The following is a 51,331-nucleotide window of genomic DNA, read 5'->3' as shown; positions in this document are numbered from 1 at the left end:
CCGACCGAGATAGGTCTCGCCGGCGGAGACGACGACCCGGTGATCCTCGGTCAGCGCCTCGAGCGAGCGCCCGGCGACGCGCGAGATCCGCGCGTCGCCGACGTGGAAGATGTGGGCGGTGCGCGACCGCAGCACGAGCGCGCTGAAGGTGGTGACGTAGCCCCTGTCGCGGCCGCCCTCCGGGTCGTGCAGGTAGCGGTTGCGCCGCGTCTCGGCGTGGAGCCAGGAATTCGTCGCGGCGACGACGCGCCGCGCCGCCGTCCTCACCGACCACGTGTCGGGCGCGTCGTAGTAGTCGGTGAGGAAGCTCTTGACCGCCGTCTCGCTGGCCACGTGGCTGACGGCGCTGCTGCCGATGCCGTCCGCGATGGCGAGGGCGGCCCCCTTGAGCGCGAGGGCGGGGCCCTCGGGGATGAGGGCGCCGTGGAAATCCTGGTTGGTCTCCTTGCGGCCGCGCTCGCTGTGCTGGCCGAGGGAGAGCGACAGGTCTGAAGGCATCGGTGCGGGCCCCGGCGGGTCGGGCCCCGGGCCTTGCGGCGCGAGGCCCGGCCGGTCAAGCCGGATCAGGCGGCGAGGCGGCGCTCGGCCTGGAGCACCGCCCGCTTCGGGGCCGTGCGGACGTGGGTCGTGTAGAGCGTCAGCCCGGTGAAGGCGAGGCCGCCGACGAGGTTGCCGAGCACGGTCGGGATCTCGTTCCAGAAGACGTAATCCGCGATCGAGAACTGGCCGCCCATGAGCAGGCCGAAGGGGAACAGGAACATGTTCACCACCGAGTGCTCGAAGGTCATGTAGAAGAACACCATGATGGGCATCCACATGGCGATCACCTTCCCGCCGACCGTGGTCGAGATCATCGCGCCGACGACGCCGGTGGAGACCATCCAGTTGCACAGCATGCCGCGCATGAAGATCGTGAACCAGCCGCCCACGCCGTGCGCGGCGTAGCCGACGGTGCGGCGCTCGCCGATATGGGCGATGTACTCGCCGACCTTGTCGGCCGGCGCGGTGAAACCGTAGGTGAACACGAAGCCCATCATCAGGGCGACCGTCAGCGCGCCCAGGAAGTTGCCGACGAAGACGAGGCCCCAGTTGCGCAGCACGCCGCCCCAGGTGACGCCGGGGCGACCGTCGAGGAGGGCGAGCGGCGCCAGCACGAACACCCCGGTCAGCAGGTCGAAGCCCAGCAGGTAGAGCATGCAGAAGCCGACCGGGAACAGGGCGGCGCCGAGGATCGGGATGCCGGTCTGCTGCGTGATGGAGACGGCGAAGACCGCGGCGAGGGCCAGGATCGCACCGGCCATGTAGGCGCGGATCACGGTGTCGCGGGTCGACATGAAGATCTTGGATTCTCCCGCGTCCACCATCTTGGTGGCGAATTCTGCAGGCGCGAGGTAGGCCATAGGGGGTCCTTTTCGGTTCCGGGTGTCTGCGAAGCTCGCCGGCGGCCGGGGATCACCCAGGCATCCGGCCGCGCGCCGTTGCGCGGCTTGCAGCAGGCGCGCGGGGCGGGAAGCCCGCCCGGCGCCTGTCGAGAACCGGCAAGGCAAGATCCGGACCTTCCGGGATGCGCTCCGTTCGCGGGCCGCCCCGCGGGCGATGCCCCGGCACCGCGGCGCTTCGAACACGCGGCCCGCAGGCGCGTTCCCCAGGAACGGCAGGAGCTCGCGAGGTCCGCCGCTCCTCGGCCGTTGCAGGGAGCGGAGCCATGGCGAACAACGCTCAACCCACGTCGGGCACGCCGGGACGCGGATTTCAGGTCCGGCAGGTCACCAACATCCAGGCATCCTGGCAGGAGCGGGAGCGCGGGGAGGAGGGGCTCTTCACCCTTCAGCTCATCCTCGACAACGGCGTCGAGGAGTACATCATCGAGCCGGAGGGCGAGGATCTGGAGCCGCTTCTGCGCCTGTTCGAGATGAGCAAGCACACGACCTTCGACATCGAGCGGAAGGTCCTGATGTTCTCCAATCTCGGCGTCGAGTGATCGCCGGGCACCCGGCGAGCCTCGGGGCGAGCGGGCCGGCGCGGGTCGATCACCGGGCCGAAGCCGGCCCCGATCGTCCCGCGATGAAAGGGATCAATACCTTCGAAATTGCCACGTTTTACTGTGACGTACAAAAATTCTGCCCATCAGCAGTGCCAAGCTCCTGCGCGCAACTGCACAGAGACTTGCCCGAGGCGCGCGTTGGGCGAAGCATCTGGGGCCCGATCCGCTGAAGGAGGCGATCATGGCCGTGGTCAAATTCATCGAGCTGTCGGCTCAATCACCCCAGAGCTACGAGGACGCGATCAGGCAGGCGGTCGAGACGGCGTCCGCCACGCTGCGCAACATCCAGTCGGTGTGGGTGAAGGAGTTCGAGGCGGTCGTCGAGAACGACCGGATCTCCCAGTTCCGCGTGAACGTGAAGCTCTCGTTCCTGATCGAGGGCTCCGGCGCGGGCGCCGGCTGACGCGCGATGATCGCGCAGGCGGTCGCCGAACCGAGGATGCTGCTCGTCCTCGTGGGCGCGGCGCTCGTGTTCGGCGGCATCGTCGTCACCGCCTTCCGGGGAAACTGGGGCGGCCGCTTCCGGACGCGGAGCCGCACCGACAGCGCGGCCGGCCTGCGCCCGCGCGCGAACTGGCCGGGCCTCGCGATGCTGGCCGGAGGCATCGGCTGCCTCCTGGCGGCTGCCGCGGTTTGAATGTCCGGGCGCCGGCGCGCCCGGCGGGGTGACCCGCGTCAGGATCTGCTCTCCGGCTCTGACGGGCGGCGCGCCGCGGAGGCGGGTCCCGGAGCGCGGGCCATCGCCTGCCGGCACCGCTTCAGCACCCGGCGCGAGGCGAGGAAGAGCCGTCCCCGGAGCGAGCGCGCGGCCACGAGGTCGTAGAGCGGGTCGCTCCGGTCGGCCCAGTGCGCCTTGTAGCCCTCGCCGCCGATCGTGAGGTCGAACAGCGAGAGGTCGCCGCGAGCGATGCAATCCTGGATCACGCTCTCCATCAGGAGACGGCCGACGGAATGCTGGCTCCAATCCTCCCGGTAGGTCGTGAGGATCATGGCATACTGCCCGCGGAAGACCGTTCCCCACAGGGCCGCCACCCATGCGCCGCCGACCTTCAGCCCGGCGACGTGGATGCCGCCCTCGGCGAAGGGCGTCTGCGTCAGGCGCTCGTAGAGGGCCCGCTGCTCGGCCTGCCCGAAGGTGTTGGCGAGGCCGGACGCGACCTGCCAGCGCGACTTGTGCTCCAGGAGGAAGCGGACGAGCTCGGCACGCTCGGCACCCGAGTCCGGCGCGACCATCTCCACCGGGCCCAGCGCCTCGAGCTTGCGCCGCTTGCGCCGGTTCTGGCTGAAGAACTGCGCGCTGCGCGCCTTCGCGAAGGCCGCGAAGGTGGAGGGAAGCGTCGCCGCGTAGGCGTCGTGCGCGTGGTGGAGGCCGGGCAGCCCGGCGAGCGGGTTGGGGAGACTGTCGACCGTCAGGGGCATGCGCTCCAGGCGGACGAGATCGACGGCGGCCAAGCGATCGAGGACGCTCGCCCAGAGCCGCCGGACGTCGTCCGGGCCGGCCTCGGCCGCGAAGCGGGGGTCGACCACCGGCGCGTTGTAGTCGGTCGAGTGGCCGCCCAGGAATTGCAGGCTGCGGCCGCAGGGTTCGCGGCAGATCGCGAGGGGCAGGAGCAGCAGGGGCGTCCCGCCCCGGTCGGCAACCACCACGATGCGGGGCTGCACCCCGGCGGCCCGGCCGACCACGTCGTGCCACGTGGACAGCCACTCGAAGGTCTGGAAGACCGTAGAGGCCCCTCCGGACACAGCAGAACGCCAAATCGCTTCAGATTCCGCGAACGATGTATGAATCGATACGCTCGCACCCCGAAGGGTCGGAAAGGCGAAGTCGGAGGGATTGTCGGGAAGGGAAAGCTGTCGCATCGCAGTATAGACGGAATTCGCGAGGCGAATCGTCCACACGTTCGCCATTTACGGTAAACTCTCCGACGAGATCTTTGTCACGCCCGCGCGTTGCTCATCGCGCATCCTCCGCGAGGGGGTCCGCGCCGGGCGTAGGGGGCGATGCCGTTCGGGTGGACGGCGAGGCGGCGCGGATGCGCGATTGAACCCTCGCGGTGCCCGGGCCGTTGGTCGGCAAAGCGCCCGCCGTCTCGGACATGCGTGCCTGGACATGCAGGCGTGCGGCCGGCGCGATCCCGAGGAGGCCGCATGCCGAAGATCTGCGTGAAGTCCGGGTGCGACGGCACCCACTCGGTAAACCGGGGAGACGACCCGATCGTGAGCGGGCTCAGCCTCGACGAGGCCGAGAACTACGCGGCCTTCGTGCGCGCCTCGGCCCGCATCCGGCGCACGCGCAGGCTTCCCGAGGCGCCGCGATCGCGCGGGCCCGGGGCGGCGTGAGGCCGCACGACCACTGGAGCGGCCCGCCGCATCCCTGCGCGGGCCGGGAGCACATCCGCGCTCACCACACGGTCGGCTTGGGGTTGCGCTCGTCGAACCCCTTCTGGTGCCAGTAGGGGTAGATCGGCGCCTCCTGGCTCGCGGCGTCGAGCCGCGCGACCTGCTCGGCGTTAAGCGTCCAGCCGGTCGCCCCGAGGTTCTGCCGGAGCTGCTCCTCGGTGCGCGCGCCCACCACGACGTTGCAGACCGTCGGGCGCGTGAGCAGCCAGTTCAGCGCGCACTGCGCCACGGTCCGGCCCGTCTCCTCCGCCACCGCGTCGAGCGCGTCGACCACGCCGAACAGGTAGGCGTCCGAGACCCGCGGCCCGCCCTTGGCGCCGCCCGCGGCGATGCGCCCCTGCCGGGCCGCCAGGCCGCGGCGGATCTCGCCGGTGAGCCGGCCCCAGCCGAGCGGGCTCCACACCATCAGGCCGACGCCCTGGTCGAGCCCGAGCGGCATCAGCTCCCACTCGTAGTGCCGCCCGATCAGCGAGTAGTAGCCCTGGTAGGCGACGTAGCGCGCGAGCCCGTAGCGCTCGGAGGTGGCGAGCGCCTTCATGAGCTGCCAGCCCGAGAAGTTCGAGGCGCCGATATAGCCGATCTTGCCCGCGCGGATGAGGTCGTCGAGCGCGCGCAGCGTCTCCTCGACGGGCGTCAGCGCGTCGAAGCCGTGCATGAAGTAGACGTCGATGTGGTCGGTGCCGAGCCGCCGCAGGCTCGCCTCGCAGGCGCGGGTCAGGTGGTAGCGCGAGGATCCGACGCCGTTGGCGTCCTCGCCGCAGCGGAACGTCGCTTTGGTGGAGATCAGCGCGCGGTGCCGCCGGCCCTTGAGCGTCCGGCCGAGGATCTCCTCCGCGGCGCCCTCGGAATACATGTCGGCCGTGTCGAAGAAGTTGGCGCCCGCCTCGAGGCAGAGATCGACGAGGCGCTCCGCCTCGGCCGCTTCCGTCCGCCCCCAGCGCTCGAAGAACGGGCCGACGCCCCCGAAGGTCGCCGTCCCGAAGCCGAGGACGGGCACCCTCAGCCCGGATCGCCCAAACTGCCGATGCTCCATGCGAGCCCCCGTTCCCGGTCGTCGCCGGCAGGTCCGTCCCGTCCGCCCCCCATTCGCCGCGCCGGACCTCCGGCACTCCGCTTTAGCATGGTCCCCGGACCCCGGTCTGCGCAAGGTCCGGTTCCGGCCGGGGCGCCACGCGAGCGGGGGCCGAGGGCCGCAGGACGGCCGCGACGCGCTGCGGCCTGTTCGCGGGCGCGTCCGCCCGTATAATCCGGCCCTCGTCCGCGCGATGGCGCCAGATCCAGCCACGGGGTTCCCGAGGGTGTCAGAGACAGAAGCGAAGCCGCAGAGCGTAGGCGCCCGACCGGGCTCCCGGCCGGTTCCGGTGGCGGTCGCGGCCGGCCTGTGACCAGCCCGGATCCGGCAGCGCAGACCCTGTTCGCCGGCAGGGGCGAGATCCGCGCGATGGCGCGGGCGCTCGACTGGTCGGCCACGCCGCTCGGGCCCGTCGCGGCCTGGCCGCAGAGCCTGCGCTCGACGGTGCGCACGCTCCTGTCCTCGCAGTATCCCATGATCCTGACCTGGGGGCCCGCCTTCACGCAGATCTACAACGACGCCTACGCCAAGCTCATCGGGGCCGGGCACCCGGCGGCGCTCGGCAACGACATCCGGATCACGCTCGCGGCGGGCTGGGACACGCTCGGCCCGATGATCGCCCGGGTCATGCGGACGGGCGAGGCCAACTGGACGCCGGCCCTGCCGCTGCTGATGGAGCGGGCCGGCTACCGCGAGGAGGCGTATTTCAGCGTCTCGCACGCGCCGGCCGAGGACGATGCGGGCCGCATCGTCGGCATGCTGGCCGTGTGCAGCGAGGTCACCGCCCAGGTCGTTGGCGAGCGCCGCCTCGGGCTGCTGCGCGACCTCGCGGCCCGCGCCGGCGAGACCCGCAGCGTCGCGGCGACCTGCGCCGACGTCACGGCCGCCCTCTCGGGCGACCGGCTCGACGTGCCCTTCGCCCTCCTGTTCCTGCGCGGGCCCGACGGCGGCCTGCGGCAGGCGGCCGTCGCGGGCATCGCGGCCGAGCATCCGGCCTCGTCCTGCGCGGCGGGCTCGCCCTGGCCGGTCGAGCGGGCGCTCGCGGGCGAGGCGGTCACCGTCGGCGGCCTCGCCGCGACCCTCGGCCTGGCGGGCGGCACCTGGGCGGACCCGGTCGACCGGGCGCTCGCCGCGCCGATCACAGGCGAGGCCGGCTCGGCCCCTCTCGGCGTGCTGGTCCTCGGCGTCTCGCCGAGCCGCGACCTCGACGCGGGCTACGCCGACTTCCTCAGCTTGGTCGCCGGCCAGGTCGCGACGGCTTTGCGCAACGCGCGGGCCTACGAGGAGGAGCGCCGCCGCGCCGAGGCCCTGGCCGAGCTCGACCGGGCCAAGACCCAGTTCTTCTCCAACGTCAGCCACGAGTTCCGCACCCCGCTGACCCTGATGCTCGGTCCCCTGGAGGAGGTCCTGGCGGCGGGCGGGCTGGAGGAGCGGGCGCGCGCCGAGCTGGAGGTGGCGCACCGCAACGCGCTGCGGCTCCTGCGCCTCGTCAACACGCTCCTCGACTTCTCCCGCGTCGAGGCGGGGCGGACGCAGGCCAGCTTCGCCCCGGTCGATCTCGCCGCCCTCACGGCCGATCTCGCCAGCACCTTCCGCTCCGCGATCGAGCGCGGCGGCCTGACCCTCGACGTGGCGTGCGAGCCCTTGGCGACGCCGGTCCATGTCGACCGGGACATGTGGGAGAAGATCGTCCTCAACCTCCTGTCGAACGCCTTCAAGTTCACGTTCCAGGGCGGCATCGCGGTGCGGCTCGAGCCAGTGCCCGGCGCCGTCCGCCTCACCGTGCGCGACACCGGCGTCGGCATCCCGCCCCAGGCGCTGCCGCACGTCTTCGAGCGCTTCCACCGCATCGAGGGCAGCCGCAGCCGCTCGCACGAGGGGTCCGGCATCGGCCTCGCGCTCGTGCGCGAGCTCGTAGACATGCATGGCGGGACCGTCGAGGTCGCGAGCGGGGAGGGGCAGGGCACCACCTTCGCGGTCAGCCTGCCGACCGGCACGGCCCACCTGCCGCCGGAGCGGATCGCCGCGCCGGACGAGACGCCGGAGCGCGGCGGCCCGGCGCGGGCCTACGTCGAGGAGGCGCTGCGCTGGCTGCCGGACGAGGCCACGGCGACGGTCGTGCCCCTCCGCCCGCCGCCGGCCTCACGGCCCGGCGCGCCGGGGCGCGGCCGCATCGTGCTCGCCGACGACAACGCCGACATGCGCGCCTATGTCGAGCGGCTGCTCGGCGCCGAGCATGAGGTCGCGGCCGTCGCGGACGGGGGCGCGGCGCTCGCCGCCCTGCGCGAGCGGCGCGCCGACCTGCTGCTGACGGACGTGATGATGCCGGTGCTCGACGGCATCGCGCTCACCCGGGCCGTGCGCGAGGACCCCGCGCTCCGGACCGTGCCGGTGATCCTGCTCTCCGCCCGGGCGGGCACGGAGGCCGGCGTCGAGGGGCTGGAGGCGGGCGCCGACGACTACCTCGTCAAGCCGTTCTCGGCGCGCGAGCTGCAGGCCCGGGTGCGCACGAACCTGGAGCTCGCCCGGCTGCGGCGCGAGGCGGAGGAGCAGGCAGCGCAGGCCCGGAAGATGGAGGCGATCGGCCAGCTCACCAGCGGGGTGGCGCACGACTTCAACAACCTGCTCGCCGCCGTGATGGGCTCGGTCGAGCTCGCCGAGCGCCGGGTCACGGACGAGCGCGTCCTGCGGCTCCTCCACAACGCCCATCAGGCCGCGCAGCGCGGCGCCAAGCTCACCGAGCAGCTGCTGGCCTTCTCGCGCCGGCAGCGGCTCGAGGCGCGCCCGACCGACCTCAACGGCGTGCTCTCCGGCATGGCCGATCTCCTGCACCGGACGCTCGGCGGCACGATCGCGGTCTCGACCCGGCTCGCCGCCGAGCTGTGGCCGGCCATGGCCGACCCGAACCGGATCGAGCTCGCGGTGCTCAACCTCGCCGTGAACGCGCGGGACGCCATGCCGCGCGGCGGCGAGTTGCGGATCGAGACGGCCAATGTCGGCCCCGGCGATCCGCGCCCGGAGGCGCTGCCGCCGGGCGAATTCGTCCGCATCAGCGTCGCCGACACCGGCGAGGGCATGACGCCGGAGGTGCAGGCGCGCCTCTTCGAGCCGTTCTTCACCACGAAGCCCCAGGGCAAGGGCACGGGCCTCGGGCTCGCGCAGGTCTACGGCACCGCCAAGCAGCTCCGTGGCGAGGTCGCGGTGGAGAGCCGCCTCGACCGGGGAACCACCGTCACCCTCTACCTGCCCCGCGCCACGGAACCGGCCGCGCAGGCCGGAGGCGCGCCGGACGAGGCGGCCGCCGCGCCGGGCCGGCTCCGGGTGCTGCTCGTCGACGACGACCCGCAGGTCCGCGCCTCGACGGCCGCCCTCCTGGAGGAGATGGGCCACGCCGTGGCGGCGATCGGCAGCGGCCCGGAGGCCGTGCGCCTTCTCGACGGGGCGACGGCGATCGACCTGCTGCTCGCCGACTTCGCCATGCCGGGCATGACGGGCGCCGAGCTGTGCGCCCGGGCGCTCGCCGCGAGGCCCGGCCTGCCCGTTCTCCTGATGACCGGCTACGCGGAGGCCGCCTCCCTCCCTGTGGGAGCGCCCGTCCTGCGCAAGCCCTTCGCGCTCGCCGAGCTCGCCCACGCGATGGGCCATGTCCTGGACGACGCGCCCGGCCGGGTGCTGCCGTTCGCCCGCGCCCGCGAGCGACCCTGATCCGGTGCCGGACCGATGCCGGACGCGCGGGCGCGCGGAGGGCGGGAATCATCATTTGAGCTTGCCGCCCCGCGCGGCGAGGCACAGCCTCGGCGAGACGACGGCGCGCCCACCCGCAGCCGCCGCGGCAACGAGAGCCGAGGGAAACGAGCCATGGAAGAGACGGTGACGTCGGCGGTGCCGAGCCATCCGCTGATCGAGAGCGATCGCGTCGAGGGCACCGCCGTCTTCGACGCGAGCGGCAAGCGGATCGGCACCATCAAGCGCCTCGTGATCGAGAAGGTGAGCGGCCAGGTGGTCTACGCGGTCACCGCCTTCGGCGGCTTTCTGGACCTCGATTCCGAGGTCCACACGATCCCCTGGGAGCAGCTGCACTACGACACGAAGCGGCACGGCTACCATACGACCATCACGGAGGAGCAGCTTCGCGACGCGCCCGAGTTCTCCCGCGACGACACGCTGCTGTCGCGCCGCGAGTGGGAGACGCTGAGCGAGTACTACGCGGGCCCCCTGTGAGGATCACGCGGCACGCGGTCCCTGGACCGCCGCGTGCCGGCGCCGGCCGAGGAGGGCGGCCGGTGGTGCAGCACCGGTGAGCGCCGACGCGGTCACCTGCGTTACAGGATCGGCCGATCCGGGCCGGCCCGCCGCAGAACCGCACCCATGCACGCACTCACCACGAAGCTCCGCGAATACTACGAGGGCGAGACCGACCGCGCCCACCGCTTCCGCTACGGGTTGCTGATCTTCGACCTCGCGACCCTGCTGTTCATCGTCGTCTCCTCGTTCGCGCCGCGCCAGCGGGTGGTGGAGGGCATCGACGTGCTGATCGGCGTGGCGGTGGCGACCGATTTCCTCGCGCGCCTGAGCATCTGCCCGCGGCCCTGGCGCGAGTTCCTGCGGCTGACCACCTGGGCGGATCTCGCCGCCATCGTGTCCTTCCTGGCGCCGATCGTCGGCGAGGGGGCGGGCTTCCTGCGCATCCTGCGCACGCTGCGGTTCCTGCGGACCTACCAGGTGCTCGACCGCCTGCGGGCCGACAGCGCCTTCTTCCGCCGCAACGAGGAGGTGATCATCGCGGTGGTGAACCTCGTCGTGTTCATCTTCGTCATGACGAGCATCGTCTACGCCACCCAGCACCGCTCGAACCCGAACATCGGCAACTACGTCGACGCGCTGTACTTCACGGTCACCTCGCTGACGACGACCGGCTACGGCGACGTCACCCTCCAGGGCACGGGCGGGCGGCTGATCTCGGTCGTGGTGATGATCTGCGGCGTGACCCTGTTCCTGCGCCTCGCCCAGGTGCTGTTCCGGCCCTACAAGGTCCGCTTCTCCTGCCCGGCCTGCGGCCTGCAGCGGCACGAGCCGGACGCCGTGCACTGCAAGGCGTGCGGCACCATCCTCAACATTCCGGACGAGGGCGGCGACTGACGGGAGGAATGTCCGCCCGCGACGTCGCGGATGCGCCACCGCACCCTCGGGGGGCGGGGCGGCAGGCGCAGGCGCGGACAAATTGCCCGATCGCGGCAACGGGTTCTCAATACCGATCGGCGACCCCGGTCGGTGCGACCGGGCGGCGGATCCCGCCGTCGCACGGCAGGAGGAGACGGCCCCGATGACCTTGCGCCCGACATTCGCGCCCGCGCTCGCCCTGCTCGCCTGTCTCGCGCCGCTGCCCGCCGGGGCCGAGCCTCCCGCCTACACGGGCACCGAGTTCGCCGCCAAGGGGTTCCGGACCGACGGCAGGGACGGCCTGGAGCCGGCCCTCGACGTCAGCGGCATCGCCTGCCTGCCGCCGGACGGGCAGGGACGCCGGTCCTGCCTCGTGGTCAACGACCAGGACACCTACGCGCAGCTCGCGACCCTCGACGCGGAGCGGCTCCAGGGCGGCGACCTCGTCTTCCTGATCGACCGGGAACACCGGCGCGAGATCCGGGGCCGGAAGCCGAAGCGCCTCGGCTGCTCAAAGGGCAAGGGCGGCTTCAAGGACCTCGACGGGGAGGGCGTGGCCTACGCCGCGCCCTACTACTACGTCGTGGGCTCGCACGGCTGCGCCCGCCGCGACCGCAACGCGGTCCGCTCCGCCTTCCTGCTGGCGCGCCTGCGGGTGGATCCGGACGGCGTGCCGCCGAGCAACGATTTCGGCTCCGTCGAGACCACGTGGCGGCTCAACGAGATCCTGCGGCGCGATCCCGTGGTCGGCCCCCATTACGGCCGCGACCTCGACGAGGCGCAGGACGGGCTGAACATCGAGGGCGTCGCGGCGATCGGCGACCGGCTCTTCTTCGGCCTGCGGGCGCCCTCGATCGGCGGCAGGGCCTTCGTCCTCGCCGTCCGCGCGGACGACCTCTTCGCGCCGGAGGGGAGGGGCTCCGCCCCGGCGGGCGAGCGCATCGAGCTCGACCTCGGCGAGGGCGTCGGGATCCGCGACCTCGCCGCCCTCGACGACGGGCGCCTGCTCGTCCTGTCCGGGCCGACACGCCGGCAGGCCGGCATCCCGTTCCGGGTCCACGCCGCCGAGGCGCGGCCCGGGGGGCGGCTGGAGTTCCTGACCGCGCTGCAGGACGTGCCGGCCGGCCGCGACGAGCGGGCGAAGGCGGAGGGCATCCTGCCCCTCGACGGGCAGGCGCGGCGCTTCCTCGTCCTGTTCGACGGCCTGCGCAGCGGCGGGCCCTGGATCTACGAGCGCCGATAGGGCGCCGCCTCGCGCGGCCTCGGCGCCGCGCGCGGGCCGTCCAGCCATCGAGGACCGTCCCGGCGGCGCGCCCGATCAGGATGCCGAGCAGAGCGCCGGCGCCGCGCCCGCGTGGTTAACGCGCGATTAACCCTGCTCGGGTACCGCCAGGGGAGGAGGTGCCCATGACCGTGATGATCGGCCTTGCTGCGTTCGTGCTCGTCGTGGCCGCCCTGCTCTCCGGAGGCCGCCCGGCGGCCTTCCTCGGCTGCCTGTGCCTGCTCGGCCTCGGCTGCGTCATCGCGATCTCCAGCCTCCGGGGCCTCGCGCGCTCCTCGGCGCCCGGGACGCACGGCGCGTGAGGCTCGCGCGAGCAACGCAGAGCGGGGTGACGGGATGAGCCGGCAACGACGGGGACGGCGGGACTTCGACGCGCTGACCGAGGCGCAGCTCATCGCGGGGCGGACGGCGGCCCGCCGCGTCCGCGTGGAGACCGCGCCGCCGCAGACCCTCGGCGAGCTCCTGGCCGCCATCGACCATGTAGCCGAGGCCGCCACCGGCGAGCGGAGCTTCCTGCATCTCGGGGCGATGCCGCGGCGGACCTGACGGCCTGGCCCACGATCAGGCCGGCGCAGTGGGCTCCGCCGCCGGACCGTGATGGGCGGGACTGAGCCCGTGGAAGAGGTAGTAGCCGAGGATGCGCGTGGCGTCGTCGGCGGCCTCGAGCTGGAAGCCGGCGGGCAGGGCCTCCGACGGGCTCAGAGTGCCGCCGAACTCCCAGGTCTCGCCCTGAATGAAGAGCGGGACCGGCTTGCTCTGGCGGACCGCGCAGCACAGGGAGCGCTGGCGCCGCCGCCGGAAGATGTTGAAGGCGATCGCGGTCGACATCACATTCTCCCGTGCAGGTTTCTGCCGTGACGCGGGATCATCCCACAGCCCGGCACGCCGCGCATCAGGATATGTTAACCACGTTAACATTCGCGCCGGCCCCCGGGCCCGGGAGGCGGCCGGCGCCGCTCAGGACGGCAGCGCCCCCGCGGCGTACCAGAGGGCGAGATCGTCGGAGGCGAGGGCCTTCCGGCGCTTGTTGGCGATCGGCGAGACCGCCTTCAGGAGGCGCTCCAGGGCCGTGCGCGCCGCCGCCGTCCGCTCCGGGTCCGCCTGCAGATAGGCCGCGCACAGGGCGCCGGCCGCCTCGTCCCAGAGGTCGCTGCGGGCGCCGTCGCGCACCTCGATCAGGCCGTGGCCGTAGAGGGCGGACAGGCCCTCTGAAACGGACGTGATGCGGCGCTTGCCGAGGTCGGGCCGCCGCGGGTTGATGTAGGCCGTGAGGGGGGTGGCGAAGATCTCTGCGGACATCTGAAGCCTTCCTCGTGACTGCTCGGCGCCCCACGGCGATCGGCCAGGTTGCCCGGACCCGTCGCGAAAGCGGGCAGACCGCTTCGATTGTGGCGAGAGCCGGACGATCTCGGATGCGTGGAGCGGAAGTCTATCGTGCGCAAGCAGGCTGCCAGACGGCGACGAGCGAGGTAAGCCGCCCGGGTGGATAAGCCTGTCCACGGGATGCAAAACTATTTTGCCGCGGCTTTGGACGTCGTTTCCATCGGCACGCCGTTACATGCCTTGCAGATCCTCTGATCTCAAAATCGAATATCGATAAAATTTTCCTGAAATAGTTTTTCAGGAAGTATTTACCATCAAAGGATCAGCGGGGTAACCCGCCATCAACGTCCGCATTATTACCTGTGGTTGCGCACCTAGAGAGAACCGGCGCAGCCGCAACCGCATCCGAGCCGAGACCGCACCGATCCATGCCGAGCCCCCAGATCCTTCGCGACATCGCCCTGTTCGTCGAGGTTGCCAAGCGCCGGAGCTTCAGCCGGGCCGCCGAAGCGCTCGACATGCCCGTCTCCTCGCTGTCTCGCCGCATCGCCGAGTTCGAGGCGAGCATCGGCATCCGCCTGCTCGACCGAACGACCCGCCGGACCGTGCTGACGCCGGCGGGGGAGAGCTACCTCGCCCAGGCGACGCGGCTCGTGGACGACGCGCAGCGCAGCTTCGACGAGCTGGTCGCGCAGGCCAAGGGCCCGACCGGCTTCCTCAAGGTCGCGGCGCCGCCGGATTTCTGGGCCGTCCAGCACCTGCCCGAGCTGACCGCGGAGTACTCGGCCCTGCACGAGGAGGTGCACGTCCACCTCGACCTGCACGCCGCGCAGGTCGACCTCGTGAGCGAGGATTACGATCTGGCGATCACCAGCGAGGAGCCCACGCAGAACTCGCTGATCGTGCGCCGGGTCGGCGCGACCGCGAACCGGCTGTTCGCGGCACCCGGCTACCTGCAGGCGCGGGGCCGGCCCGAGCACCCGCACGACCTCGCGGAGCACGACATCGTGCTGCCGGTGGCCTCCGGCAGCGCAACCTGGCAGTTCACCCGCCGGGACGAGGTCGTCAGCACGACCGTCGCCGGGCGGATCTCCTGCAACCACCGCAGCCTCGCGCGGCGCTTCGCGGTGACCGGCCGCGGCATCACGATGGCGAGCGACATCAACGTCGAGCGCGACGTGCGCAGCGGCCGTCTCGAGCCGGTTCTGCCGGATTGGGAGTTGCCGGAGACGTCGGTCTACATCGTGACCACGTCCCGGCTCCTGCCCGCGAAGACGCGCAGCTACATCGACTTCATGTCGCGGCGCCTCAACGGCGTGTTCTCGGGCGCCGCCTGAGCGGCGCGCTCAGCCGCGGCCCTGGCGCTCGCGGGCCGCGACGTCCGCGACGAAGGCGAGGCAGCGCTGACGGGCCTCGGGATCCGCGATCGTGACGAAGGCCTGCAGCAGCTTCGAGGCCTCCAGCAGGGTCGCGGCCTCGGCGTCCTGCGCCGCCTCGGAGGCCGTGTGCCGCCCGAGCAGCGCGGTCGTGACGCCGAGCGCGTCCGCGACCTGATCCAGCGAGCGGCGCGCCGCGTCGTTCAGGAGATCGGGGCCGTGCTCGTCGAGGCCGCTCCCGAACGCGGCCGCCCCCGGCGAGCCCTTCCGGTCCTCCGGATCGAAGTGGATCATCTGCATTCCTCTCGGCGCCTTCGGGCCGCGCGCGTATTCGTGCCGGCGCGGCCGTGCCCGACACGATAGCGCAAGCGTATACAATGTGCAGGATACATCGTGCGCGCCAGATCGATGCAGCTAGCTAACGGAAAGTTGATTTCCGGCAACACCGGATCGGTCTCGCGATCGGTCCCGCGCGCTTGGTCGCGGGCGGAGCACCGGAACGTGGCGAGAACATCCGCGCGTCTAGTTCATCAGCTTGCGGCGCGACTGGTCCTCGAGTTTGGCTAGTCTGCGGCCGACTTCCAGAAGCAGCATGTCGGCCAGCAACTGCAGGTGCGTGTCGCCGACTTCACTGACCGCCTTCTTGGCAGCGAGGCAGCGCTCGGCCGCGCGCTCGAGCGGGTGCGCAGCTGCGAACATGTCGCTGGAGACGTAGGCCTCCTCGCTCATGCGGGCCGGCGTGATGTCGATGATGATGCCGCGCCCGCGCAGGGGCTCGCCGGAGGCGGCGAGGTCGAAGCGGCCGCGGGCGAGCACCCAGCGGATCTGCCCGTCCGCCGAGCAGACGCGGTACTCCGCGACGTAGGAGCCCCCGACCCGCGCGCACTGCCCGATCTGCCGCGTCACTCGCTTGCGGTCGTCGACGTGGATGCCGGACACGAACTCGCGCAGGGGGGTGCCCGCCTCGGCCCGGTCCGGATCCACGCTGAACAGGGTCGCGACGAGCGCGTCCGCCACCAGGGAGTCCCGCCCGACGTCCCACTCCCAGCTGCCCACGACGTCCAGCGCGTCGAGGAAGCCCTGGAACGCGCTCGGAGAGGCCACGAGGCCGTCCTTCTTGAGCTTCGGCAATGCCATCGTCCACGTCGATCCGGATCGGATATGCGACAGGTTAGAACGGAAGGAGCATACAACTTCAAGAGGTGATGAGCGCGCAGGCGCCGCGTAGCAAGAGCGACGGCTTTTCGCTAAAGTTGTAGCAACAAGGGCGTTCGCAGCGACAGGAGGGCGGCGTTGGGCTCCAAGGCACCACCGTCGAAGTTCCTGAGGCACGAGGACCGGGCAGAGGACGATCCCTCGGCGGAGAGCGGGTCCGGTGCGGGCAGCGGCCTCGGAGGCACCGCCGAGGCCCCGGAGGGGAGCCGGAGCGCGGAGCTCCTGCGCCAGATCGCCGAGACGCTGAACGTGGAGCCCGGCGCCCTCTACCGCGCCGCCGCGACGCGCGGCGCCGCCCCGCCGGCGGCCGACCCTGCCGCGAACGGCGCGGGCGCCGACAGCCTCGGCGAGTGCCTCGACCTGATCGGCGCCTATCTCCGGATCCGCGATCCCGCCGAGCGCCGCCGCTACCTCGATCTGATCAAGGCGGCCGCGGGCTGAGACCGGCCGGTTCCGGACATGAAAAAGCCCCGCCGGATCCCGGCGGGGCTCGTCGTCCGCGGCGCCGGTGCGGCGCCGGAACCCGATCAGGCGACGCGCTTGGCGGCCTCGTAAGGGGCGTTCTCGTTGCCGGCGCGGACGGCGCCGGACTTGCCGGAGGCCGGGGCGCTGCCGGTAGCGGCGAAGAGTTCGCCGGTGGCGAGAGTGCCGGCCTTCGGGCCGAGGCGGTCGGCGAGGAAGGTGACGAGGGCGACGTTGGCGGCCCCGACGACGACGGCGGCGGTGAGGAAGAGAGAGATCATGGTGGGCGTCCCGTGTGGCGTTTGCGTTGCAGCATTTATGGCACCGCACAAAACGTTTTGGCATACCAGACACCACACACCAGTCATTCGTCCAGCGCATGCATGAGGCAGGTTTCCAGGCCAGCCCCGGCGTTTTTGCAGTATGCTGCCACGTCTACAGCGGGACAGGCGCTATTCTGCATGGACATGGACGTCCGGATCTGATTAATGCTGCCCGGCAGCGCGGCCGCCGATAAGCTCCGTTCGAGCTTGACCATGAAGCACCGGCTGCCCGCGTCAGAGACGACAGGGAAACGCCGCATGTATACCGCCAGGGCGAAGCGGACGTCTGAACAGTGGCTCGAACCGCCCGAGCCCGCTCTCGACCGCTACTTGCTGCGCACGCGCCCTCGCGCCGCCAACGACAACCGGCGCCTGTCCGTCGAAACCTTCCGCACGGTGCAGATCGGCGCGGGTCTGGCGCTGGTCGGCGCGCTCTCCCTGGTCGTCGCCCTGATTCACTGACGTCGCACCCCGGGGGGCGGCGCGCGAGCCGGTGCCGCGCCGCCGCGGGCCGCTCAGACCATGTGGCCGTCGCGGCTCGGCACGTCGAACCTCTCGTGGAAGGCGTCCACCACCACGTCGCCGACCTGGGCGCCCATCACGAGCCCCGCCTCGGTCGAGTAGGCGAAGTGCACGCCGGCGTAGATCCGGCTCATCGCCTCCTCCCGCGCCGCCGCGTCGAAATCGTCGAAGCGCAGCACCACATCCGGCACCGTCTCGCTGGTGGCCGAGAAGGGGATCGGCCCGAAGAAGTCGGTCATCACCTTGGCGGCGAGCGCGCCGATGACCGAGTGGCCGGACGTGTACTCGGGGTGGTCCGGCGTTGCCGGCAGGAGCGGCAGCCAGTCGGGATCCGGCCGGGTGGCGCGGTTCCCGTCCTCGCCCGCCTCGCGGATCGCCGTGACCGGCCGCCACGCCTCGTAGTGGTACTTCGTCTCCCAGCACGCCGTGATCGCGTCCGCGAGGCCGACGTTCAGCATGGTCAGGAGATAGGCGCTCTCCAGCGGCGAGCGCCCCTGCTCGGCGAGGATGTGGTCGGCGATGTCGCTCCACTGCCCGACGCGCGTGTAGCTGTCCTCGTCGTTCGACCACCACAGGGCGCTGAGCGTCTGCTCCGGCGTCCGCACCTGCGAGTCCACCGCGCCGAGCGCCTTCACCTGCCGGAAATCCTCGGCATAGGCGGCGCTCGTCACGTCCGGGGGCGGGCCGGGCCGGAACTGGTCCGCGCTCGCCAGCACGAAGGGCTTCACGTCTCCCCAGTCCGGCTGGATGGCGAGCGTGTAGTCCGGCGGGGTCGGCCGGTACTCCCCCGGCTCGTGCCCGGCCACGAGCCCGAGATGGGCGAGCTCCTCCGAGCCGTCGTCGGCACGGGCGGCGATCACCGCCTCGGCGACCTTCGTGCCGAAGGCGATGCCCTGATCCTCCGCCCGGCCGTCCCGGATCTCGTCGAGCCGCGCCTCGTAGGCCCGGTCGAGGGCCCGCCGGTAGTCCGGGAACAGTTCCACCAGGATCTCGTGGGCCGCCGCGCTGACCGCCGCGTCCGCCGAGATCCCGGCCGGCGCGTCGAGGCTCACGAGGAAGCCCGGCCGATCCGCGATGGCCTGGAGCACGTCGAACATCGCGATGCTCTGCATCGCGAGCGCCCGCGAGACGTAGGGCGCGTCCTCGGGCGGGTTGGTGATCGAGGCGTGCCGGATCGCGTCGAGGGCGATCTGGTTCCAGTCGAGGACGGCGTTGTCGAAGCCGGGATCCGGGTCGGGCGCGTCGTGCCGGCGGTCGGGCGGTGCCCGTTCGTCACCGGGCGGCCCGCGCCACGCCTCTGCGGAGAACGGTGATGAATCCCAGCGGTCCGATCTCATCCGGCGCTCTCCTCTTCCCGCCGGCGCAGGGCGACAGGGCGGGTCTCAGCGCGATCGGACCCGGATAGGCTCCGATCTGCTGGGCGGCACGATGGAGACGAGCAAGCAGTTCAGGGGCACGGATGCTGGCCCGGACGCAGTGCCAGAGCAAAAAACAAATGTTAGGGCAACAGGACAAAACCGGAATTTTGAAATCGCGCCCGGCAAATCGCGTTTGGAATGAAGCAAATACCCGACTTTTCGTCCGAACGGATCGCGGCCGCCGAGGCAATGTTGCCTAACGCGGGAATCTAGTTCCGGGGCCCGTCCTCGGGCACTAGCGCCAGCCTGCCCGTCATCGCGAGCTCCTCGCCGCACGCGACGGCGCTGTCCGGGGTGAGCATGATCGAGAGCTCGGCCCCGCTCACCAGCCGGACGTCGAGAACCGGGCGCCGGCCGCGATCGATCGCGCCGACCCGCCAGCTCGCGGCGGGAACCCGGCCCCTCGTGATCCGCGAGCCCAGGGGCAGGGGCGGGCAGAGCGGGCCGCACAGGACGCTCGCGGCGAGAAGCGCCTCGCCGAGCCGGGCCGCCTGGTCGGCGTCGATCGGCAGGCCGATGGTCCTGCCGCCCGCCCGCACCGTGAGCTGCAGGCCGGTCCCGGGGCCCGCCTCGACGGAGAGTTCGACGGCCGCCATCGTCTGCCTCCTCGGAGTTCCCGCGCGGCCGGAGCCTCGTCAGGGCCGGGAAGGTTAGGCAGCCCGCCCGCGCCGGCGCAAGCGCCGATCCGCGGGCGGCGAACCGAACCGGCGACCGATTCGGCAGCCAAGCGCTCTAGCGGCCGCTCTAGCGGCGCGCCCGCGCCTTGCGCGCGGCGAAGCGGGCGTCGCGGGCCGCCTTCTGCTCGGCCGCCAGCGCGGCCTGCCGCTCCGCCTTCTCGGCGGCCTGGCGGGCGAGCTCGGCGATCTGCCGCTCCTGCTCGGCGAGGGCTTCCGCCTCCCGCTGCGCCTCGGCGGCGCGGCGCGCCCGCTCGCGCGCCTCGGCGCGATCCTCCCGCGCCTGGACGATGGCGCGGCGCGCGGACTGGCGGGCGAGCACCGCCGGGTCGTCGGCGGCGGGGCGGTCCCGGAAGCGGGCGAGGGCGGCCTGCCGCGCCTTGGCGGCGGTCTCGAGACGGTCGACGAGCTGATTGGCTTTGAACTGACCCACGGAGACTCCTGGTGCGCGGTGCGGCGCGATGCCGGCCCGCGAGAAACGGACGAAGCCGCCCCGGTCGGGGCGGCTTCGGAGACGATCAGTGAGACGTGCGGCTCAGGCGGCCTTCAGGTTGCCGGCCGACTGCTTCCCGGAGCGGCGGTCGGTCTCCATCTCGTAGGCGACCTTCTGGCCCTCGACGAGAGTGCGCATGCCCGAGCGCTCGACGGCGGAGATGTGGACGAACACGTCCTTGCCGCCGTCATCCGGCTGAATGAAGCCGAAGCCCTTGGTTTCGTTGAACCACTTCACGGTTCCAGTGCTCATCGTTCGTTCCATATCGTTGTGCGGCGTGAGAACAGGCCGGGCGGACGCACCGCAGCGCCAAGGTCGCCCGGCGTCGAAATGTGGGAGAGATGCAGAGCGCGCGCCCTCGAGGGGCGAAACGGCCGAATATCTGGCCAAAGATCGATCTGCATCTCCTACGCCATACCGGCGATACTGACAAGCGCGGGCTGCTGAGCGCGAAAAACTTTCGGAAATCAGGGCCTGATCCGGGTTTTCCCGGCATGCAGGCCGGGAATTTCGCGCGGGCTTCTTGCCGAGAGGCGGTCGCGGCGCCATATCCCGCTCATGCCGGTCGCGAGCCTTCGCTGCGCGCGACCGGAAACGGCCACGGTGCCGGGACGGGGTGACGCCGGATGTACGCGCACGCCTCCTGCCATCAGTGGCCGTTGATCTTTTCGGAGCGGCCGTCCGGCCGGTTCGGATCCGTGAGAACATTCCCGAGAACCATGGCCAAGCGTCTCAAGTCCAAGCCGCTGGAGCGCGGCTCCGTGCTGTTCGACGTCATCTACGAGGACGGCTCTCAGGCCTCCAACCGGCGCGTCCCCGTGGAGGTGCTCGGCGGCCTCGACGGCGACCTGCCGGCCCGCGAGGTGATCGCCGCGCAGGACGAGGTCATCGCGCAGAAATCCGGCCGGCCGCAGCGGGCGATCCGCAGCGTGACCCGCTCGCCCGCCCCCGAGGCGCGGCCCGGTCGCGAGCAGCACGGCCAGCCCTGACGGGGCGGCGACGACATCGGCGCCGACGCACGCCCACGGGCGCGCCGGCGCGGACCGCACATCAAACCCGACCGGGCGGCCCTGCCGGCCGCGGTCAAAACGGAGGCTCCCGTGGCCCACGACAACAGAACCGGCAACGCGCGCTCGATCTCGATGAGCGACTTCAACGCGCGGGCCAAGCGCATCGCCGAGCAGACGGGCGCGGTCGAGAAGCCGGAGAAGGTCTCCTTCAACCGGCCGCGCCGAAATTCCGTCCGGTCGGAGCCGCAGCCGGTCGCGAGCCCGGCCGCCGCGGACGGCGAGACCGCGGCCTAGCGCGGCCCGCGGCTTCCGCGAGACAGAATGCGCCCGCTCAGCCCGCCACCGGCGTCCGGAGCGGGCCGTAGGTCGCGCGGTAGCTGCGCGGCCCGATGAACGGGAGGAGGGCGTTCCGCGCCCAGCCCGGCAGCCGGGCCGTACGCGACAGGCGATCGGTCATCGCCTGCACGTGCGCGACGCGGGGCGTGCGCCGCGCCTCGTAGGCCGCGCCGACCTGGCTCCGGTCCGGCTCCCCGGCCAGCAGATCCGCCAGCACGAGGGCGTCCTCGAGCGCCAGCGCCGCGCCCTGCGCCCAGACCGGCGCGGTGGCGTGGGCGGCGTCGCCCGCCAGGAGCACGCGGCCCCGGTGCCAGGCCGGCGCGCGGACCTCCTCCAGGGGCGAGTGGTGGAGCGCGGCGGGCTCGGCCAGCACCCGCGCGAGCGTGTCGCGCACGAGGCGCGGGAAGTTCGCGAAGGCCGCTTCGAGGCCCTCCGTCCCACCGCCCGCCGCCGCGGCGTCCGCCGTGACCCAGCCGTAGGCCTCGCCCCGGTCCACCGGGATCAGCAGGAACAGGCAGCCCGCGCCGGCCCAGAGGGTCCAGCCCTCGACGCCGGGATCGGGCGCCATGAAGCGCCAGCTCGCCCGCGCGAGGAGCGCCGCTTCGGTGGCCGAGCCGCCGAACACGGTGCGCCGCACCGCCGAGTGCACGCCGTCCGCCCCGACGAGAAGCCCGCCCCGCTCCACCCCGCCGTCCGTCAGTTCCACCACGACGCCCTGCGGATCCTGCCGGACGGAGGCGACGCCGCGTTCCCTCCGGACCGTGCCCTCCGGCAGATCGCGGGCGAGCAGGCGCAGGAGGTCGGCGCGGCGCAGGCAGCGCGGCCGCGCCTGCGCGCCCCAGAAGGCGTCCTCGTCGACCGCGAAGAGCAGCCGGTCGCGCTCGGTGCGGTACTCGCGCCGCCGCACCGGGGTGCCGAGATCCTGCAGCGCCTCGCCGAGGCCGAGGTCGGCGAGGGCGCGCACCGCGTTGCCCGGCAGGTTGACGGCGAGCCCGGCATCGGCCGGCCCGGCGCGCCGCTCCAGCACGAGGCTCGGGATCGCGCGCCGGCTCAGGGCCCGCGCCACGGCCAGGCCGGCGACGCCGGCACCGGCCACGAGGACGCGCCCGGGATCTGCGTGGTTCATGCGTGCGGATTCTCCGTGCGGCGGAACGCTCCCGGCCGTCAGACGACCTCCAGGAACTCGATGCCGATCTCGTCGCGCCCGCGCCACGCGACGCGGGCGGGACGCTGCTCGGAGCCGGCGCCGATCTCCAGGGTGAAGACGTCGGGGACGTAGGCCGGGCGGGGCAGGCGCAGCCGGGCGCCCCTGCCGGTGCGGCCCGACAGCATGCCGTCGAAGGCGGACCCGTTCCAGAGGCGCACCCGGCAGGGGGTGCCGGATGCCGCGGGCGCGGGTTCCGCGTCCCGCGGGGCGCCGTCCTCGGGGCGAGACGGCGCGGGCCGGCCGCTTGCCGCGCAGGCCCTGAAGGTCCGGATCGCGACGCTCCGGAACAGGGCGTCGCTCGCGCCGCCGAACGTCTTGTGGTGCATGGGAAGGCCTCCCGCATCCTCGCGAGCCCGCCCCGTTAGCAGGCGCGGATGTCCGCAAGATTTCGCGATCGTTTCGGGATGATTCCGTCCGGACCCGTACCGCCGCGCTCAGATGGCGATCCGCGCGCCGATCTCCACCGCCCGGTCGACGGGGATGCGGAAGTAGCGGGAGGCGTCCGTCGCCGTGCGCGCCATCGCGATGTAGAGCCTGTCCTGCCAGACCGGCATGCCGGTCTCGGGGGAGGCCACGAGGATCCGGCGCGTGAGGAAGTAGGACAGGCTGCCCGCGTCGAAGCCGGCCGCCGCGAGGGCGCGCGGCAGGTCGGGGATCTCCATGAAGCCGAAGCGCACGCTCACGCAGGAGAACGCGTCGGAGAGGCGCCGGACCGTCACGCGCTCCGCGTCCGGCAGCCGCGGCAGGTCCTCCGTCACCACGTTCAGGATCACGTTGTGGGCGTGCAGCACGCGGTTGTGCTTCACGTTGTGCATCAGGGCGCCGGGCGTGTCGCCGGGCGTGCCCGTGGGGAACACGGCCGTGCCGGGCACCCGCTGGACCGAGCCGGTCTCGGCCATGCGCGTGAATTCGGAGAGCGGGAGGCGGCGGCGGTGGATCTCCGCGGCGATCAGCGCCGAGCCGCGCCGCCAAGTCCACATCGCCGTGACGAGCGCCGCCCCGATCGTCAGGGGCACCCAGCCGCCGTGGAGCAGCTTGAGGGCGTTGGCGGACAGAAACACCAGCTCGATCAGCAGGAAGGGCGCGATGACGAGGGCCGCGAGGGCGGGCGACCAGCGCCAGACCTTCCAGGCCACGACGAAGATCAGGCAGGCGGTGATGACCATGTCGCCGGTCACCGCGATGCCGTAGGCCGCCGCCAGCGCGCTCGAGGAGCGGAACATCACCACCAGGAACACGACGGCCACGAGCAGCCACCCGTTCACCCGCGGGATGTAGATCTGCCCCTTCTCGGTCTCGGAGGTGCGCTGCACGCGCATGCGCGGGAGCAGCCCGAGCTGCATGGCCTGCTGCGTGATCGAGAAGGTGCCGGTGATCACGGCCTGGCTCGCGATCACGGTCGCCACGGTGGCGAGCAGCACCATCGGCAGCAGGGCCCAGGACGGGTAGAGCAGGAAGAACGGGTTCTCGATCCGCTCGGGGTGGGCGAGCAGCATCGCGCCCTGGCCCAGGTAGTTGAGGGCGAGCGCGGGCAGCACGAGGCCGAACCACGCCGTGCGGATCGGCCCGCGGCCGAAATGGCCCATGTCGGCGTAGAGCGCCTCCGCGCCCGTCACGGCCAGGAACACGGCGCCGAGGGCGAGGAGCCCGGCCGTGCCGTGGCCGATGAGGAAGGCGACGCCGTAGCCTGGGTTGAAGGCGGCCAGGATGCCCGGGTCGTCGGCGATATGGCCGAGCCCGCCGAGCGCCATGATGGTGAACCAGAGCGCCGTGATCGGCCCGAAGAAGGTCGCGACCCGCGCCGTGCCGTGGCTCTGGACCGCGAACAGGCCGATCAGGATCGCGAGGCCGAGGGGCACGACGTAGGGCTCGAAGGCCGGGGTGACGAGCTTCAGCCCCTCGACCGCCGAGAGCACGGAGATCGCCGGCGTGATGATGGCGTCGCCGTAGAACAGGGCGACGCCCACCATGCCGAGCACGATCACCGGCCCTCCGGTCCGGCCGATCGCCCGCTGGGCGAGCGCCACCAGGGAGGGGGTTCCGCCCTCGCCGTCGTTGTCCGCCCGCATCACGATGAGCACGTATTTCAGCGTGACGATCAGGATCAGCGCCCAGAGGATCAGCGAGACGACGCCGAACACCATCTCACGGGTGGGGCCGTGCCCGCCGGAGGCCGCGTGCAGGGATTCCTTCAGCGCGTAGAGCGGGCTCGTGCCGATGTCGCCGTAGACGACGCCGACCGAGCCGAGGGTCAGCGCCCAGAAGCCCGTGCGCGCGCCGTGGTCGGCGGCGGCCGGCGGCAGGGCCGGCGTCGACGGCGATCCCGGCGTGGCGCTGGCAGACATCGACGGCTCTCTCCGCTCCGAGACCGGGGCCCGTCCCGAGGGACGGCCTTCAACGGCCGAGGGCAGGAAATCGTTCGGGGCGGAGGAGAGAGGCGGAGGAGAATCGCGCGGTGCGCGCAGGATCATCGGGAATATCATCGGCCATCGACAAGACGATCCGCAAATATTCTTATGGTTTGGGCTGATACCCTTCGGTCAGTGTGACCATTCGGCACTCTCGCGCCGTCCGCCTTTACGCTTAAGGTCCGCGCCATCGTGCGAGCCCGATCCAGGACGGAGGAGCTTTCCGGCATGTTCAGCAAGCGGCTTCTGGTGAGCGGAGGGCTCCTGCTCACCGTCAGCGGGTGCAACCACCTGCTCCCGCCCTCGGCGCAGTACGCCTCCCTCGCCCCCGGCGCCGTGCCGGTGGAGAGCGGGGAGGGGCCGATGCCGGAGGTCACGGTCCCCGGCACGCTGCTCGGCGGCGACGCCGTCCGGCGCGGGTCGACCGAGCCCTACCGGGCCCTGAACCGCACGGCGGCGGCGCGCGCCCGCTGGGAGGCGCAGCCGCGCGTGAACTTCGCGACCATCGCGCCGCCGGCGAACCCGGCCGACCTCACGGCCGCCGAATCGGCCTCCGCCGCCTCGCCGGCTGCGGCCTCGCAGGAGCCGCCCACCACGGCGAGCCTGCGCGCCGCGCGGGCGGCGGCCGCGGCCGGCAAGCTCTCCCCGTCCTACGACCGCGAGAAGATGATGAACGACCTTCTCACCGACGGCGCCAAGGCCGCCAAGCCGATCTGCGACCGCTGCTAAGCGGGCGGCGGACCTCGCGATGCAACGTTTGACTGCGTACCGGAATCCACTTCGCCCGCGAGCGCGCTAGATCCGGAAGGGATCACAGTCCGGCGCGTCGCCGCATCCGCCGACGGCCGAGGGAGACGGGATGGCCATGCGCCAGCATTCGAAGCTCTGGTCCGCGTTCTTCGCCGCCGCCGCACTGGCCGGATGGGCGGGCGACGCCTCCGCCGACTGCCTGCGGCGGGTCTACAACCGCTCGGCCTATATCCTCGTCGTGAGCCAGGACGGCGGACCGCCGATCAGCCTGCGCCCCGGCTCGTCGGCGTCCCTGCGCCTCTCGCAGCCCGGCACGCTCGATCTCGGCGTCCAGTGCCCGACCTTCAGCGGCGCGGAGGCGACGGTCGCGCGGACGCAGTTCAGCTACCAGGCGATCCTCGACCGCTGCTACATCGAGTTCGGCACGCAGTTCTACGTCTCGGCGCTCGGCCGCGGCTTCCTCGGCATGCAGGGCACGAAGCCGTTCACGGTCAACAACCCGCGTCAGGGCGACGTTGTGCTCGGGCCCTTCGACGCGGCCTGCCCCGCCCCCGCCGCCCTCAGCCGCCGGGGCTGAGGCGGCCCGCGCGGGCCCTCGGCGCGCTCCTGAAACGACATCGGGCCGGCAGTTCGGTGTGAGCACCGGAGCTGCGCGGCCCGCTTGCCGTTCGGCCACCCCGAAGGGAGGTCGTAGCGACGCCCGCAGGCTCGCGCACAAACCCTTAACGTTCCGTTACCGATCGGGACCGTGCGGCGCCACGGGAGCCCGTCCGCGGAACCGCCGGTTCCGCGCGAGACCGTGCCCTAGCAGGCGTAGTCGAGGCCGAGCTTGCGGCCCTGGCGCCAGACCACCACGCAGAGGCGGTCGAAGCCGTAGCCGGCGACGCGCAACCGGACCGTGTAGGGCAGGCTGACCTCAGGCTCGACCTCGATCGTCGCGCCGGTCTCGCTGGTGCCCCAGACGATGCAGTCGATGTCGTCGGGCCGCCCCTCGAAGGCCACCGTGCCGAGACCGAACACGATGCGGGTGGACGGCTCGCGCCGATCTACGAACATGGCAAGCTCCTGTCGCTGCCCTGCGGAAGACGGCTTCCTCCTGACGCGTATTCGTTCAAATCTCAGCAGAGTTCATGGGTCGGAAACTGTCAATTCACCGGCTCGAATTCTCCGGCGACTACCTCAAAAGAGCCTGCCGCTCGAATTTCCGCGCTCAGATCTCGCCGCCCGCGCGCTCGAAGGAGACGCCGACCTCTCCCGGCCGCCGCCAGATCACGCGGCAGGCGTGGCGGTCGTCGCAGGGGCCGATCGTCAGCTCGAAGGCGTCGGGGATCGCGCTCTCGCTGCGCACGAGGAGCAGCGCGCCCGCATCCGTGAGGTTCCCCACGGAACAGGTGAAGGCCAGCGCCGCGCTGATGATGATCTCGGCGTGCCGAAGTGTCTGGCGCCGCGGAACGGAGCGATACTCGGACATGAAGATGTTCTCGTGAACTCTTGGCAAGAACAACTGTCCGCCGCGGTCCTTAACCGTTCCTTAACGCGCCGGGTCCGCCTCGACCGGTGCGGCAGACGCGCAACGATCCGGCCCCGGCACCGCTCGGGACCGCGCTCGGAGCTGCGACTGAATGCAAGATACATTTCCAGGAACCGGCGGGCGCGGGGCCGGTTGAGAGTTTGCGGCGGCTGCGGATTGCCGTCTCGCGGGCCGCCGCTTCCCGTCTCGGACGGGCGTTTCCTCCCTCGACTTCGGGCCGCCCTCGGGCGGCCCGCCTTCCGTCCGGGGCCGTCAGCGGCTCGCGTCGAGGGGAAGATCCGGGCCCTCGTCCGCGGGCGCCCCGTCGTAGCCCTCGAACCAGGCGCGCCGCTCGGGCGAGCCGGCAGGGTAGGGGCAGGCATCCTTCGGCCGCCCCACGGCGCGGGCGTGGGCGCCCTCGCCGATCGGGTCCATGATCGCTGCGTGCCGCTCGGTCATCTTTGCCTCCTCGAGGATCCGCGGGCGAACCGCTCTCTCAAGACAACACCGGCCGCGTCCAAGGTTCCGGCGAATTCATCCGTCGGCGGGCCGCGCCGCTCGGCCCCCTCGACGCGGGCGGGGCGGGAGCCCCGGCTACCTCCGGAGGTCGTCCTGGGGTAGCGTTTCGTACCGGCGCGCCGGCGCAGCGGGCCGGCACCGCATCCCTGGGACCCGACCGATGAGCACCATCACCCGACGCACCGCCCTCACCGCCGCCGGCGGCCTCGCCGCCACGGCGGCCGACGCCCTCGCGCGGACCGCCGCGGCGGAGCCGGGTGCGGCCTCGCCCCTGTTCCCGCTGCCGCAGGCCACCATCCCGATCCTCGGCGAGGACCGGTCCTTCCCGGTGCGGCGGATCTACTGCATCGGGCGCAACTACGCGGCCCATGCCCGCGAGATGGGCTCAGACCCCAACCGTGAGCCGCCCTTCTTCTTCCAGAAGCCCGCGGACGCGATCCAGGTCGTCGCGCCGGGGCAGGTGGGCGAGCACCCCTACCCGACGCTCACCAGGAACTACCACCACGAGATCGAGCTCGTGGCGGTCCTGCGCTCGGGCGGGCGCGACATCCCGAAGGAACGGGCGCTGGACCACGTCTACGGCTACGCCACCGGCCTCGACATGACGCGCCGCGACCTGCAGCGGGGCATGGGCGACCAGAAGAAGCCCTGGGAGATCGGCAAGAGCTTCGACCATTCCGCGCCGATCACGCCGATCACCCCGGCCGACCGGAGCGGCCACCTGCCGAAGGGCCGCATCCAGCTCGCGGTGAACGACACGGTGCGCCAGCAGGCCGACCTGTCGGACATGATCTGGTCCGTGGCCGAGCAGATCGCGAACCTGTCGGGCGCCTTCGAGCTGATGCCCGGCGACATCATCTTCTCCGGAACGCCCGAGAACGTCGGCCCGGTGGTCCGGGGCGACGTGCTGCGGGGGAGCATCGCGGGCCTGCCGGACCTCGCGATCCGCATCGTCTAGACGCCCGCCGCATCGCGCGGCCCCGCCGCGTCGCGCGGCCCCGCCGCGTCGCGCGGTGCGGCGGCCGGCGCCGCGGCGCCGGGGATCCCGGGGCGCACCCCCGTCAGCGTCTCCGAGACCTGCCAGAGGCGCCGCGCCGCCGCCGCATCGCGGGCGTGGGGCGCCACCGCGGCCGGCGCCGGGCCGCCCCAGCACTCGCGCGGGCCGTCCGGCCCGTAATAGCCGCCGCCTTGCGCCTCCGGGGCGGCGGCCGCGTAGAGCAGGGGCAGCGCCCCCCGCGCGGCCGACTGTCCGATCGCGCCGAAGATCGCGCGCCCCGCGAGCCGCGCCAGCGGCCCGGCCCGGTCGCCCCGCCGGGTGATGTCGGTGCGCGCCAGCCCCGGATGGGCGGCGAGCGCCCGGACCGGCGAGCCGGCCTGCCGCAGCCGGCGGTCGAGTTCGAGGGCGAACATCAGCATCGCGAGCTTGGTCTGCCGGTAGGCGGATTGCGGGCCGTAGGATCGGCGCCGCTGCAGGTCGTCGAAGGCGATGTGCCCCGAGCGGTGGGCGATGCTCGCCACCGCGACCACGCGGGTGTGCGGCGCGGGCCGCAGGGCGGGCAGGAGGAGCCCCGTCAGGGCGAAATGGCCGAGATAGTTCGTGGCGAGCTGGCGCTCGAACCCGTCCTCGGTCTCCTCGCGCCGCGGCACCGAGGCGATGCCGGCGTTCAGGAGCAGGAGGTCGATCGATCGCGCCTCGGCCCGCCAGGCGTCGGCGAAGGCGCGCACGGAGGACAGGCGCGCCGTGTCGAGAGGCCGGACTTCCAGTTGAGCCTCCGGATGAGCCTGCCGGATCGCCGCCACGGCGCGGTCCGCCTTGGCCGCGTCGCGCGCGGCCAGCACGACGCGGGCGCCCGCCCCCGCGAGCGCCTTCGCCGCCTCGAAGCCGATCCCGCTCGTCGCGCCGGTCACGATGGCGAGACGCCCGGCCTGGGGCGGGATGTCTGCGGGGGTCCAGCGGCTCTTCGGCATCGGTGATCTCTCCTCCGCTCCGGAAAATCGGCGGGGCGGCCCGCGGTTCACCCTGGAGCGCCCTCCGCCCGCCAGAGAACCGCGCGCGCCCTCGGCGCTTGGGTTGGCGGGAGGGTCGGTCCCGCGCGGGCGCGGATCCGGTCCCGCGCGGGCGCGGATCCATGAGCGGGTGCGGATGACGGGCGGGCGCTACCTCTGCGACGAGATGATGGGCGGCCTCGCGACCCTGCTGCGGGCGGCCGGCCACGACACGCGCCTCGCCGCGGCCGGGATGCCGGACGGCGAACTCCTGGCCCTCGCCGCGCGCGAGGAGCGCCTTCTCCTGACCTGCGACCGCGCCCTGGCGGGCCGGGCCGGCGACCGCGGCCTGCTGCCGCGGACCGGGCGGGCCGACGATCAGGCGGCCGAGCTGTGCCGGGCGCGGGCGATCGACTGGCGCCTCGCGCCCTTCAGCCGCTGCCTCGTCGACAACGCCCCGCTGCGCCCCGCCGGGCCCCACGAGATCGCCCGCGCGCCCGCCGCGAGCCGGACCCTGCCGGGGCCGTTCCGCACCTGCCCGGCCTGCGCCCGGCTCTACTGGCCGGGCAGCCACGTCCGCCGGATGTCGGCGCGGCTCGACCGGCTGAGCCTCCGCTGCGCCGGCGGCCCTCACGGGCAAGATGCAACTTCTGAGTGAGTCTTGCCGGCGCAGCCCGGTGCATGCCGCGACGAAGGAACATCGGACTACAACCTGGCGTTCGAAGATCGGTCTCTGAGCGCGAGTCCGCACGGAAGGGAGCGGCGATGACGCAGGGCAAGGATGCGGGCACCGAGCCGAAGGTGCCGAGCGAGCGGCCGGACCGCCAGGCGGCCGAGCGGCCGGCCGGCGGCACGGACCGGCCGGGCTTCGATCTCGGGGGCGCCGAGGGAAGCGCGGCCCGGAGCGGCACCGATCCCGCCATCGAGCCGCGCGGCAACCCGGAGATCGGCAACGAGCAGCCGACGGACCGCAGCCGGATGACCAGCAGGAAGGGCACGCCGGCCTGAGCGCCGGACCGGAACAGGAGACACGCCGTGGCAGACATTCACGCACACGATCCGCTCGGGACCTCGTCCGGACAGGCCGGGTCCGGCATGAAGCGGCCCTCCGACGGCGGAGGCGGGATGGCGCAGCAGGCGCGCGAGACGCTCCAGGGCGTGGGCGACCGGGCTTCGGACACCTGGGACGATCTCTCGAAGCGCGGCGCGCACTACTACCGGCAGGGCAGCCGGGCCGTCGGCGAGGTGGATTCCGTCACGGCGACGGGCCTCCTCATCGCCGGCGCGATCGGCTTCGGGCTCGCCTGGCTGATCTTCGGGCAGACCTCGCGCTCGGGCGACTACGTCGCGCGCCGCATGAGTTCGAGCAGCGACCAGTACCGCTGAGGATCGAGGATTCCGGAGAACGATCCGGATCTCAGCGCGCGGCGCGGCGGGCGCGCACCGCGGCCAGCATGGCCGGATGGGCGCTGACCGTCTGCGGAGCCGCCGCGCCAGTCTCGGCGCGGGCGGGCCGCCCAGGTGGCGGCCCGTCCTCGATGAGAACTTCGACGGTGATCCGGCGCGGCCCCGCGCCCGGTTCGGATCCGGCCCTGCGGCGGAGCCCGGCGAGCGAGAGGCCGGCGAAGGCGGCGAGCGCCAGAAGGCCGACGCCCACGGCGTTCCAGCTCGGCGCCGGCTCCAGCATCATCACGACGAGACCGCCGAGGGCGGAGGCGGCGGCAAGGTTTCTCGCGGTGATGGGATCGCGGGCCATGCCGCAACTTCGCCGGGAGACCTCGCGATTTACCGAAGGAAACCGGTCGCATTCTCCCGATCGGCGTCGCGCGTGCGCGCCGCGGCGGCGAAGCGACATTCCGGGGCGCCGGCGGCGGGCCCGGAATGTCGGGGAGCCGGGCTGCTCGGGGCAGCTCGGCCGCGGATTCAGGCGGCGGCCTTGCGGCTCCGGCGGCCCTTCGACGGCTCGTCCTCCGTGCGCCCGCCCGGGCGTCCGAGGCCGATGGACTTGGCGAGCTCGGAGCGCTGGGCGGCGTAAGCGGCGGCCACCATCGGGTAGTCGTTGGGCAGGCCGTAGCGCTGGCGGTAGCTGTAGGGGTCGAGCCCGTGCGTCGAGAGGTGGCGCTTGAGCGTCTTGTAGGGCTTGCCGTCGATGAACGAGATCAGCGCGTCCGGCGTGATCGACTTGCGCACCTGGGCCGACGTCGGCTTCTCGACGGTCTCGGCCGGGGCGGCCTCGCCCTTCACCAGACCGTTCAGGGCCGCGTGGACGCTCATGATGAGCGCGGGCAGCTCGGCCACGGGCAGAGAATTGTTGGAGACGTAGGCCGACACGATATCGCCGGCGAGCTCAACGAAGTCGAGGTTCTGTACCTGAGGTTCTTCTACCACGTGTGCAATCCTATAGTTCTTGTCACCCCTCTGGCGCATAGATCACCCGGCCGTCAAGCGAATCAAGGGAGAGGCGCAAGAAATCTGCAGGAATCCGCACACTATCCGCAACAGCGTCGGGTGCGATATAGGACAGCTTATCCTTTTCCCTGTCACCCACCCGCGGCGACGACCTTCCTGATCTCGTCAGCCCCGCCGCGTCGCGCGGGCCGGCGCCGTGAGCGCTCAGGAGCGGCCGTCAGGGACGGCCGGACGGACCGGCGGGCGCCTCGACCACCGTCGCCCCTCTCGCCTCCTTGGCCTCCCGCGCCTCGCGCCGCTTGGCCTCGAGGCGCCGGCCCGTCCGCTCGAGATCGACGACCACGCGCTCGTGGGTTCCGGTGCCGATCGTCTCGGTCTCGTCGAAGGCCGCGACGCGGAACGCGAGGTGGCGCCCCTCCGACCCGACGACCTCCGCCTCGGCCCGCACCCACTGGCCGGCCGGCGTCGCCGCGAGGTGGCTGACCTCGACCTTCGTGCCGACCGCGCTCTCGCCGGGCTCGAGGTACTCCCGGATGGCGTTCAGGGCGGCGTTCTCCATGGCGAGCACCATCATCGGCGTGGCGAAGACCGGCGGCAGGATCGCGTCCTTGAACTGGCTCGCGAGGTGCTGGGGCCCGACGAGCATCGCGTAGCTGCCCTTCGCGCCGATGGGGACGTCCTTCATGCCGGCTCCTTGCCTGACTCCCGCGCCGCCCGCAGGCGGCAGACGGGTATGCTGCAGCGCGGGCAAGGGTTCCGCGGCGCCGCGAGACCGGAGCGGGCGGCGTCAGACCTTCCGGGCGATCCCGGAGCCGGAATGGACCGCGCGCCGGCGCTTGCGGGCCCGGGTCTCGCGCCAGGCCATGAGCCTGCGCCGCACGGGCTCCAGCATCCGGTCGATCACCGCGGCGATCGCCCAGACGAGGATCGTCAACAGGCAGAGCGCGCCGATGACCACGCCCCAGATCCCGGGAGCCGGGATGATCATCAGGCAGACGAGGCCGCCGAGAGACAGTGCTGGCATCCAGAACGGCATGTCGGGCAGCCTTCGCGAGGGACCGTGCGACGCTAAGCCGCCGGTGTGATCAATCGGTTAAGCGGGCTCGTCTTGATACGCTTCCCGCCTGTTCAGATCGTCCGGTCGGGGAATCAGTATCGCTCGGCCGGGCCGCCGCACGGTGACTTTCGAGCGTTCCGCGCTCGCGGGCCGGTACCCTGCGGTGGATTGGAAGCGCTCTCCGCCCCGCTCCGTGCGCTACCGGACCGATGCGGTATACCGGAGGTGTGGCCGGCGCGCTTCTTGAACTCGGATCGAGGCCGGGAAACAAAAGGATCTGCCGCGCGAAGGACGACAGCAACGGTCGCCGCCGCGGCAGAGCAGGGGGCATCATCATGCGGATGGTGATCGGTATCGCGCTGTCGCTCGCGTGCGCGTCACCTGTCGTCTTGCCGGTCGTCTCACCCGCCCTGGCGCAGACGCGGCGCGCCCTGATCTGCTCCGAGGAGGTCTCGGTGCGCCTGAGCGAGCCGGCGAAGCCCGACGCGCCGCGCACGGAAGAGATCGACCGCCGCTCCTTCTCGCTGACGTCCGGCGGCGACACCCTCAACCTGATCTCGGCCGGCAAGTCCGAGTTCTACGAGTGCCAGAAGGTCACGCCCCGGCTCAACGAGGGCCGCCCGCGCAACACCATGAAGTGCCAGAACGGAATCTACTTCCTGACGCTCGACTTCTCGCAGCTCAAGTTCGCCAAGTCGCAGATGAACCCGGAATCGATGTCCGACGTCAGCATCAGCTACGGCTCGTGCCGGTTTCCCTGAACCCGCCCGGGCCTCAGTGCATGGTGGTCAGGATCAGGGCGTAGACGACGATCGCGATGCCGAGGAGGATGAACATCAGCGCGACGCGCGAGGCGGCCTGCTGATTCCGATCTGAGGAATCGTCACTCATCATCGCGCCGTCTCCGGGAGGATCGGACGATCTCCTAGCTCTTCCAAGATGAACGACGCCCTAACGGCAGCGATTACTGATTTGTCCGAGCGCGGACATTTCCCGAGAGCGCGAGGCCGGCGCCGCGGCCAGGCAGCAGGCTGTCCATCCGCCCGCGCAGGGCCTGGGTCGAGCGGTAGCCGACCGCGGCCGCGATCTCCCGGGCCCTGCGGCCGTCCGCGGCGAGCGCCAGCGCCCGCACGATGCGGGCCCGGGCCCGCCACGCGTCGAAGCTGAGGCCGGTCTCGCGGCGGAAGCCCCGGGTCAGGGTGCGCCGGCTGAGCCCGGCGCGGGCCGCCCAGGCGTCGAGGTCGAGGGCGGAGGCGGGATCGTCGATGAGCCCGAGGCAGATCCGGCGCAGCCGCGGGTCGCCCGGCAGCGGCAGGGTCAGGGGCGTCTCCGGCGCGCGCCCGATCTCGTCGAGCACCAGAGCCGCGAGGTGGCCGCCGCGGCCCGCCTCGTCGTAGAGCACCGGCTCGCGGGTGAGGGCGGAGAGGGCCGCGGCGAGGAGCGGCGAGACCTCGATGACCTGGGCGCGGGCGGGGAAGGCCGTCACCGCCTCGGGCGCCAGGTAGGCCGAGCACATGGAGACCGCCCCGTGCATCGTGACCGCGTGGGGCAGGCGCGGCGGGATCCAGAGGGCGTGCCCCTCCGGCACCACCCAGGTCCCGTCCTCGGCGGTCGCCATCATCAGGCCCGCGGTGGCGTAGAGGAGCTGCGCGCGGACATGCGCGTGGCGGTCCGTGCGGCTGCCCGCGGCGAAGTGCTTCGGCATCACCGCGACGCGGCGCGGCACGTCCTGATAATCCTCGGCCCGGATCGAGCGCGCCGCCGCATCGGTCGTCGGGCCCATGAATTCCCCCGTCCCCTTATCCCTGGCCCGATCGCGTACACCTTCGGCCCGACACCGTTCAACGGGTCAGGTAGACAGGGTGCGAGACCGCGAGGCGTCCGATGGATTCCGAGACCCTGTCCCGCCGCACCCTGCGCTTCGTCAACGTGGCGCACGCCCTCGACCACTACGTGCTGCTGATCTACCCGACGGCCGTCATCGCCATCGCGGCGCAGACGGGCCTCGGCTACGGCGAGCTGATCGGGCTCGCCACGGGCGCCTTCGTGGCCTTCGGCCTGTGCTCGCTGCCGATGGGCTGGCTCGCCGACCGCTTCGGGCGGCGCAACATGCTGGCGGTGTTCTTCTTCAGCTACGGCCTGTCCTGCTTCGGGGTGGCGAGCGCGGGCAGCCCCACCGCCTTCGCGCTCTGGCTCTGCGTCCTCGGGCTCGCCTCGGCGATCTACCACCCGGTCGGCTCGACCATGCTGGTGACCCACGCCCGCCGCCTCGGGCGCGACCTCGGGGTCAACGGCGTCTGGGGCAATTTCGGCGCGGCCTTCGCCTCGGGCATCAGCGCCTTCCTGGCCGCCCATCTCGGCTGGCAGGCGGCCTTCCTGGTGCCGGGCGCCCTCTGCCTCGCCCTGGGCGCGGCCTTCCTCGCCCTGGTTCCGGGCGACGGGGAGGGCGGCGGGCGCGCGGGCGGGGGCGCCCCGGTGATCGCGGTCTCGCGGCCGGTCGCGCTGCTCTGCGTGTTCGGCCTCGCGATCCTGGCCGGCGGCATGACCTTCAACGTCACCTCGATCGCCATGCCGAAGGTGATCGACGAGCGCCTCGCCTCCGGCCTGCCGCTCGCGCTGATCGGCTCGCTCACCACCCTGATCTTCGTGTTCGGCGCCCTGACGCAGCTCGCCATGGGCCGCCTCATCGACCGGTTCAGCCTGCCGGCCCTGTTCGCGAGCCTCTCCGTGCTGCAGCCGATCGGCCTCGGCATCGCCGCGGCCACCTCCGGCGCGCCGCTCCTCCTCGGGCTCGTCCTGACGATCGCCGCGCTCTACGGGCAGGTCGTCCTCAACGACGCGATGATCGCCCGCTACGTGCCGGCGGCCTACCGGGCCCGGGCCTACAGCGTGCGCTACTTCGTGGGCTTCACGGCGAGCGGCTTCGTGGTGCCGATGATCGCGCTCCTGCACGAGCGCGGCGGGTTCGGGCTCGTGCTCGGCACCGCCGCCCTGTTCGGGCTCGTGATCTTCGTCTCGGCGCTGGGCTTCCTCTCCCTGACCCGCGGCGACCGCGCGGCCGCCCTCGCCCCGGCGGAGTAGGGCGGCGGCCCCGGCCGGAGCGATGGAATACCGCACTGACGTGCATCAACGACGGTATTCAAACGCACCCTGGCCGCGAGTTGCACCGCGCTCAACGTAATCGCGCGCAAATCTCCTGCCCGGCGCAAGTCGATTTCCGTGCATGGTCTCCAGGAATACGCGGCGGGCCGCCAAATGTTAGTGATTTGGCCCGCGCACGGCTGCTAACACCCCCTCGCCGGGACGTCAGATCACGGCTTTGCTCCTGGGGGGATGACGGAGCGATGACGCGCTTCTTCTTCGATGTGTGTTCCGAGAACGAGCGGATCTCGGATCTGGAAGGCTCGTTCTGCGGCAATGTCGGGCTCGCCTACCGCGAGGCCCGGCAGATGATCAGCCAGATGCTGAGCGCGCCGAACGAGACCGGCTTCGACTGGACGGCGTGGTGGGTCGAGGTGATGTACCCGGACCGGACCACCGTGTTCCGGGTGCCCTTCACGATGGCTTCGGCCGCCGGCTGAGGGGGTCGGGGCACGCCCGGCGCCGATCTTGCCGGTCGCGCGGGGCGGCGCGGGCCTGTATCAGGGTCCGGCGCGACCCGCCGCAGGAGCCCCGATGACGGCCGAGACAGACGCCGCCCGCGCCCGGGAGACGGCGCACAAGACCCGCGCCCTGCGCAAGTACGAGGCGGACTTCGCGCCGCCCGCAAGCGACGGCGGCGAGCCTCCCCTGGAGGTCCTGTCGCCGTTCGGGCCGCTCGTCGGGCGCACGCGCGTGGCGCCCGCCCTCCTCGACCGCCTGAACGCCTTCGCGGACGGCCTCGCCGCCGCCGGGCGCCGCGAGTTCCTGGTGCCGCCGGAGGTTGCCTGCGCCGGGGGCGCGGCGTCGCTCGTCGCCGTCATCGAGGACCGGCTGCGCCGCTACGTCCTGGCCGCGGAGGGCGTGCCGGCGCGACGCGTCGAGATCGACCGGATCTGGGTCGTCAGCCAGTTCGCGGGCACGCCGAGCCCGGTCCACTTCCATTCCGGGGACCTGTCGGGCGTGCTCTACCTGAAGGCGCCCCCGTCGCCGCCCGCGGACGAGCTCGGCAAGACCTACATCTCCGGCCGCCAGGCCGGCTACCTGAACTTCCTGACCGGCGGCAAGCAGCGCTTCGCCAAGACGCTCCTCAGCGTGCCGCCCGAGCCCGGCGTGCTCTACACCTTCCCCGGCTGGCTCCTGCACGGGGTCGAGCCCTTCACGGGCGCCGGCGAGCGCCGCTCCCTGTCCTTCAACGCCCGCGCCGAGACGGAGGACTAGGCCCGCCCGATGCGCGCTGGACGGGAGCGGCGCTCTGGCCTTCCCGCCGCGATTGCGGGATGCTCATCCGCCCGGACGTCGCGGGGGAGGGCCCGGACCGAGCAGGGAGGCCGCGAACGTGTTGCCGAACCGGAGGAGAGAGCCGTCGCCGAGCGAGGCCGAGGCCGCGCGTCATCCCGACGCGGTCGCCGGGCAGGCGCTCCTGGAGGAACGGCTGCAGCGCCTGACGCCCGGGGAGCGGACCGCGTTCGAGGATGCCGTGCGCCGCTGCTTCGCGAGCGCGGCGGAGGGCTCGGAGGACGGTTCCGACGACGCGGCGGACGGTGCGGGGCAGGGGCCCGGCCCGGTCGGCGCGCCCGAGCGATGACGCTGACGCGCTGCCGGCGCTGCCGCCAGCCGATCCTCCACGACGCGCGCTGCTGCCCGCACTGCGCGGTCGCGCGGCCGAGCCGCAGGCGCAGGCGCGCCCGCACGCTCCTGGCGGGCCTCCTCGCCGCCGGGGCCGGCCTCGCGGGCTACCTCTACGCGGCGCCGCCGCGGGTGGCCCGGGAGGCGCCGCCCCCGGCGAGCAGCGCCGCGAACGTCACCACGATCCCGAAGACCGTGCCGAGCGGGCCGCCCCGCCCCCACCCGCGCGAGGGACAGGCGAGCCCGCCGCGCTGAGGCGCGCGCTGAGACGGGCCGGCACTGCGTGGCTTGGTAGCGCCCGAAGCTTGGTAGCGCCCGAAGCTTGGTAGCGCCCTATCGGCGCTGCGCCTCGAGCTCGGCCGCCTTCAGGTACCAGCGCTCGGCCTCCGCCCGGCTGCCCTCCAGCCCGACGACCGGCAGGGTCCGCAGCACGGCCTGGTCGTAGCTGCGCGCCATGCCCCGGGCGCCGCGGGCGTCGCCCTCCGAGGCCACCCGCTGGAAGAACAGGCGCGCGGCGGCGACCTCGCCCGCCGTCAGGAGCTGCTCGCCCCGCGCCACGAGGGCGTCGAGCTTCGGGTTGGGCGCGGGGGCGGCGAGCGCCGCGACCAGGGCGGGCGGGGCGCTCGCCGCCGGCTCGGGCTCGGCCGCCGCCGGCGCCATCGGCGGGAAGGCCGTCACCTTGGCCGGGCCCGCCGCGGCCTCCTCGCCCTCGGCCGAGGTCGGGCCGCTCGCGGCGAGGCGCTGCTTCAGGGCGGCCCCGTCGTCGGGAGCGGCGGCCGAGGCGGCCGGCGTCGGCGCCTCCGCGGGGGCGGGCACGGGCGTGGCCCGCGCCGCCTTCGCCGGGGCCGGCGCGGCTTGAGAGAGGGGCGCTGGCGCGGCTTGAGAAAGGGGCGCTGGCGCGGCCTGGGAGAGGGGCGCGGGCGCCGCCGGGTCGGCGGCGGGCGCGATGGTCGCGGTCACGAGCGCGTCGCCGGCCGGGGCGGGGCCGCGCGCGCGCTCGACGGCGCCGGCCACGCGGCCGGGCAGGCCGCGGTCGATCGCCTGCATCCCGAGGAGGAGGGCGAGCCCGGCGAGGCCCGCGCCGGCGAGCAGCAGGGGCCAGCGGCGGCGGCCGATCGTGTGGCGGATCAGGCGCCGCGTCGCCCCGTCGGCGATGAAGTTGTCCGGCGCCGAGAGGGCGGAGCGGGTGGCCTCGGACGGCTCGGCGGCGTAGCCGCGCATGTCCACCGGCTGGCCCTTCGGGCCGAACCGGCGCAGGAAGTCGATGTCGGTCTCCTCGACGCCCGGGCTCTGGAAGGGGCCCGCCGCCTGCTCGGGAAACAGGGCGTGGACCTCGCCCTTCGGCTCGGACAGCGGCTTCTTGAACGACGCAGACATCCGCAACTCCTCCTTGACGCACCTTGCCCGGCACCGCGCGCCGGACGCATTCCGCGCGTCCCGCCTCGACGCCCCGCCCTGTCCACCCGGCCTCTGCGGGCCGGTTTTCCCAAATCCTCGCGCGCCGCCCGCACCGGCGGCGCGGCGCTAGCGGGCGCCGCCGCCCGCCATCGCCGTGCCCCCGCCCGACGCGGCGGGCTGGCGCGCCCGCCCGTCGAGGGCCTGCTGCGCGGGCTTGAAGCGGCGCCATTCCGGCAGCGTGGCGGCGAGGTTGACCTCCCGCCATTTCGGGTGCCGGCCCGGCGCCCGCAGCCGGTCGAACCCCGCGAACAGGGCCGCCGTGAAGGCGGCGAGCTGGCGGTAGCGGTCCGTCCGCTCGGGCCAGTCGAAGGCGACGAGCACGGAGGAGACCGCCACCGTGTCGATGCCCTCCTCCGGCCCGATCAGCCCCGGATAGTCGGCCTTGGCGAGGCTCGCCGGGTAGAAGATGTCCCCGAGGCCGGGCTCGTAGGGCACGGAGAGGAAGTGCAGGCCGTCGGCCTGGGGCAGGCCCGCATAGAGCGCGGCCGGCTTGCCCGTGAGGAAGAAGCTCGCCGCGACGCCCTCGGGCTCGCCGCCCCGCATCCGCGCCGCCGCCTCGGCCTGGCCGAGATTCGCCTCCGTGTAGCGGATGCCGAGATGCTGGAGCACGCGGCGGGCGACCTCCTGGGTCGAGCTGCCGGCCTCGCCGAGATTGACCATCTTGCCGTCGAGGTCGGTCAGGTGGGCGATGTCGCGCCGGGCCAGCGCGTGCAGCTCCACATTGTGGAGCTTGGCGATGTAGACCACCTGCCGGCCCACATCCTCCGCCTCGGCCCGCTTGAGGTCGGCGGTGGTGAGGATGCCCATGTCGATGCCGCGGGTGCGCAGCACGTCGGTGATGGCGCGCTCGCCGCCCGGGCCGAGCACCGCCTGCACCCGCGGCCCCTCGGTGCCGAGGCCGGTCGTCAGGTCGTAGGCGGTGTCGAGGGCGGTGCTGCCCGGCTCCCCGGCGACCAGGGTGACGGTGCGCACGGACGGGGTCGGGGCGGGCCGCGGGCGCGCCTTCGCCGCCTGCGGGCGCGCGGCGGCCGGGCGCGCGGCGGCCGGCTGCGGGCTGCGGTTGAGGGCGTCGAGGAAGGACTGCGCCGTGGCGGGCGAAGCCGTCATCACAGCAGCGGCAAGAGCAGCGGCAAGAGCAGCGACCAGAGCAGAGATCAGCAGCGGAACGGCGCTCAGGCCATGTGCACGCGATTTCGCCCGAGCGTTCGATTGTCTCCAACCGTACGCTCCGGGTCGCTCATCATGTCTCCGCGCAAGAATATCCATGGGCGCACTGACAAACTGCTATGCCGTGCGCTCATCTAATATCCGTTTACTGTTGGGTGCAATCCTGGCCGTACAGGCGCGCACATCGCGTCCCGCGACAGCACCGCCGGCCTGAAACCCGCATCCGCCCGGTCCGGCCTCTCGGCCGCGCGCCTCAGCCGCCGATCCGGAGCCCGCTCCGGAGGTCGAGCCCGGCGCCCGTCTCCTCCCGCTCGGAACCCCGCCCGATGGCGATCGTCCACAGCCGCCAGGGCGCCGCGAGGGGCAGGAACTCCTCCTCGTCGAGGATGTGGGCCGGCTCGCCCTCGGCGCCGACGCTCATGCGGAAGGGCCGTCCGTTCGGCGCCCCGATCAGCACCACCGTGAGGGTGTTGCGGCCCTCGTGCAGCCAGGGCGTCACGTCGTAGGTGAACCCGTCGAGGGACGGGTCCAGCCCCTCGAGGGCGGGCTGGGTCACCGCGTAGGTGTTGAGACTGACCATAGCGCGACCCCCTGCGCCCCACAGCGTGAGACGCAGCCGATTCCCGGCACGCAGATGCATGTTATGCCCCTTAACCCTAGGGGCAGACTGTCTGCTTCGAGAGTTTTCCACAACAGGAACGTGTAGCGAACGGGAACTCTTCGCTCACCATGTTGCGCGAAGGTTGCATCGTTCGCGGGCCGATCCCTAACATTTGTGGATACCGGTCCCGGCAGGCGGCGGGATGCGGCTAAAATTTGCCGAGACCGGCCCGGACCGCCGCGGCATCTGATTCGTCTGATTCCGCCGCCGCCGCGCGACGTGCGATAACGTACGTCCCGGGGCCGAGATCTCCCGAGCCGGACGGGACGGGCCGCCGTTGCTTGATCTTTCGCGGATCCGGGGTCGGCCACGACTGGCGGGAGCGGATAGTCCGCCGCCACGCTGGGACGGAAGGTAGCACGAACCGGAACCGGGCCGACGCGTTACTCCGCTGACGATTAGCAATCCAGGCCCGGGAGCCCCGTCCATGAAATCTCTGTCACGGAATCGATTTCTCATCGCCTCGACGGTCCTCGTCGGCACCCTCTCGCTCGCGCCCGCCGGCGCCTTCGCGCAGGGCGCGCCTGCCATGCGCGGATCGGCCGGCGCCGGCTTCAGCTCGGCCGGCGTCTCCGTGGCGGGCGGCGGCGCCGGGCTCGGCGGCGGTGGCTTCCGGGGCGGCGGCGCCGGCATCGGTGGCGGAGGCTTCCGCGGCGGCGGCGCCGGGCTCGGCGGCGGCGGTTTCCGCGGTGGCGGAGTCGGTGTCGGGGGCGGCGGCTTCCGCGGCGCGGGCATCGGCGGCGGCGGCTTCCGCGGCGACGGGTTCGGCGGCTCGCGCGGCATCGTGAGGGGCACGGCGGGCCCGGGCTTCAGCTCGGCCGGCATCACGGCCAATCCCGGCGCCGTGGGCACGAACCCGGGCCGGATCGGCGGCGGCTTCGCCGGCCCGCGCGGCAATTACGGCTACCGCCAGGGCTGGAACGGCAACCGCTACGGCTGGCGCCGGGGCTACGGCTACGGCCTCGGCGGCGTGGGCCTCGGGCTCGGCCTCGGCCTCGCGGCGGGCAGCTACGGCTACGGGTACGGCGGCTACGGCGGCTACGCCTACGACCCCTACTACTACGACGGCGCCTATGACGGCGGCTACGCGCCGGCCGCTTACGGCTACGAGGAGGTCCCGGTGGCGCAGGCGGGCGACGGCGGCGCCGATCAGGTCGCCTACTGCAAGCAGCGCTTCCGGTCCTACGACGTCCGCTCCGGCACCTATCTGGGCAACGACGGCCGCCGCCATCCCTGCCCCTGACCGGTCCGGCCCGACGCCCTGACCGGGCACGTCGATGATGGCCCCGCGCCGACCGCGCGGGGCCTTTTTCGTGCCTCGCCGCCTCCGGGCACTTCGCCGCCGCGTGACCCCGGCGGCGAAGTGCCCGGAGGCGGCGAGGTTGCGGCGCGGCGCCCCTGCGCTAGGCTCGGGCCGCCGAGGATCGAGCCGCGGAGTGGGGAGATGACGCCAGAGCAGGCCGAGGCGGTCGCAGCAGCGGACAACGCCACGATGGCGATCGTGACCGCGCTGATCGCCTTCCTGGAGAAGCAGGGCGCGATGCGCCGGGAGGATTTCGCCGCCTACCTCGAGGCCGCGGTGGCGGGCTGGCGCGCCGAAGGGACGGACGAGAAGCTCGTCCGCCTCATCGAGATCAAGGCCCGCGGCATCTGCGCGGACCTGCCGACCTCGGTGCAGAACTGAGGCCGAGCCGGGCGCGCCCCGGCGCCGGAGCGCGCCGTCGCGGCGGTGAAGGCGGGCCTATCGGTCCTTGCCGAAGGGGACGTCGGTGGCGCGCCCGGTCTCGGATTCCCAGTAGGGCTCCGTGTTGAAGTAGCTGTGCACGTGCTCCTCCCAGGCGCGGTCGAAGGGCCCCTCGTCGGGGCCGGTCGCGCTGCGGGGAGCCGCGCGGAGCTGCTCGTCGGAGATGTCGAGCTCGTAGGCCGAGAGCGCCGTGCTGTAGCGCAGGAGCCGCCAGGGCAGGGCGTGCTGGCGCTCGGAGAGGTCCGCCGCGCCGGCGAGGTTGAGGATCGCGTAGACGACGCGGCCCGACGGCTTGTCGATCATCAGCCGGGCGATCGTCCCGACATGGCTGCCGTCGCTGCGGCGGACATCCGTCCCCTCGACGCGGTCGCTCGCGATCAGGTTGGCGGCCTGCACCGCGTCGCTGCGGGCGTCGAGGCCGACGTCGTCGAGAGCCATGAGGATCCTCCGGTTGGACTGTGCGCCTGATGCGCCGCGCCGGACACCGTGTACCTGACACCGTGTACCTGGGCGCCGCGCGCTCCCCCGGGGAACGCCGCCCGTTTCGGCCGAGTTCCGGACCGGGGCAGCTTGGCCGTAGCCCGGAATCGTCCGGGGGCCATCCGAAGGGGTTATTTCCAAGCGGCGTCAGGCTGCGTACACAACAGCCTGTACCTCAAGTTGTCAGCAGCGATCCGACCCGTCGTCGGCAGCAGATCCGCCTCTCATCGGAGTTCTCCAGCCATGCGCGAGAAGGCCCCGTGGATCATGTTGATCGTCGTCCTCAAGTCCTCCCTCGGCGTGACCGCCTGGTCCGCCTGGGAGATCCTGAACCTCGTCGGCTGAGCACCGCACCCCGGATCGCGGAAGACGCCCTGGCGGAGGCTGCGCCCTCGCCGGTGCGCCACCCTCAGGCCGCGAGCGCCATCTCGGCATGGTCCGGCTCCGCGAGCGGGATGCCCAGGAAGGCGCGCACCGCGTCGAGGTCCGGGAAGGCCATGAATTCCGGCCGCAGCGGCGCCGGCAGCCCCTCGAAGGTGAGGCTGCCGTACGTGTCGGGGTGCGGGTAGAGCTGGTAGGGCTCGCCCGGCGCCATCGGCGCGAACAGGATCGCGGCCTTCGTCCCGCCGTGGCGCACGAGGCTCGTCGAGCCGTGGCCCGGCTCGATGGCGTAGGTGGTCTCGATGGCGTAGGTGGTCTTGCGTCGCATCGCGTCTGCGTCTCCGTCAGGCTGCCAGGGCCGGGCCGCGCAGGGTGTCGCGCACGTCCCTGAAGGCGAGGGTGAGGACGCGGCGTCCGCCCGAATCGTGCACGTCGACGATCCAGTCCGACCAGTCGAGGCCGCGGCCCACCCGCTCCATGGCGAGCCGCGCCGCCTGCTCGGCGAAGGTCCAGAGCTGCGCCTCGGACGGCACGCGCACCCCGTGCGCGTCGATGATGGCGACGTGTCCGTCCGTGCAGTGAAAGCGGTAGGCCCGAGCGGTCATCCACACCTCTCCACAGGCTTCCGGGCGATCTGCGGCCCGCCCTGTTGACGCTGGCCGTGGCCCATGTGTTCCTGATTTGTTCTTTTAACGGAAGTGCGATTCGGCCACAACCCGGGGGCGGTTTTGTCGCGCCCGGACTCGCCTGCCGGGTGCGCGACGGGGAGGACCGCCGGCGGGACGGGCGAGCGCCGGGCCGCGCCTGCGGTGCGTCGGGCAGGAGCGAGCGGGCGCGCCGAAGGCGTGCCCGACCCGTCCTCCGCCCTCGCCGCCCGCACGATGCGCCGGGAGGACGAGGCCGCCGTCCGGATCGGACGGCGGGAAGATCATCCGATGATCTGAAAGTTGTCTTCCGACAATTGCGCGATCGTCACGCCCTTTATGATTAGTACATCGTGGCTACCGCGCCAGTCGTGCCAACCGCCGTTGTGGTGCGCGTCGTCGTCATCGCGCCCGCCGCGCCCGTCATCGTCGTCGTCGTTGTCGCGGCCGCGCCGGAAATGATGGTTGTCGTCATGGTCGTCCGGGATGCGGAGGTACACGTTGCCCCCGAACTCCTTGAGGGCCGCATACGCAGCCTCGGGGGTCGCGAAGTCCTTCTTCGAGAGCAGCACCGTGTCCCGGTCGGCGCTCGGCGGGGGCGTGTTCCCGGTCTCGCCGCCTTCCATCCCGTTCCCGTTCTCCGGCTCGTCGTCGCCGCCCGCCGCGGCCTCCTCGTCGACGCTGACCGGCTGAACCGGGGCGTTGCCCGGCTGGAAGTCGGTGATGATGTCCTTCCCGTAGCCGTGCTTGAACACGAAGGTGTCGCTGCCGGTGCCGCCCGTCTGCACGTCGTTGCCGCGGCCGCTGTCGATGTAGTCGTCGCCGCGCCCGCCGAAACCCTTGTCGTTTCCGTCCTGCAGATAGAGGCGGTCGTCGCCGTTGTTGCCGCGGACGTTGTCGTCTCCCGGGCCGGCCTTGATGTAATCGTCGCCGGCGAACCCGCGCAGGACGTCGTTGTGGTCCTTGTGCTGGTTCGCGATGATGCGGTCGTCGCCTTCGGACAGCATGCGCAGGACTTCGAACGGGCTCCTCTGGTCAAGAAGATCGGAGATGTCGTTGTCGAGGCCGCGCGCCGTGAACTGAACGCGGTCGTTCTCCGTGACGCGGTACGCGTTCAGCGTGCCGTCGATCAGATGGTCGTTCTTGTCATACTCGAAACCCGAACCCCGCAGCGTGATCACCGTGTCTCCGAACTCGACCTTGTAGAGTCCGGGCTTGCTTTTCAGGACTTCGCCCTCCCTGAGAGCTTCGAGGACGGCCGCGAAGGCTTCGGGAGACGCTTCCGCCTTGTCGATGAAGAGAGCCATGGTGTCTTTCCTCCGTTGAAGCGGTTGAAAGTTTATGTCGACACGCAAGTTGGCTGAGTGGGACGGGCGCAGGATTGCTGTCTGCGGCGAAGCATTGTCTGCCGCCCTGCACAAGAAGTGCACAAGTGGCGCCTCGTCCCGGCGGCAAGGTGCTACTTTCGCGACGAACCTGTCAATAATACTGATTTAAGCGTAGCAATCGCACATTCATCGATTGCAACAGATCGTGATAGGATAATGATCTTCCATCACGACTGGCTTAAGCATGGCAGTCTGACATGCGGTGGCCCGGCCTCGTCAGGAGATCGACACGCGTTCGATCGGGGGAGGGCGCGCACAAGACTGCGCGAAGTCCGGCGTGATCTCGCCGGAGCTGAGGGCGCCTGCGGCGCGCGAGGCCGTCGGGGCGGCGGCCCACGCAGGGGTGGTGTGCTTGGGTGGTGTGCTTGGGTGGTGTGCTTGGGTGGTGCGCTGGGGCGGCGCGAAGCGGCTGCGACCGTCGCCTGCCGGACCTCCGCGCCCGATCGGGGCAGCCTCCGGCGCGTGCGCCGAACGCTTTGCGCGCGTCGCGCGTTTCTCACCCCTGATCCGGCATCGCCGGACGCTTCGGGAGGATGACATGCGTCATTATATGGTCGCCGCTGCCCTCGTCGGGGCGCTGCTGGTCCCGGGCGCGCCGGGCCACGCGCAGGGGATCCGCATCGGCCCCGGCGGCGTGGATGTCGACGACGGGCGCGGCTACCGGGACGAGCGCCGCTACCGCCGCATGTGCCGCGATCTTCGCGACCGCTGCGAGAACAAGGACATCTACGGCGAGGAGGGGCGGGGCAATTGCAGCCGCTACCGGCGCATGTGCCGCTGAGCGCGGGCGAGGCCGCCGGGCCCGGCATGAGCGCGGGCGCATCGCCCGGCTCGGCAAGGCCGGCAACCCGGACATTCAGGCCGATGTCGACATCGTCGCGGGGCCGGACACCGAGGTGATGCCCGCACACGGCGATCCGCGAGGAGGCCTCGATCAACCTCGCGGCTCGACGTCGTGCCGATCGAATCCGGGGGCGACGACCTCGCCGCGACGTTCTCGCCCGAGCTCGCCGACCTCACCCTCTCCGTGATCGACGTGGCGGGCGGCGAGAAGATCCCCCGCCGGGGCGGCCCCGGCATCACCCGATCGGACCTCCTCGTCGTCAACGAGACGGACCTCGCGCCCCGCGTCGGCGCGGACCTCTCGGCGATGGAGGCCGACACGCGGCGGATGCGCGGGGCCCGCCCCTCCGTGTTCGCCTCGCTGTGCGAGGGGCACGGGGCCGACGCGGTCGCCCGGTTCGTGGTGGAGGCGGGCGGCCTCGGCTGAGCGGGAGGGAGCGGATCGATGACGGATGAGGCGGGAAGCCCGAGGAACTGGTTCGACCGGGGCGGGGCGTCCTACGCCCGCTTCCGGCCGGAATACCCGCCGGCGCTCGCCCCGAGCCTGGCCCGCTTCGCGCCCTCGGACGCGCTGGCCGTGGATGTCGGCTGCGGCAGCGGCCAGCTGACCGCGCAGCTCGCCTGCGTGTTCCGGGCGGTCGTCGGCCTCGATCCGAGCGCGGACCAGATCGCCAACGCGCCGGCCCGCGCCGGAATCCGCTACGCCTGCGCCCCGGCCGAGGCGCTGCCGGTGCCCGATCGCGGCGCCGACCTGATCACGGCCGCGCAGGCGGCGCACTGGTTCGATCTCGACGCCTTCTACGCGGAGGTCCGCCGCGTCCTCGTGCCGGGCGGTGCGCTGGCGCTCGTCACCTACGGCGTCATCGAGGCCGACGGGGAGGCCGGCCGCGTCCTCCGGCACTTCTACCGCGACGTGATCGGGCCGTACTGGCCGCCCGAGCGGCGCCACGTCGAGACGGGCTACCGCTCGCTGCCCTTCCCGTTCGCGGAAGTCTCCCCGCCCGCGCTCGCGATGACGCGGGACTGGTCGCTGCCGGAACTCCTCGGCTACGTCGGCACCTGGTCGGCGGTGCGCAACGCCGAGAGCTCGCTCGGCCGCGAGCCCCTGGACCGCTTCGGCAGGGAGCTCCGCGCGGCCTGGGGCGAGCCCGAGCGGCGCTGCGAGATCCGCTGGCCCCTGAGCCTGCGCATCGGCCATGTCTGAAGTCATGCCTGAGGCCATGTCCGAGGCCGTCATACCCGCGGCCCGCAAGCGCGGGCCCGGGGCCTGAGGGCGCGCCCGTCAGTTCGTGCGGGGCTCGGCCCGGGTGAAGGCGAGCGTGGCGCCGTAGGCGTCGGCATCGGCGAGCGCCGGCGTGCGCGAGGGCGTCACCCGGTGCGCCACGGCGAGCACCTGCTGGCCGCCCTGCGCCAGCGGCACGCGCGCCTCGCCCGCCGCGTCGGTGGCGACGCGGACCTCCGGCGCCTCGCCGCTCGCGGCGGCGATCCCGGCGCCCGCCAGCGGCCGGCCCTCGAACAGCACCCGCACGCGGATGGCGCCCGCGGCCGCGCCCGGCGCCTCCAGCGGCACGATCTCGAGGGTCTGGCCGAGCACGCGCTCCCAGGGCGCGTCGGGCCCGAGCACCGCCTTGGCGAACTTCATCGACCAGAGGCTGCGCCGCGCGTCCGGCACGGCGCGCCGGTCGGCGTTGCGCTCGCCGCCCTCGCGCAGCCGAACCCAGAAGCCGTTGTCGTAGGCGGCGAAGACCAGCGCCCCGCGGGCCCCCTCCGGCAGGGCGGCGGACAGGACCGGGCCGTCGGCGCGCGCGCTGAGCGCCGTCGCGCCGCCGCCCGTCAGCGCGGAGAGCCCGACGAGCTTGTCGGCGCTCGGGAGCGCGGGCTCGTGGGCGTGGCCGAGATGGACCGCGACGCCGCCGGGCGTCGGCGTCAACCAGAGGTCGTGGGCCTCGGCGCTGCCCGCGGCGAGGGCGAGGGCGAGAGGCCAGGCGAGGCGGGCGAGCAGGCGTTTCGGTCGCATCGGGTCGCGTTCAACTCCGAGGGGCTTCGTTCGGGTGCGGATCATCGGGATCCCGGATCGCGCTAGCAAGCCCGGCGCCAGGGACCGCGCTCAGGCCGCCGCGCTCAGGCCGCCGCGTCCTCCGCCCAGGGCGCGGCCGAGAGGGCGCGGGCGAGGTAGGCGATCAGCGCCGTGACGCGGGCGGGCCGCGGGTCGCCCGGCGGCGTCACGAGGTGGAGCGCGATCGGCGGCGGCGACCAGCCGGGCAGGACCCGCTCCAGCCGGGCCGCGCGCAGATCCTCCCAGATCATGAAGTCGGGCTGCACGGCGAGGCCGAGCCCGGCCCGCAGCGCGGGCCCGAGGGCGTCGGCGTTGTTCGCCCGGAGCGGCCCGGCCGGGACGATCGTCGCCTCCGCGCCGTCCGGCCCCAGGAAGTGCCAGCGGTCGGGCGTCGGCAGGTAGGCGTAGCCGAGGCAGGCATGGGCGGCGAGGTCGTCCGGATGCCCGGGGCGCCCGCGCCGGTCGAGATAGGCCGGGGCGCCGACCAGCGAGCGCCGGATCCCGCACAGGCGCCGCGCCCTCAGCGAGGAATCGGCGAGCGCGGCGATGCGCAGGCCGAGGTCGAACCCGCCGCCGACGAGGTCGACGAGGGCGTCGCTCAGGTGCAGGTCGACCGCGATCCGCGGATGGGCCGCGAGGAAGTCGGGCAGCAGGGGGGCGACGTGGGCCACCCCGAAGGACATCGGCGCGGCGAGCCGCACCAGCCCCTGCGGCTCGGAGGCCGCCTCGCGCGCCGCCGCCTCGGCCGTCTCGCCCTCCGCCAGGATCCGCGCCGCTCCGTCGCGCGCCGAGCGGCCGGCCTCCGTGAGGCTGAGGCGGCGCGAGGTGCGGTGGAACAGGCGCGCGCCGATCCGCGCCTCGAGCCGCGCCACCGCCTTCGAGACGGTGCCGGCCGAGACGCCGAGATCGGAGGCGGCGCGCCCGAAGGAGCCGCTCTCGACCACCTTCGCGAACACGGCCCAGGCCTCGAAGTCGGGGAGCTTCATCTCGGTATCCGGAAACGATGGTTTTCTGTTCTTTCCATTTTCGCGGGTGAGGGCAAGGGGCACATTCGCCCCATCGACGAACGCAGCCCGGCCCCGCGGCCGGCCGCCTCACAGGAGACGCACCATGTCCCAGACCGGCCTCCACCACGTCACGGCCTTCTCCGGCCCCGCCGCCCGCAACCTCGACTTCTACACCCGCGCGCTCGGCCTGCGGCTCGTGAAGAAGACCGTCAACTTCGACGATCCGGGCACCTACCACCTCTACTACGGCGACGAGACCGGCCGCCCCGGCACGATCCTGACCTTCTTCCCCGTCGCGCACGCGGCGCCCGGCCGGGCCGGGATCGGCGAGACGCAGGAGACCGCCTTCGCGGTGCCGCGCGCCTCGATTGGCTGGTGGACCCACCGCCTCGTCGCTGAGGGCGTGCGCCACGAGGCGCTGGTGCAGGTGTTCGGCGAGCCGACCCTACGCTTCCGCGACCCGGACGGGATGATGCTGGCCCTCGTCGGCGTCGCGGATGCGGGCGCGGCGCCGGCTCGCAGCGGCGGCGACGTGCCGCCCGAGCACGCCATCCGCGGCCTGCACGGTGTGACGCTGCTGCTCGCCGAGGCGGGCCCCACCGCGGCAATCCTCACGGACGTGCTCGGCCTCGCCGAGGGGGCCCGCGAGGGCTCCGCCACCCGCTTCAGCGGCAGCGCCGGGCTCGGCGCCCACGTGACTTTGCGCGCGGTGGGCGGCTTCCTGCCCGGGCGGCCGGGGGCGGGCAGCGTCCACCACATCGCCTTCCGGGCCGCGGACGACGCGGAGCAGGCGGCGATGGCGGCGGGCCTGCGCGAGCGTCACGGCCTCGTCGCCACCGAGCAGCGCGACCGCAACTACTTCCGCTCGGTCTACTTCCGCGAGCCCGGCGGGGTCCTGTTCGAGATCGCCACCGACGCGCCCGGCTTCGCGGTCGACGAGCCGGTCGAGGCGCTGGGGCAGGCCCTCAAGCTGCCGGGCTTCCTGGAGCCGCACCGGGCCGAGATCGAGGGCGTCCTGCCGAAGGTCGCCTGAGCGCCGGGAGCCGAAGGAGGCTAGCCATGAAGGAGGCTGCCATGATGGAGGATGTCGTGACGACGAACGCCGCAGCCGAGCGCCTCGGCTTCGTCCACCGCTTCGAGGCGGGCAGCGACCCCGCCCGGCCGCCGCTCCTGCTCCTGCACGGCACGGGCGGCGACGAGGCCGACCTGCTGCCGCTGGGGCGGGCGGCGGCGCCCGGCGCGGCCCTGCTCTCGCCACGCGGAAAGGTGCTTGAGAACGGGATGCCCCGCTTCTTCCGGCGCCTCGCCGAGGGTGTGTTCGACGAGGCCGACGTCGTCCGTCGGGCGGGCGAACTCGCGGGCTTCGTCGCCGGGGCGCGGGCGGCCTACGGGCTGTCCGCCCCGGTGGCGCTCGGCTTCTCGAACGGGGCGAACATCGCCGCGGCAGCGCTGATGCTGCACCCGGAGGCGCTCGCGGGCGCCGTGCTGATCCGCCCGATGGTGCCGCTCGCGCACCCGCCCGCGGCGAATCTCGGGGGGCGCCCGGTGCTGATTCTGTCGGGCGCCTTCGACCCGATCGTGCCGGCCGAGAACGCGCAGGCCCTCGCGGCGATGCTGGAGCGGGCGGGCGCCCGGGTCGAGCACCGCACCCTGCCCACCGGCCACGGCCTCGGCCAGGCCGACCTCACCCTGGCGCGGGCATGGCTGGAGGCCCGGCGGGCCTGAGGCGGGGCCCGCAACGTCGTCCCGGGACCCGCGAGGCGGGATCCGGGACGATGG

Annotated in this window: 67 protein-coding genes and 2 pseudogenes (1 of these 69 cut by a window edge); 35 read left to right on the top strand and 34 right to left on the bottom strand. The window is 72.7% G+C overall.

The features are described 5' to 3' along the window. Positions 1–498, bottom strand: partial view of a bifunctional protein-serine/threonine kinase/phosphatase gene (locus MOX02_RS11655; RefSeq protein WP_147025959.1) — the 5' end (the start) only. It extends 1,239 nt beyond the left edge of the window; 498 of the gene's 1,737 nt are visible here — the first part of the coding sequence; the start codon lies at positions 496–498; its stop codon lies off the left edge, out of view. A gap of 65 nt (positions 499–563) precedes the next feature. Beyond that, a complete protein-coding gene (locus MOX02_RS11650) occupies positions 564–1,400 on the bottom strand; it encodes a formate/nitrite transporter family protein (RefSeq protein ID WP_147025958.1) in 837 nt (278 codons plus the stop codon). Between the two features lie 305 nt (positions 1,401–1,705). On the opposite strand from MOX02_RS11650, the gene MOX02_RS11645 reads away from it, so the two are divergent. From MOX02_RS11645 to MOX02_RS11635, 3 genes are all read left to right on the top strand, one after another. Then, positions 1,706–1,981, top strand: a complete 276-nt coding sequence (locus MOX02_RS11645; protein WP_147025957.1) for a hypothetical protein — start codon at positions 1,706–1,708, stop codon at positions 1,979–1,981. 244 nt (positions 1,982–2,225) lie between these two features. After that, complete coding sequence (locus MOX02_RS11640; RefSeq protein WP_147025956.1) at positions 2,226–2,447, top strand: dodecin family protein; 222 nt, start codon at positions 2,226–2,228, stop codon at positions 2,445–2,447. Between the two features lie 36 nt (positions 2,448–2,483). Next, on the top strand, positions 2,484–2,681 hold the full coding sequence (locus MOX02_RS11635) for a hypothetical protein (RefSeq protein ID WP_238178861.1): 198 nt from the start codon (positions 2,484–2,486) through the stop codon (positions 2,679–2,681). A 38-nt stretch (positions 2,682–2,719) separates the two neighbouring features. Here the strand turns inward: MOX02_RS11635 and MOX02_RS11630 are convergent, their stop codons facing one another. Next, a complete protein-coding gene (locus MOX02_RS11630) occupies positions 2,720–3,787 on the bottom strand; it encodes a GNAT family N-acetyltransferase (protein ID WP_170267826.1) in 1,068 nt (355 codons plus the stop codon). A gap of 405 nt (positions 3,788–4,192) precedes the next feature. Between MOX02_RS11630 and MOX02_RS11625 the strand changes: the two genes are divergently transcribed. Beyond that, positions 4,193–4,384, top strand: coding sequence for a hypothetical protein (locus MOX02_RS11625; RefSeq protein WP_147025953.1), 192 nt, complete (start codon positions 4,193–4,195; stop codon positions 4,382–4,384). 61 nt (positions 4,385–4,445) lie between these two features. Here the strand turns inward: MOX02_RS11625 and MOX02_RS11620 are convergent, their stop codons facing one another. Next, positions 4,446–5,477, bottom strand: a complete 1,032-nt coding sequence (locus MOX02_RS11620) for an aldo/keto reductase (RefSeq protein WP_147025952.1) — start codon at positions 5,475–5,477, stop codon at positions 4,446–4,448. A 711-nt stretch (positions 5,478–6,188) separates the two neighbouring features. On the opposite strand from MOX02_RS11620, the gene MOX02_RS11615 reads away from it, so the two are divergent. The 6 genes from MOX02_RS11615 to MOX02_RS11595 all read left to right on the top strand — a co-directional run bounded on the left by MOX02_RS11615 (position 6,189) and on the right by MOX02_RS11595 (position 12,504). Continuing rightward, a complete protein-coding gene (locus MOX02_RS11615; protein WP_373866737.1) occupies positions 6,189–9,221 on the top strand; it encodes an ATP-binding protein in 3,033 nt (1,010 codons plus the stop codon). A 153-nt stretch (positions 9,222–9,374) separates the two neighbouring features. Then, positions 9,375–9,737 carry a PRC-barrel domain-containing protein gene (locus MOX02_RS11610; RefSeq protein WP_147025951.1) on the top strand — a complete coding sequence of 121 codons (363 nt, stop codon included), beginning with the start codon at positions 9,375–9,377 and terminating at the stop codon, positions 9,735–9,737. Positions 9,738–9,884: 147 nt separating this feature from the next. After that, positions 9,885–10,655: a potassium channel family protein gene (locus MOX02_RS11605; RefSeq protein WP_147025950.1), complete on the top strand. Its 771-nt coding sequence runs from the start codon at positions 9,885–9,887 to the stop codon at positions 10,653–10,655. A gap of 184 nt (positions 10,656–10,839) precedes the next feature. Continuing rightward, the gene (locus MOX02_RS11600; protein WP_147025949.1) at positions 10,840–11,919 is read left to right on the top strand and encodes a DUF3616 domain-containing protein; all 1,080 of its coding nucleotides are present in this window, start codon (positions 10,840–10,842) and stop codon (positions 11,917–11,919) included. 164 nt (positions 11,920–12,083) lie between these two features. Further along, entirely contained in the window at positions 12,084–12,260 is a 177-nt protein-coding gene (locus MOX02_RS31175) for a hypothetical protein (RefSeq protein WP_170267824.1), read from the top strand. Between the two features lie 34 nt (positions 12,261–12,294). After that, positions 12,295–12,504, top strand: coding sequence for a hypothetical protein (locus tag MOX02_RS11595; RefSeq protein ID WP_147025948.1), 210 nt, complete (start codon positions 12,295–12,297; stop codon positions 12,502–12,504). A gap of 15 nt (positions 12,505–12,519) precedes the next feature. Here MOX02_RS11595 and MOX02_RS11590 read toward each other — a convergent pair whose 3' ends face one another. Beyond that, complete coding sequence (locus MOX02_RS11590; RefSeq protein ID WP_147025947.1) at positions 12,520–12,786, bottom strand: hypothetical protein; 267 nt, start codon at positions 12,784–12,786, stop codon at positions 12,520–12,522. Positions 12,787–12,915: 129 nt separating this feature from the next. Next, positions 12,916–13,257: a hypothetical protein gene (locus tag MOX02_RS11585; protein WP_147025946.1), complete on the bottom strand. Its 342-nt coding sequence runs from the start codon at positions 13,255–13,257 to the stop codon at positions 12,916–12,918. A gap of 452 nt (positions 13,258–13,709) precedes the next feature. Here MOX02_RS11585 and MOX02_RS11580 point away from each other — a divergent pair, with 452 nt between their 5' ends. Next, positions 13,710–14,618 (top strand): LysR family transcriptional regulator, encoded by a 909-nt coding sequence (locus MOX02_RS11580; RefSeq protein ID WP_147025945.1) that lies wholly within the window; start codon positions 13,710–13,712, stop codon positions 14,616–14,618. A 9-nt stretch (positions 14,619–14,627) separates the two neighbouring features. Here MOX02_RS11580 and MOX02_RS11575 read toward each other — a convergent pair whose 3' ends face one another. Then, positions 14,628–14,951, bottom strand: a complete 324-nt coding sequence (locus MOX02_RS11575; protein ID WP_147025944.1) for a hypothetical protein — start codon at positions 14,949–14,951, stop codon at positions 14,628–14,630. A 228-nt stretch (positions 14,952–15,179) separates the two neighbouring features. After that, positions 15,180–15,794 (bottom strand): PAS domain-containing protein, encoded by a 615-nt coding sequence (locus MOX02_RS11570; protein ID WP_147025943.1) that lies wholly within the window; start codon positions 15,792–15,794, stop codon positions 15,180–15,182. A gap of 156 nt (positions 15,795–15,950) precedes the next feature. On the opposite strand from MOX02_RS11570, the gene MOX02_RS11565 reads away from it, so the two are divergent. After that, positions 15,951–16,313, top strand: coding sequence for a hypothetical protein (locus tag MOX02_RS11565; protein WP_147025942.1), 363 nt, complete (start codon positions 15,951–15,953; stop codon positions 16,311–16,313). Between the two features lie 86 nt (positions 16,314–16,399). Here the strand turns inward: MOX02_RS11565 and MOX02_RS11560 are convergent, their stop codons facing one another. Then, entirely contained in the window at positions 16,400–16,615 is a 216-nt protein-coding gene (locus MOX02_RS11560) for a hypothetical protein (protein ID WP_147025941.1), read from the bottom strand. Between the two features lie 207 nt (positions 16,616–16,822). On the opposite strand from MOX02_RS11560, the gene MOX02_RS11555 reads away from it, so the two are divergent. After that, positions 16,823–17,119, top strand: coding sequence for a hypothetical protein (locus MOX02_RS11555; protein WP_238179375.1), 297 nt, complete (start codon positions 16,823–16,825; stop codon positions 17,117–17,119). A gap of 53 nt (positions 17,120–17,172) precedes the next feature. Here the strand turns inward: MOX02_RS11555 and MOX02_RS11550 are convergent, their stop codons facing one another. The 4 genes from MOX02_RS11550 to MOX02_RS11535 all read right to left on the bottom strand — a co-directional run bounded on the left by MOX02_RS11550 (position 17,173) and on the right by MOX02_RS11535 (position 20,016). Continuing rightward, positions 17,173–18,516 (bottom strand): vanadium-dependent haloperoxidase, encoded by a 1,344-nt coding sequence (locus MOX02_RS11550; protein ID WP_147025940.1) that lies wholly within the window; start codon positions 18,514–18,516, stop codon positions 17,173–17,175. A 290-nt stretch (positions 18,517–18,806) separates the two neighbouring features. Beyond that, positions 18,807–19,193 (bottom strand): hypothetical protein, encoded by a 387-nt coding sequence (locus MOX02_RS11545; protein WP_147025939.1) that lies wholly within the window; start codon positions 19,191–19,193, stop codon positions 18,807–18,809. A 148-nt stretch (positions 19,194–19,341) separates the two neighbouring features. Then, positions 19,342–19,704 (bottom strand): DUF6481 family protein, encoded by a 363-nt coding sequence (locus MOX02_RS11540; RefSeq protein ID WP_147025938.1) that lies wholly within the window; start codon positions 19,702–19,704, stop codon positions 19,342–19,344. Positions 19,705–19,806: 102 nt separating this feature from the next. After that, positions 19,807–20,016: a cold-shock protein gene (locus tag MOX02_RS11535; protein WP_147025937.1), complete on the bottom strand. Its 210-nt coding sequence runs from the start codon at positions 20,014–20,016 to the stop codon at positions 19,807–19,809. Between the two features lie 467 nt (positions 20,017–20,483). On the opposite strand from MOX02_RS11535, the gene MOX02_RS11530 reads away from it, so the two are divergent. Both MOX02_RS11530 and MOX02_RS11525 read left to right on the top strand, forming a co-directional pair. Beyond that, positions 20,484–20,753, top strand: a complete 270-nt coding sequence (locus MOX02_RS11530; RefSeq protein WP_147025936.1) for a hypothetical protein — start codon at positions 20,484–20,486, stop codon at positions 20,751–20,753. Between the two features lie 111 nt (positions 20,754–20,864). Then, the gene (locus MOX02_RS11525) at positions 20,865–21,068 is read left to right on the top strand and encodes a hypothetical protein (protein ID WP_147025935.1); all 204 of its coding nucleotides are present in this window, start codon (positions 20,865–20,867) and stop codon (positions 21,066–21,068) included. 37 nt (positions 21,069–21,105) lie between these two features. Here the strand turns inward: MOX02_RS11525 and MOX02_RS11520 are convergent, their stop codons facing one another. From MOX02_RS11520 to MOX02_RS11510, 3 genes are all read right to left on the bottom strand, one after another. Continuing rightward, positions 21,106–22,236: an FAD-dependent monooxygenase gene (locus MOX02_RS11520; RefSeq protein ID WP_147025934.1), complete on the bottom strand. Its 1,131-nt coding sequence runs from the start codon at positions 22,234–22,236 to the stop codon at positions 21,106–21,108. Between the two features lie 38 nt (positions 22,237–22,274). Further along, positions 22,275–22,643 (bottom strand): hypothetical protein, encoded by a 369-nt coding sequence (locus MOX02_RS11515; RefSeq protein WP_147025933.1) that lies wholly within the window; start codon positions 22,641–22,643, stop codon positions 22,275–22,277. Between the two features lie 108 nt (positions 22,644–22,751). Then, positions 22,752–24,662 (bottom strand): potassium transporter Kup, encoded by a 1,911-nt coding sequence (locus MOX02_RS11510; protein ID WP_147025932.1) that lies wholly within the window; start codon positions 24,660–24,662, stop codon positions 22,752–22,754. Positions 24,663–24,953: 291 nt separating this feature from the next. Here MOX02_RS11510 and MOX02_RS11505 point away from each other — a divergent pair, with 291 nt between their 5' ends. Both MOX02_RS11505 and MOX02_RS11500 read left to right on the top strand, forming a co-directional pair. After that, complete coding sequence (locus MOX02_RS11505) at positions 24,954–25,454, top strand: hypothetical protein (RefSeq protein ID WP_147025931.1); 501 nt, start codon at positions 24,954–24,956, stop codon at positions 25,452–25,454. Positions 25,455–25,590: 136 nt separating this feature from the next. After that, positions 25,591–26,052, top strand: a complete 462-nt coding sequence (locus tag MOX02_RS11500) for a hypothetical protein (protein WP_238179376.1) — start codon at positions 25,591–25,593, stop codon at positions 26,050–26,052. A 227-nt stretch (positions 26,053–26,279) separates the two neighbouring features. Here the strand turns inward: MOX02_RS11500 and MOX02_RS11495 are convergent, their stop codons facing one another. From MOX02_RS11495 to MOX02_RS11485, 3 genes are all read right to left on the bottom strand, one after another. Next, positions 26,280–26,531 (bottom strand): pilus assembly protein PilZ, encoded by a 252-nt coding sequence (locus tag MOX02_RS11495; protein WP_147025930.1) that lies wholly within the window; start codon positions 26,529–26,531, stop codon positions 26,280–26,282. Between the two features lie 154 nt (positions 26,532–26,685). Continuing rightward, a complete protein-coding gene (locus tag MOX02_RS11490) occupies positions 26,686–26,946 on the bottom strand; it encodes a PilZ domain-containing protein (protein ID WP_147025929.1) in 261 nt (86 codons plus the stop codon). A gap of 312 nt (positions 26,947–27,258) precedes the next feature. Beyond that, positions 27,259–27,444, bottom strand: a complete 186-nt coding sequence (locus tag MOX02_RS11485; protein WP_147025928.1) for a ribosome modulation factor — start codon at positions 27,442–27,444, stop codon at positions 27,259–27,261. A gap of 220 nt (positions 27,445–27,664) precedes the next feature. On the opposite strand from MOX02_RS11485, the gene MOX02_RS11480 reads away from it, so the two are divergent. Next, positions 27,665–28,462: a fumarylacetoacetate hydrolase family protein gene (locus MOX02_RS11480; protein ID WP_147025927.1), complete on the top strand. Its 798-nt coding sequence runs from the start codon at positions 27,665–27,667 to the stop codon at positions 28,460–28,462. Here the strand turns inward: MOX02_RS11480 and MOX02_RS11475 are convergent. Beyond that, the gene (locus MOX02_RS11475; RefSeq protein ID WP_147025926.1) at positions 28,459–29,472 is read right to left on the bottom strand and encodes an oxidoreductase; all 1,014 of its coding nucleotides are present in this window, start codon (positions 29,470–29,472) and stop codon (positions 28,459–28,461) included. The genes MOX02_RS11480 and MOX02_RS11475 overlap by 4 nt on opposite strands. 175 nt (positions 29,473–29,647) lie before the next feature. Here MOX02_RS11475 and MOX02_RS11470 point away from each other — a divergent pair, with 175 nt between their 5' ends. The 3 genes from MOX02_RS11470 (at position 29,648) to MOX02_RS11460 (ending at position 30,876) form a co-directional block, all read left to right on the top strand. Then, a complete protein-coding gene (locus MOX02_RS11470; protein ID WP_147025925.1) occupies positions 29,648–30,148 on the top strand; it encodes a Mut7-C RNAse domain-containing protein in 501 nt (166 codons plus the stop codon). A 107-nt stretch (positions 30,149–30,255) separates the two neighbouring features. Then, a complete protein-coding gene (locus MOX02_RS11465) occupies positions 30,256–30,498 on the top strand; it encodes a hypothetical protein (RefSeq protein ID WP_147025924.1) in 243 nt (80 codons plus the stop codon). A gap of 27 nt (positions 30,499–30,525) precedes the next feature. Then, positions 30,526–30,876 (top strand): hypothetical protein, encoded by a 351-nt coding sequence (locus tag MOX02_RS11460; RefSeq protein WP_147025923.1) that lies wholly within the window; start codon positions 30,526–30,528, stop codon positions 30,874–30,876. 31 nt (positions 30,877–30,907) lie between these two features. Here the strand turns inward: MOX02_RS11460 and MOX02_RS11455 are convergent, their stop codons facing one another. The 4 genes from MOX02_RS11455 to MOX02_RS11440 all read right to left on the bottom strand — a co-directional run bounded on the left by MOX02_RS11455 (position 30,908) and on the right by MOX02_RS11440 (position 32,923). Further along, complete coding sequence (locus tag MOX02_RS11455; protein WP_147025922.1) at positions 30,908–31,246, bottom strand: hypothetical protein; 339 nt, start codon at positions 31,244–31,246, stop codon at positions 30,908–30,910. 167 nt (positions 31,247–31,413) lie between these two features. Then, positions 31,414–31,878, bottom strand: coding sequence for a Ros/MucR family transcriptional regulator (locus tag MOX02_RS11450; protein WP_238179377.1), 465 nt, complete (start codon positions 31,876–31,878; stop codon positions 31,414–31,416). A 238-nt stretch (positions 31,879–32,116) separates the two neighbouring features. Continuing rightward, entirely contained in the window at positions 32,117–32,584 is a 468-nt protein-coding gene (locus MOX02_RS11445) for a thioesterase family protein (protein WP_147025920.1), read from the bottom strand. A gap of 102 nt (positions 32,585–32,686) precedes the next feature. After that, the gene (locus MOX02_RS11440; protein ID WP_238179378.1) at positions 32,687–32,923 is read right to left on the bottom strand and encodes a hypothetical protein; all 237 of its coding nucleotides are present in this window, start codon (positions 32,921–32,923) and stop codon (positions 32,687–32,689) included. A 260-nt stretch (positions 32,924–33,183) separates the two neighbouring features. Between MOX02_RS11440 and MOX02_RS11435 the strand changes: the two genes are divergently transcribed. Then, positions 33,184–33,717, top strand: coding sequence for a hypothetical protein (locus MOX02_RS11435; protein ID WP_147025918.1), 534 nt, complete (start codon positions 33,184–33,186; stop codon positions 33,715–33,717). A 203-nt stretch (positions 33,718–33,920) separates the two neighbouring features. Here MOX02_RS11435 and MOX02_RS11430 read toward each other — a convergent pair whose 3' ends face one another. Then, positions 33,921–34,739 carry a helix-turn-helix domain-containing protein gene (locus MOX02_RS11430; protein WP_147025917.1) on the bottom strand — a complete coding sequence of 273 codons (819 nt, stop codon included), beginning with the start codon at positions 34,737–34,739 and terminating at the stop codon, positions 33,921–33,923. A 101-nt stretch (positions 34,740–34,840) separates the two neighbouring features. On the opposite strand from MOX02_RS11430, the gene MOX02_RS11425 reads away from it, so the two are divergent. The 5 genes from MOX02_RS11425 to MOX02_RS11405 all read left to right on the top strand — a co-directional run bounded on the left by MOX02_RS11425 (position 34,841) and on the right by MOX02_RS11405 (position 37,978). Further along, entirely contained in the window at positions 34,841–36,037 is a 1,197-nt protein-coding gene (locus MOX02_RS11425) for an MFS transporter (protein WP_147025916.1), read from the top strand. 263 nt (positions 36,038–36,300) lie between these two features. After that, positions 36,301–36,537: a DUF6894 family protein gene (locus MOX02_RS11420; protein ID WP_147025915.1), complete on the top strand. Its 237-nt coding sequence runs from the start codon at positions 36,301–36,303 to the stop codon at positions 36,535–36,537. 94 nt (positions 36,538–36,631) lie between these two features. After that, positions 36,632–37,315, top strand: a complete 684-nt coding sequence (locus MOX02_RS11415) for a putative 2OG-Fe(II) oxygenase (RefSeq protein WP_147025914.1) — start codon at positions 36,632–36,634, stop codon at positions 37,313–37,315. 118 nt (positions 37,316–37,433) lie between these two features. Then, positions 37,434–37,682, top strand: coding sequence for a hypothetical protein (locus MOX02_RS11410; protein ID WP_147025913.1), 249 nt, complete (start codon positions 37,434–37,436; stop codon positions 37,680–37,682). Then, positions 37,679–37,978 carry a hypothetical protein gene (locus MOX02_RS11405; RefSeq protein WP_147025912.1) on the top strand — a complete coding sequence of 100 codons (300 nt, stop codon included), beginning with the start codon at positions 37,679–37,681 and terminating at the stop codon, positions 37,976–37,978. Before MOX02_RS11410 ends, MOX02_RS11405 begins: the two co-directional genes overlap by 4 nt. A gap of 78 nt (positions 37,979–38,056) precedes the next feature. Here the strand turns inward: MOX02_RS11405 and MOX02_RS11400 are convergent, their stop codons facing one another. From MOX02_RS11400 to MOX02_RS11390, 3 genes are all read right to left on the bottom strand, one after another. After that, a complete protein-coding gene (locus MOX02_RS11400; RefSeq protein ID WP_147025911.1) occupies positions 38,057–39,100 on the bottom strand; it encodes a hypothetical protein in 1,044 nt (347 codons plus the stop codon). A 147-nt stretch (positions 39,101–39,247) separates the two neighbouring features. Further along, a complete protein-coding gene (locus MOX02_RS11395; protein WP_170267822.1) occupies positions 39,248–40,288 on the bottom strand; it encodes a TAXI family TRAP transporter solute-binding subunit in 1,041 nt (346 codons plus the stop codon). 313 nt (positions 40,289–40,601) lie between these two features. Then, positions 40,602–40,928 carry a hypothetical protein gene (locus tag MOX02_RS11390; protein WP_147025909.1) on the bottom strand — a complete coding sequence of 109 codons (327 nt, stop codon included), beginning with the start codon at positions 40,926–40,928 and terminating at the stop codon, positions 40,602–40,604. A gap of 508 nt (positions 40,929–41,436) precedes the next feature. On the opposite strand from MOX02_RS11390, the gene MOX02_RS11385 reads away from it, so the two are divergent. Together MOX02_RS11385 and MOX02_RS11380 are read left to right on the top strand one after the other, a co-directional pair. Continuing rightward, positions 41,437–42,252 carry a BA14K family protein gene (locus MOX02_RS11385; RefSeq protein ID WP_147025908.1) on the top strand — a complete coding sequence of 272 codons (816 nt, stop codon included), beginning with the start codon at positions 41,437–41,439 and terminating at the stop codon, positions 42,250–42,252. A 201-nt stretch (positions 42,253–42,453) separates the two neighbouring features. Continuing rightward, on the top strand, positions 42,454–42,693 hold the full coding sequence (locus tag MOX02_RS11380) for a hypothetical protein (protein ID WP_147025907.1): 240 nt from the start codon (positions 42,454–42,456) through the stop codon (positions 42,691–42,693). A gap of 57 nt (positions 42,694–42,750) precedes the next feature. Here the strand turns inward: MOX02_RS11380 and MOX02_RS11375 are convergent, their stop codons facing one another. From MOX02_RS11375 to MOX02_RS11360, 4 genes are all read right to left on the bottom strand, one after another. After that, positions 42,751–43,191: a PRC-barrel domain-containing protein gene (locus tag MOX02_RS11375; protein WP_147025906.1), complete on the bottom strand. Its 441-nt coding sequence runs from the start codon at positions 43,189–43,191 to the stop codon at positions 42,751–42,753. A 451-nt stretch (positions 43,192–43,642) separates the two neighbouring features. After that, the gene (locus MOX02_RS11370) at positions 43,643–43,942 is read right to left on the bottom strand and encodes a hypothetical protein (RefSeq protein ID WP_147025905.1); all 300 of its coding nucleotides are present in this window, start codon (positions 43,940–43,942) and stop codon (positions 43,643–43,645) included. A gap of 16 nt (positions 43,943–43,958) precedes the next feature. Then, on the bottom strand, positions 43,959–44,219 hold the full coding sequence (locus MOX02_RS11365; RefSeq protein ID WP_147025904.1) for a DUF6894 family protein: 261 nt from the start codon (positions 44,217–44,219) through the stop codon (positions 43,959–43,961). A gap of 323 nt (positions 44,220–44,542) precedes the next feature. Then, on the bottom strand, positions 44,543–45,688 hold the full coding sequence (locus MOX02_RS11360) for a calcium-binding protein (RefSeq protein WP_147025903.1): 1,146 nt from the start codon (positions 45,686–45,688) through the stop codon (positions 44,543–44,545). 496 nt (positions 45,689–46,184) lie between these two features. On the opposite strand from MOX02_RS11360, the gene MOX02_RS11355 reads away from it, so the two are divergent. From MOX02_RS11355 to MOX02_RS11340, 4 genes and pseudogenes are all read left to right on the top strand, one after another. Beyond that, positions 46,185–46,427: a hypothetical protein gene (locus MOX02_RS11355; protein WP_147025902.1), complete on the top strand. Its 243-nt coding sequence runs from the start codon at positions 46,185–46,187 to the stop codon at positions 46,425–46,427. Between the two features lie 31 nt (positions 46,428–46,458). Beyond that, positions 46,459–46,581 (top strand): annotated as a pseudogene (locus tag MOX02_RS32140) (hypothetical protein); the annotation flags it as partial. After that, positions 46,547–46,916: pseudogene (locus MOX02_RS11345) on the top strand (GTP-binding protein); the annotation flags it as partial. The pseudogenes MOX02_RS32140 and MOX02_RS11345, both read left to right, overlap by 35 nt. 18 nt (positions 46,917–46,934) lie before the next feature. After that, entirely contained in the window at positions 46,935–47,693 is a 759-nt protein-coding gene (locus MOX02_RS11340) for a class I SAM-dependent methyltransferase (RefSeq protein WP_147025901.1), read from the top strand. Positions 47,694–47,771: 78 nt separating this feature from the next. Here MOX02_RS11340 and MOX02_RS11335 read toward each other — a convergent pair whose 3' ends face one another. Then, positions 47,772–48,506: a DUF4198 domain-containing protein gene (locus MOX02_RS11335; RefSeq protein WP_147025900.1), complete on the bottom strand. Its 735-nt coding sequence runs from the start codon at positions 48,504–48,506 to the stop codon at positions 47,772–47,774. Positions 48,507–48,610: 104 nt separating this feature from the next. Then, positions 48,611–49,531, bottom strand: coding sequence for a LysR family transcriptional regulator (locus MOX02_RS11330; RefSeq protein ID WP_147025899.1), 921 nt, complete (start codon positions 49,529–49,531; stop codon positions 48,611–48,613). Between the two features lie 124 nt (positions 49,532–49,655). On the opposite strand from MOX02_RS11330, the gene MOX02_RS11325 reads away from it, so the two are divergent. Together MOX02_RS11325 and MOX02_RS11320 are read left to right on the top strand one after the other, a co-directional pair. Beyond that, positions 49,656–50,585 (top strand): ring-cleaving dioxygenase, encoded by a 930-nt coding sequence (locus MOX02_RS11325; RefSeq protein ID WP_147025898.1) that lies wholly within the window; start codon positions 49,656–49,658, stop codon positions 50,583–50,585. 41 nt (positions 50,586–50,626) lie between these two features. Beyond that, positions 50,627–51,277, top strand: a complete 651-nt coding sequence (locus MOX02_RS11320) for an alpha/beta hydrolase (protein ID WP_147026002.1) — start codon at positions 50,627–50,629, stop codon at positions 51,275–51,277. Positions 51,278–51,331 lie beyond the last annotated feature (54 nt).

It is taken from the genome of Methylobacterium oxalidis (genome assembly GCF_007992195.1).
GTDB classification, from domain to species: Bacteria; Pseudomonadota; Alphaproteobacteria; order Rhizobiales; family Beijerinckiaceae; genus Methylobacterium; species Methylobacterium oxalidis.
The sequence above is the reverse complement of the archived record's forward strand: the minus strand, read 5'-3'. Positions and strand labels throughout refer to the sequence as shown.

Coding starts and splice junctions, on each gene's coding strand:
- MOX02_RS11325 (WP_147025898.1), top strand. CDS start 49,656: ATGTCCCAGACCGGCCTCCACCACGTCACGGCCTTCTCCGGCCCCGCC.
- MOX02_RS11610 (WP_147025951.1), top strand. CDS start 9,375: ATGGAAGAGACGGTGACGTCGGCGGTGCCGAGCCATCCGCTGATCGAG.
- MOX02_RS11415 (WP_147025914.1), top strand. CDS start 36,632: ATGACGGCCGAGACAGACGCCGCCCGCGCCCGGGAGACGGCGCACAAG.
- MOX02_RS11380 (WP_147025907.1), top strand. CDS start 42,454: ATGACGCCAGAGCAGGCCGAGGCGGTCGCAGCAGCGGACAACGCCACG.
- MOX02_RS11520 (WP_147025934.1), bottom strand. CDS start 22,236: ATGAACCACGCAGATCCCGGGCGCGTCCTCGTGGCCGGTGCCGGCGTC.
- MOX02_RS11530 (WP_147025936.1), top strand. CDS start 20,484: ATGGCCAAGCGTCTCAAGTCCAAGCCGCTGGAGCGCGGCTCCGTGCTG.
- MOX02_RS11355 (WP_147025902.1), top strand. CDS start 46,185: ATGCGTCATTATATGGTCGCCGCTGCCCTCGTCGGGGCGCTGCTGGTC.
- MOX02_RS11475 (WP_147025926.1), bottom strand. CDS start 29,472: ATGCCGAAGAGCCGCTGGACCCCCGCAGACATCCCGCCCCAGGCCGGG.
- MOX02_RS11385 (WP_147025908.1), top strand. CDS start 41,437: ATGAAATCTCTGTCACGGAATCGATTTCTCATCGCCTCGACGGTCCTC.
- MOX02_RS11390 (WP_147025909.1), bottom strand. CDS start 40,928: ATGGTCAGTCTCAACACCTACGCGGTGACCCAGCCCGCCCTCGAGGGG.
- MOX02_RS11605 (WP_147025950.1), top strand. CDS start 9,885: ATGCACGCACTCACCACGAAGCTCCGCGAATACTACGAGGGCGAGACC.
- MOX02_RS11570 (WP_147025943.1), bottom strand. CDS start 15,794: ATGGCATTGCCGAAGCTCAAGAAGGACGGCCTCGTGGCCTCTCCGAGC.
- MOX02_RS11580 (WP_147025945.1), top strand. CDS start 13,710: ATGCCGAGCCCCCAGATCCTTCGCGACATCGCCCTGTTCGTCGAGGTT.
- MOX02_RS11595 (WP_147025948.1), top strand. CDS start 12,295: ATGAGCCGGCAACGACGGGGACGGCGGGACTTCGACGCGCTGACCGAG.
- MOX02_RS11400 (WP_147025911.1), bottom strand. CDS start 39,100: ATGTCTGCGTCGTTCAAGAAGCCGCTGTCCGAGCCGAAGGGCGAGGTC.
- MOX02_RS11550 (WP_147025940.1), bottom strand. CDS start 18,516: ATGAGATCGGACCGCTGGGATTCATCACCGTTCTCCGCAGAGGCGTGG.
- MOX02_RS11425 (WP_147025916.1), top strand. CDS start 34,841: ATGGATTCCGAGACCCTGTCCCGCCGCACCCTGCGCTTCGTCAACGTG.
- MOX02_RS11585 (WP_147025946.1), bottom strand. CDS start 13,257: ATGTCCGCAGAGATCTTCGCCACCCCCCTCACGGCCTACATCAACCCG.
- MOX02_RS11575 (WP_147025944.1), bottom strand. CDS start 14,951: ATGATCCACTTCGATCCGGAGGACCGGAAGGGCTCGCCGGGGGCGGCC.
- MOX02_RS11470 (WP_147025925.1), top strand. CDS start 29,648: ATGACGGGCGGGCGCTACCTCTGCGACGAGATGATGGGCGGCCTCGCG.
- MOX02_RS11560 (WP_147025941.1), bottom strand. CDS start 16,615: ATGATCTCTCTCTTCCTCACCGCCGCCGTCGTCGTCGGGGCCGCCAAC.
- MOX02_RS11650 (WP_147025958.1), bottom strand. CDS start 1,400: ATGGCCTACCTCGCGCCTGCAGAATTCGCCACCAAGATGGTGGACGCG.
- MOX02_RS11590 (WP_147025947.1), bottom strand. CDS start 12,786: ATGTCGACCGCGATCGCCTTCAACATCTTCCGGCGGCGGCGCCAGCGC.
- MOX02_RS11495 (WP_147025930.1), bottom strand. CDS start 26,531: ATGTTCGTAGATCGGCGCGAGCCGTCCACCCGCATCGTGTTCGGTCTC.
- MOX02_RS11640 (WP_147025956.1), top strand. CDS start 2,226: ATGGCCGTGGTCAAATTCATCGAGCTGTCGGCTCAATCACCCCAGAGC.
- MOX02_RS11420 (WP_147025915.1), top strand. CDS start 36,301: ATGACGCGCTTCTTCTTCGATGTGTGTTCCGAGAACGAGCGGATCTCG.
- MOX02_RS11555 (WP_238179375.1), top strand. CDS start 16,823: ATGCTGCCCGGCAGCGCGGCCGCCGATAAGCTCCGTTCGAGCTTGACC.
- MOX02_RS11620 (WP_147025952.1), bottom strand. CDS start 5,477: ATGGAGCATCGGCAGTTTGGGCGATCCGGGCTGAGGGTGCCCGTCCTC.
- MOX02_RS11615 (WP_373866737.1), top strand. CDS start 6,189: ATGGAGCGGGCCGGCTACCGCGAGGAGGCGTATTTCAGCGTCTCGCAC.
- MOX02_RS11510 (WP_147025932.1), bottom strand. CDS start 24,662: ATGTCTGCCAGCGCCACGCCGGGATCGCCGTCGACGCCGGCCCTGCCG.
- MOX02_RS11625 (WP_147025953.1), top strand. CDS start 4,193: ATGCCGAAGATCTGCGTGAAGTCCGGGTGCGACGGCACCCACTCGGTA.
- MOX02_RS11375 (WP_147025906.1), bottom strand. CDS start 43,191: ATGGCTCTCGACGACGTCGGCCTCGACGCCCGCAGCGACGCGGTGCAG.
- MOX02_RS11545 (WP_147025939.1), bottom strand. CDS start 19,193: ATGGCGGCCGTCGAACTCTCCGTCGAGGCGGGCCCCGGGACCGGCCTG.
- MOX02_RS11440 (WP_238179378.1), bottom strand. CDS start 32,923: ATGCCAGCACTGTCTCTCGGCGGCCTCGTCTGCCTGATGATCATCCCG.
- MOX02_RS11485 (WP_147025928.1), bottom strand. CDS start 27,444: ATGACCGAGCGGCACGCAGCGATCATGGACCCGATCGGCGAGGGCGCC.
- MOX02_RS11505 (WP_147025931.1), top strand. CDS start 24,954: ATGTTCAGCAAGCGGCTTCTGGTGAGCGGAGGGCTCCTGCTCACCGTC.
- MOX02_RS11455 (WP_147025922.1), bottom strand. CDS start 31,246: ATGGCCCGCGATCCCATCACCGCGAGAAACCTTGCCGCCGCCTCCGCC.
- MOX02_RS11500 (WP_238179376.1), top strand. CDS start 25,591: ATGCGCCAGCATTCGAAGCTCTGGTCCGCGTTCTTCGCCGCCGCCGCA.
- MOX02_RS11635 (WP_238178861.1), top strand. CDS start 2,484: ATGCTGCTCGTCCTCGTGGGCGCGGCGCTCGTGTTCGGCGGCATCGTC.
- MOX02_RS11490 (WP_147025929.1), bottom strand. CDS start 26,946: ATGTCCGAGTATCGCTCCGTTCCGCGGCGCCAGACACTTCGGCACGCC.
- MOX02_RS11330 (WP_147025899.1), bottom strand. CDS start 49,531: ATGAAGCTCCCCGACTTCGAGGCCTGGGCCGTGTTCGCGAAGGTGGTC.
- MOX02_RS11445 (WP_147025920.1), bottom strand. CDS start 32,584: ATGAAGGACGTCCCCATCGGCGCGAAGGGCAGCTACGCGATGCTCGTC.
- MOX02_RS11515 (WP_147025933.1), bottom strand. CDS start 22,643: ATGCACCACAAGACGTTCGGCGGCGCGAGCGACGCCCTGTTCCGGAGC.
- MOX02_RS11600 (WP_147025949.1), top strand. CDS start 10,840: ATGACCTTGCGCCCGACATTCGCGCCCGCGCTCGCCCTGCTCGCCTGT.
- MOX02_RS11395 (WP_170267822.1), bottom strand. CDS start 40,288: ATGACGGCTTCGCCCGCCACGGCGCAGTCCTTCCTCGACGCCCTCAAC.
- MOX02_RS31175 (WP_170267824.1), top strand. CDS start 12,084: ATGACCGTGATGATCGGCCTTGCTGCGTTCGTGCTCGTCGTGGCCGCC.
- MOX02_RS11480 (WP_147025927.1), top strand. CDS start 27,665: ATGAGCACCATCACCCGACGCACCGCCCTCACCGCCGCCGGCGGCCTC.
- MOX02_RS11430 (WP_147025917.1), bottom strand. CDS start 34,739: ATGGGCCCGACGACCGATGCGGCGGCGCGCTCGATCCGGGCCGAGGAT.
- MOX02_RS11370 (WP_147025905.1), bottom strand. CDS start 43,942: ATGCGACGCAAGACCACCTACGCCATCGAGACCACCTACGCCATCGAG.
- MOX02_RS11340 (WP_147025901.1), top strand. CDS start 46,935: ATGACGGATGAGGCGGGAAGCCCGAGGAACTGGTTCGACCGGGGCGGG.
- MOX02_RS11405 (WP_147025912.1), top strand. CDS start 37,679: ATGACGCTGACGCGCTGCCGGCGCTGCCGCCAGCCGATCCTCCACGAC.
- MOX02_RS11320 (WP_147026002.1), top strand. CDS start 50,627: ATGATGGAGGATGTCGTGACGACGAACGCCGCAGCCGAGCGCCTCGGC.
- MOX02_RS11535 (WP_147025937.1), bottom strand. CDS start 20,016: ATGAGCACTGGAACCGTGAAGTGGTTCAACGAAACCAAGGGCTTCGGC.
- MOX02_RS11365 (WP_147025904.1), bottom strand. CDS start 44,219: ATGACCGCTCGGGCCTACCGCTTTCACTGCACGGACGGACACGTCGCC.
- MOX02_RS11465 (WP_147025924.1), top strand. CDS start 30,256: ATGACGCAGGGCAAGGATGCGGGCACCGAGCCGAAGGTGCCGAGCGAG.
- MOX02_RS11645 (WP_147025957.1), top strand. CDS start 1,706: ATGGCGAACAACGCTCAACCCACGTCGGGCACGCCGGGACGCGGATTT.
- MOX02_RS11335 (WP_147025900.1), bottom strand. CDS start 48,506: ATGCGACCGAAACGCCTGCTCGCCCGCCTCGCCTGGCCTCTCGCCCTC.